We start from the raw sequence: 55,621 nt of genomic DNA, 5'->3' as shown, positions 1-55,621 counted from the left end.
CTCATCAAGGCCTCGAAAAGTAAAAGACCTTGAAAGGGGTGACCCTGAAAGCTCAGGCCGGCGAGCTGCAGGGCGGTCTTCAGGCCGACTGCACGTTTCAGTTGGCGAGTATCGGCGAAGCGCTGTTTCAGGTTGAGGTGGGGCGTCGTCGCCAGGCTGCTGCTCAGGCCGTGGCGGCGCCATTCCTGCTCCAGTTGCTGGCGATCGTAGTCGCCCCAGCTTGCCCAGCCTGCCAGGCGCGGCCGATGGGAGGAGAGCCAGCGCTCGAACTGGCTCCAGACACTGGGCAGCGGGGCGGCGGAGTCGATATCGGCCTGGGCGATGTGGGTGAGTTCGCGGCAGAAAGCGGTCAGGCAAGGACGGCGTTGCGGTCGCACGAAACGCTGGAAGTGATCCAGTTCGTGGCCGTCCCTGTCCACCAGGGTGGCACCGATTTCGACGATTTCCATGTCTTCCAGCAGCCAGCCTCCCTCGTCCGTCGTGGCTTCCAGATCGATCACCAACCAATTGTCCATGGGCAACTCCTGGGCTTCGTACTCGGGCGACCTACGGTGTTGCCGGCCGCAAGGGTCAGTGTAAACCCTTCCCGTACCCGAGCCCTCGAGGAGGCAGGGAGAGCGCAAGCCGCATGGCGGCGAGGTTCGTCAGCTGCGAAAGATGAAATACACCGCGCCAAGCAGACATAGCCCGGCCCAGAGATAGTCCAGCTTGAGGGGCTGCTGCATGAACAGCACGCTGAAGGGGACGAAGACCATCAGGGTGACCACTTCCTGCATGATCTTCAACTGGCCCACCGTGAGTTCGGTGTAGCCGATGCGGTTGGCCGGGACCATGATCAGGTACTCGAACAAGGCGATTCCCCAGCTGATGAGCGCGGCGATGACCCAGGGCTTACTGTTCAGGGTGCGCAGATGGCCGTACCAGGCAAAGGTCATGAATATGTTCGAAAGGCTGAGCAACAGTGCGGTTTGCAGCCAGATCGGCATGGGAAGTGGCTCCGAGAGATGGATGAGCGGTCGAGTCGATCGGGAAGTACGGGGTGACGCCGGGTGGGGCGGGCTTACCGGTTCGTCAGGTGCGGCGTAGGATACTCGACCGTCTCAATACGTTGTTCCCATTGCGAGGTTCGACCATGAAATGTCGCGCAGGCTGCGGCGCCTGCTGCATTGCGCCTTCCATCAGTTCGCCGATTCCGGGCATGCCACAGGGCAAGCCGGCGGGCGAGCGTTGTCTACACCTTTCCGTGGATAATCTGTGTGCCCTGTTTGAAAAGCCCGAGCGGCCGGCGGTGTGTGTCGCCTTTGGTGCGGATTCGGCTGTCTGCGGTAGCGGCCGGGAAGAGGCATTGCAGTTGATCGAGTGGCTGGAAGGGGAGACGGGTTGAAGAGGGCGCGCGCGGCGCTGGTCCTGGTCGAGTGCCCGATAAACAAAAAAGGCTGCGTAAGCGCAGCCTTTTTTCCGCAGGGGGAAAGCGCTTAGCGCTTTTCCACCGCAACGAAGTCGCGCTTCTCGTAACCGGTGTACAGCTGGCGCGGACGGCCGATCTTGTACGGACCGGAGAGCATTTCCTTCCAGTGGGAGATCCAGCCCACGGTACGTGCCAGGGCGAAGATCACGGTGAACATGCTGGTCGGAATGCCGATGGCCTTGAGGATGATGCCGGAGTAGAAGTCGACGTTCGGGTAGAGGTTGCGCTCCTTGAAGTAAGGATCGTTGCGCGCAATCTCTTCCAGTTTCATGGCCAGTTCCAGCTGGGGATCGTTGATGCCCAGTTCGGAGAGCACTTCGTCGCAGGTCTGCTTCATGACCTTGGCGCGCGGGTCGAAGTTCTTGTAGACGCGATGGCCGAAGCCCATCAGTTTGAACGGATCGTTCTTGTCCTTGGCCTTGGCCACGAACTTCTCGATGTTGGAGACATCGCCGATCTCGTCGAGCATGGTCAGCACGGCTTCGTTGGCGCCGCCGTGTGCCGGTCCCCACAGGGCCGCGATGCCGGCAGCGATACAGGCGAACGGGTTGGCACCCGAGGAGCCGGCCAAGCGAACGGTGGAGGTGGAGGCGTTCTGCTCGTGATCCGCGTGCAGGATGAAGATGCGATCCATGGCCTTGGCGACGACCGGGCTGATCGGCTTCACTTCACACGGAGTGTTGAACATCATGTGCAGGAAGTTTTCCGCGTAGTTCAGATCGTTACGCGGGTACATCATCGGCTGGCCGAGGGAGTACTTGTAGACCATGGCTGCCAGAGTCGGCATCTTGGCTACCAGGCGAATTGCGGAGATTTCACGGTGCTGCGGATCGTTGATGTCCAGCGAGTCGTGATAGAAGGCGGAGAGGGCGCCGACAACACCACACATGACGGCCATCGGGTGAGCATCGCGGCGGAAACCGTTGAAGAAGTTCTTCAGTTGCTCATGAACCATGGTGTGGTTCTTGATGTTACCGACAAACTTTGCTTTCTGATCGGCATTTGGCAGTTCGCCATTCAACAGCAGATAACAAGTTTCCAGATAATCGGATTTTTCTGCCAGTTGTTCGATCGGATAACCGCGATGCAGCAGGATGCCATTGTCGCCATCGATGTAAGTAATCTTCGACTCACAGGAGGCGGTAGACATAAAGCCAGGATCGAAGGTGAAGTGGCCCGTTGAGGTCAGTCCCCGTACATCAATCACATCGGGACCGACAGTGCCGGTCAGAACGGGCAGTTCAACGGGTTTGTCCCCATTGATGATCAACTGCGCTTTTTTGTCAGCCATGGGTGGCCTCCTTTCTGAGCTTTCTGCTAGGTATCATCAGCCGGCCCCATGCAGGGCCCGCTCTACTATAGGGCGGTCGGTTCCAAAATCAATCTGCACCAAAGTAGTAGTGGATCGATCGTTTCAGAACGGATTGCACGCAAAAAGAAACTATTTACGTGATTAGTGGCCGTCGCGCAATCACTACTTTGTTGAGGGTGCTCGCGTTGTCATTAGTACCCTAACTGTCTATACTCGGCAACCGACCGCCAGGGGCTTTAGAGCCTCGTATTCTGGAGGTTGCCGCTCTCTGGGTGGTGGGTACCTGACCAGTGCACATCCCAACAACTTCGCCCTGCTCGCCAGGGCTCTCACAGTGAATGAAAGCCGTGAAAAGCCAACGACCTGTAAACCTAGACCTTAGGACAATCAAACTTCCTGTCACTGCTTACACGTCCATTCTTCACCGTATCTCTGGTGTCATCCTCTTCCTGGGAATTGTCGTGCTGCTGTCCTGGCTCGACAAGTCCCTGTCGTCCGAGGAAGGCTTCGAGCAGGTGAAAGGGTATCTGGCCAGTCCGCTGGTCAAGCTGGTGGCATGGGGCTTGGTGTCTGCATTGCTGTACCACCTGGTGGCCGGCGTGCGCCATCTGATCATGGATATGGGCATCGGTGAAACGCTGGAAGGCGGCACCAAGGGCTCGAAAATCGTTATCGGCGTTTCGGTGGCGCTGATCCTGCTGTCGGGAGTTTGGATATGGTAACTAATGTCACGAATTTCTCGCGTTCGGGTCTTTACGACTGGATGGCTCAGCGCGTCTCCGCGGTCATCCTCGCAGCATACACCCTCTTTCTGCTGGGTTACCTGTTCTTCGGTTCGGATCTGACCTATGCCGACTGGCACGGTCTGTACTCCTCCACCGGCATGCGGGTCTTCAGTCTGCTGGCTCTCGTCGCGCTGAGCGTGCATGCCTGGGTTGGCATGTGGACCATCTCGACCGACTACCTGACTCCGATGGCGCTGGGCAAGCTGGCGACCGTTGTGCGTTTCCTTTTCCAGGCCGCGTGTGGCATCGCCATGTTCGCGTTTTTCGTCTGGGGTGTGCAGATTCTTTGGGGTATCTGATTCATGGCTAACATTCGTACGCTTTCCTTCGACGCAATCATCGTCGGCGGTGGTGGTGCTGGTATGCGTGCTGCCCTGCAACTGGCTCAGGGCGGTCACAAGACTGCAGTAGTCACCAAGGTATTTCCGACCCGTTCGCACACCGTTTCCGCACAGGGCGGCATCACCTGCGCCATCGCCTCGTCCGACCCGAACGACGATTGGCGCTGGCACATGTACGACACCGTCAAGGGCTCCGACTACATCGGTGACCAGGACGCCATCGAGTACATGTGCTCGGTCGGCCCCGAAGCCGTATTCGAACTTGAGCACATGGGTCTGCCGTTCTCCCGTACCGAAACCGGCCGCATCTATCAGCGTCCGTTCGGTGGCCAGTCCAAGGACTATGGCAACGGCGGCCAGGCTGCCCGTACCTGCGCTGCTGCTGACCGTACCGGCCATGCGCTGCTGCACACCCTCTATCAGGGCAACCTGAAGAGCAACACCACTTTCCTCAACGAGTGGTACGCGGTTGATCTGGTGAAGAACCAGGACGGTGCCGTCGTCGGCATCATCGCTATTTGCATCGAGACCGGCGAAACCGTCTACATCCGCTGCAAGGCCGTGGTCCTGGCCACCGGTGGTGCCGGTCGTATCTACGCCTCGACCACCAATGCTCTGATCAACACCGGCGACGGCGTGGGCATGGCCCTGCGTGCCGGCGTGCCGGTGCAGGATATCGAAATGTGGCAGTTCCACCCGACCGGCATCGCCGGTGCCGGCGTGCTGGTGACCGAAGGTTGCCGCGGCGAGGGTGGCTACCTGATCAACAAGCACGGCGAACGCTTCATGGAGCGTTATGCTCCGAACGCCAAGGACCTTGCTGGCCGCGACGTAGTTGCGCGCTCCATGGTCAAGGAAATCATCGCCGGCAACGGCTGTGGCCCGGACGGCGATCACGTGCTGCTGAAGCTCGACCACCTCGGCGAGGAAGTACTGCACAGCCGTCTGCCCGGCATCTGCGAACTGTCCAAGACCTTCGCTCATGTCGACCCGGTGACTGCTCCTGTTCCGGTTGTCCCGACCTGCCACTACATGATGGGGGGCGTGGCCACCAACATCCATGGCCAGGCCATCACCCAGGATGCCAACGGCAACGACAAGATCATCGAAGGTCTGTTCGCCGTGGGCGAAGTGGCCTGCGTATCCGTGCATGGCGCCAACCGTCTGGGTGGCAACTCGCTGCTTGACCTGGTGGTGTTCGGTCGTGCCGCCGGTCTGCACCTGGAGAAGGCTCTCAAGGAAGGCATCGATTACCGCGGTGCATCCGAGTCCGACATCGAAGCCTCGCTCAAGCGCCTGTCCGGCGTGAACGAACGCAGCAGCGGCGAAGAAGTCGCTCCTCTGCGCAAAGAGCTGCAGAACTGCATGCAGAACTACTTCGGCGTGTTCCGTACCGGCGAATACATGCAGAAGGGCATCGCTCAACTGGCCGAGCTGCGTGACCGCATCGCTCTGGTCAAGATCAACGACAAGAGCCAGGCGTTCAACACCGCTCGCATCGAAGCTCTCGAGCTGCAGAACCTGCTCGAAGTGGCCGAGGCCACCGCGATCGCTGCGGAAAACCGCAAGGAATCCCGTGGAGCCCACGCCCGTGAGGACTTCGAGGAGCGCGACGACAAAGAATGGCTGTGCCACACCCTGTACTTCCCGGGTGAGAAGCGCGTGGCCAAGCGTGCCGTCAACTTCGCGCCGAAGACCGTTCCGGCGTTTGAACCCAAAGTGCGTACCTATTAAGGGTTATCGATATGTCGCTGCCCAAGACATTGCAAGTTAGCGTTTATCGCTACAACCCGGAGCAGGACTCTGCTCCCTATATGCAGAATCTGAACGTCGACATCGACGGCAAGGACCTGATGGTTCTCGATGTCCTGGCCCTGATCAAAGAGGGCGACGGCAGCTTCTCCTACCGCCGCTCCTGCCGTGAAGGTGTCTGCGGTTCCGATGGCATGAACATGAACGGCAAGAATGGCCTGGCTTGCATCACCCCGCTGTCCAGTGTGGTGACCGATGGCAAGCTGGTTGTCCGCCCGCTGCCCGGCCTGCCGATCATCCGCGACTTGGTCGTGGACATGAGCATCTTCTACAAGCAGTACGAGAAGGTGCAGCCCTACCTGCAGAACAATACTCCCGCTCCGGCCATCGAGCGTCTGCAGAGCCCGGAAGAGCGCGAGAAACTGGACGGTCTCTACGAGTGCATCCTGTGCGCTTGCTGCTCGACTTCCTGCCCGTCCTTCTGGTGGAACCCGGACAAGTTCCTCGGTCCCGCTGCACTGCTGCAGGCCTACCGCTTCCTGGCCGATAGCCGTGATACCAAGACCCAAGAGCGTCTGGCTGCCATGGACGACCCGTTCAGCGTGTTCCGTTGCCGCGGCATCATGAACTGCGTGTATGTCTGCCCGAAAGGCCTGAACCCGACCAAGGCCATCGGTCACGTGCGCGACATGCTGCTGCGTAGCGGTACCTGATCGATTCTTAGCGACACCGATACACCTGCGGCGCTGGGAACGATCCTGGCGTCGCAGCCAAAGCTGGACCGCAGCTCATGAAGCCGCGCTCCTATGACGAATTCGACTAGCAGGGGCATCCGGACAAACGTCCGGACTATCTGTGGGATCCGTAGTGGCTTTACCAAAGTCGCTGCTCCATGACTTTGGAACGACCATGTGCGGCTCGCGCCGATGGTATCCCCTCATAAGGGTGACCAAGCATGCAAGATAGCGTTATGCAGCGCATGTGGAACAGTGCCCACCTCTCCGGTGGAAATGCTGCCTATGTGGAAGAGCTCTACGAGCTCTACCTGCACGACCCCAACGCGGTGCCCGAAGAGTGGCGCACCTACTTCGAGAAACTGCCCGCCGATGGCGGTATCGCTACCGATGTTCCGCACGCTCCGGTCCGTGACCAGTTCATTCTGCTGGCGAAGAACCAGCGTCGTGCACAGCCGGTTGCAACCTCCAGCGTAAGCACCGAACACGAGAAGAAGCAGGTCGAAGTCCTGCGTCTGATCCAGGCTTATCGCATGCGCGGCCATCAGGCCTCGCAGCTGGACCCCCTCGGCCTGTGGCAGCGCACCGCGCCTTCCGATCTGTCGATCACCCATTACGGGCTGACCAACGCTGATCTGGACACCATCTTCCGTACCGGCGAGCTCTACATCGGCAAGGAAGAAGCGACCCTACGCGAAATCCTGCAGGCATTGCAGGAGACATATTGCCGCACTATCGGCGCCGAGTTCACCCATATCGTCGATTCCGAGCAGCGTAACTGGTTCGCCCAGCGCATGGAGAGCGTGCGTAGTCGCCCGGTCTACTCCAAAGAGGTGAAAGGCCACCTGCTCGAGCGCCTGACTGCTGCCGAGGGTCTGGAAAAATACCTGGGCACCAAATACCCGGGCACCAAGCGCTTCGGTCTGGAAGGCGGCGAGAGCCTGGTTCCGGTTGTCGACGAGATCATCCAGCGCTCCGGCTCCTACGGCACCAAGGAAGTCGTCGTCGGTATGGCCCACCGTGGCCGCCTGAACCTGCTGGTCAACGCGCTGGGCAAGAGCCCGCGAGACCTGTTCGACGAGTTCGAAGGCAAGAAGCTGGTCGAATTGGGCTCCGGTGACGTGAAGTACCACCAGGGCTTCTCTTCCAACGTGATGACTCCGGGTGGCGAAGTGCACCTGGCCATGGCGTTCAACCCGTCGCACCTGGAAATCGTTTCCCCAGTGGTCGAGGGCTCCGTACGCGCCCGTCAGGACCGTCGCGGCGACACCACCGGCGAGAAGGTGGTACCGATCTCCATCCACGGCGACTCGGCCTTCGCCGGTCAGGGCGTAGTGATGGAAACCTTCCAGATGTCGCAGATCCGCGGCTACAAGACGGGCGGTACCATTCACATCGTGGTCAACAACCAGGTTGGCTTCACCACCAGCAATCCGGTCGACACCCGCTCCACCGAATACTGCACCGATCCGGCGAAGATGATTCAGGCGCCGGTTCTGCACGTCAATGGTGACGATCCGGAAGCTGTGCTGTTCGTGACCCAGCTGGCCGTCGACTACCGCATGCAGTTCAAGCGCGATGTGGTCATCGATCTGGTTTGCTACCGCCGTCGCGGTCACAACGAGGCCGACGAGCCGAGTGGCACTCAGCCGTTGATGTACCAGCAGATCGCCAAGCAGCGCACCACCCGCGAGCTGTACGCCGACGCCTTGGTCAAGGAAGGCAGCCTGAGCCAGGAAGAAGTCCAGGCCAAGGGCGACGAGTACCGTACCGCCCTGGATAACGGCCAGCACGTGCTCAAGAGCCTGGTCAAGGAGCCGAACACCGAGCTGTTTGTCGACTGGAGCCCGTACCTGGGCCACGCCTGGACTGCCCGCCACGACACCAGCTTCGACCTGAAGACCCTGCAGGAGCTGAACGCCAAACTGCTGCAGATTCCGGAGGGTTTCGTGGTCCAGCGCCAGGTCGCCAAGATCCTTGAGGATCGCGATCGTATGGGCGTGGGCGCCATGCCGATCAACTGGGGCTGCGCCGAGACCCTGGCCTACGCCACCCTGCTGAAAGAAGGCCATCCGGTGCGTATCACCGGTCAGGATGTCGGTCGCGGTACCTTCTCGCACCGTCATGCCGCGCTGCACAGCCAGAAGGATGCCAGCCGCTACATCGCGCTGCAGAATCTTTACGAGGGTCAGCCGACGTTCGATCTGTACGACTCCTTCCTCTCGGAAGAGGCCGTACTGGCTTTCGAATACGGCTACGCCACCACCACGCCGAATGCGCTGGTGATCTGGGAAGCCCAGTTCGGCGACTTCGCCAACGGCGCCCAGGTGGTGATCGACCAGTTCATCAGCAGCGGCGAGACCAAGTGGGGCCGTCTGTGCGGCCTGACCATGCTGCTGCCGCACGGCTACGAAGGCCAGGGTCCGGAGCACTCCTCCGCCCGTCTGGAGCGCTACCTGCAGCTGTGTGCCGAGCAGAACATCCAAGTCTGTGTGCCGACCACTCCGGCGCAGGTCTACCACATGCTGCGTCGCCAGGTGATCCGCCCGCTTCGCAAGCCGCTGGTGGTTCTGACGCCGAAGTCGCTGCTGCGCCACAAGTCGGCTATCTCCACCTTGGAAGACCTGGCTCACGGCTCCTTCCATCCAGTCCTGCCGGAGGTCGACAGCCTCGATCCGAAGAAAGTCGAGCGTCTGGTCATGTGCAGCGGCAAGGTCTACTACGACCTGCTGGACAAGCGTCGTGCCGAAGGTCGCGAGGACATCGCCATCGTCCGTATCGAGCAGCTCTATCCGTTCCCGGAAGAGGAGCTGGCCGAGGTCATGGCGCCCTACACCAACCTCAAGCACGTGGTCTGGTGTCAGGAAGAGCCGATGAACCAAGGCGCCTGGTACTGCAGCCAGCATCACATGCGTCGTGTTGCCAGCGCGCACAAGAAGGACCTGCTCCTTCAGTACGCCGGTCGCGAAGCCTCGGCCGCTCCGGCTTGCGGTTACGCGTCGATGCATGCCGAGCAGCAGGAAAAACTGCTGCAGGATGCTTTTACTGTTTAACGCCTTCTCGCAGAAGCAACGAATCAATAGGAACTTTAGATAATGGCTATCGATATCAAAGCCCCGACTTTCCCGGAATCGATCGCGGACGGTACTGTCGCTACCTGGCACAAGAAGCCTGGCGAAGCTGTCAAGCGTGACGAGCTGATCGTCGACATCGAGACCGACAAAGTCGTGATGGAAGTGCTTGCTGAAGCGGACGGCGTGATTGCCGAGATCGTCAAGAACGAGGGCGACACCGTGCTCAGCGGCGAACTGCTCGGCAAGCTGACCGAAGGCGGCGCTGCCACTGCCGCTCCGGCCGCTGCTCCGGCTCCGGCCGCTGCGGCTCCGGCTGCCGCTGCTCCGGCCGCTGCCGAAGCGCCGATCCTGTCCCCGGCTGCCCGCAAGATCACCGAGGAAAACGCCATCGCTGCCGACAGCATCACCGGCACCGGCAAGGGTGGTCGCGTCACCAAGGAAGACGCGGTCGCTGCCGTGGAAGCCAAGAAGTCCGCTCCCGCCGGCCAGCCGGCTGCTGCCGCCACTGCCGCTCCGCTGTTCGCTGCCGGCGACCGCGTCGAGAAGCGCGTGCCGATGACCCGCCTGCGCGCCAAGGTTGCCGAGCGCCTGGTCGAAGCCCAGTCTTCCATGGCCATGCTGACGACTTTCAACGAAGTCAACATGAAGCCGGTCATGGAGCTGCGCAACAAGTACAAGGACCTGTTCGAGAAGACCCACAACGGCGTGCGTCTGGGCTTCATGTCCTTCTTCGTCAAGGCCGCTGTCGAGGCTCTGAAGCGTCAGCCGGGCGTCAATGCCTCCATCGACGGCAACGACATCGTCTACCACGGCTACCAGGATATCGGCGTGGCCGTGTCCAGTGACCGTGGCCTGGTGGTGCCGGTGCTGCGCAACGCTGAGTTCATGAGCCTGGCGGAAATCGAAGGTGGCATCAACGAGTTCGGCAAGAAGGCCAAGGCCGGCAAGCTGACCATCGAGGAAATGACCGGCGGTACCTTCACCATTTCCAACGGTGGTGTATTCGGTTCCCTGCTGTCGACCCCGATCGTCAACCCGCCGCAGACCGCGATCCTCGGCATGCACAAGATCCAGGAGCGCCCAATGGCCGTCAACGGCCAGGTGGTCATCCTGCCGATGATGTACCTTGCCCTGTCCTACGATCACCGTCTGATCGATGGCAAGGAAGCCGTTACCTTCCTGGTGACCATGAAGGACCTCCTGGAAGACCCGGCTCGCCTGCTGCTGGATATCTGATCTAGGACCGCAAGCTGCCGCACGGGCCTCCGAGGAGGCCCGTGCCGGCGGCTTTACGCTGCTTTAAAGAAGAGGATTCGCTATGAGCCAGAAGTTCGACGTGATTGTGATCGGTGCCGGCCCCGGCGGCTACGTGGCTGCCATCAAGGCCGCCCAGCTCGGCCTCAAGACTGCCGTGATCGAGAAGTACAAGGGCAAGGAAGGCAAGACCGCATTGGGCGGCACCTGCCTGAACGTGGGTTGCATCCCCTCCAAAGCCCTGCTGGACAGCTCCTACAAGTTCCACGAGGCACACGAGAGCTTCAAGATCCACGGCATCAGCACCGGCGAAGTCGCCATGGACGTGCCGACCATGGTCGCTCGTAAAGACCAGATCGTTAAGAACCTCACCGGTGGCGTTGCCGCGCTGATCAAGGCTAACGGTGTCACCCTGTTCGAAGGTCATGGCAAGCTGCTGGCCGGCAAGAAGGTCGAAGTCACCGCCGCCGATGGCAGCACCCAGGTGCTCGACACCGAGAACGTCATTCTCGCCTCCGGCTCCAAGCCGGTGGAAATTCCCCCGGCCCCGGTCGACCAGGACGTGATCGTCGACTCCACTGGCGCCCTGGACTTCCAGAGCGTTCCGGGCAAGCTCGGCGTGATCGGTGCCGGTGTGATCGGTCTGGAACTGAGCTCGGTCTGGGCCCGCCTGGGTACCGAAGTGACCGTGCTGGAAGCCATGGACAAGTTCCTCCCGGCCGTCGACGAGCAGGTTGCCAAGGAAGCCCACAAGATCCTCACCAAGCAGGGTCTGAAGATCCTCCTGGGCGCCCGCGTCACCGGCACCGAGGTCAAGGACAAGCAGGTCACCGTCAAGTTCACCGATGCCGAAGGCGAGAAAGCGCTGACCTTCGACAAGCTGATCGTTGCGGTCGGCCGTCGCCCGGTGACAACCGATCTGCTGGCTGCCGACAGCGGCGTGACCATGGATGAGCGTGGCTTCATCTATGTCGACGACTACTGCGCGACCAGCGTGCCCGGCGTCTACGCCATCGGCGACGTGGTGCGCGGCGCGATGCTGGCCCACAAGGCTTCGGAAGAGGGCGTGATGGTTGCCGAGCGCATCGCCGGCCACAAGGCCCAGATGAACTACGACCTGATTCCGGCGGTGATCTACACCCACCCGGAAATCGCCACCGTCGGCAAGACCGAGCAGGCCCTGAAGGCCGAAGGCGTGGCCGTCAATGTCGGTGTCTTCCCGTTCGCCGCCAGCGGCCGTGCCATGGCTGCCAATGACACCGCCGGCTTCGTCAAGGTCATCGCCGATGCCAAGACCGACCGCGTGCTGGGCGTTCACGTGATCGGCCCGAGCGCCGCCGAACTGGTCCAGCAGGGCGCCATCGCCATGGAATTCGGCAGCAGTGCCGAAGATCTGGGCATGATGGTCTTCTCGCACCCGGCCCTGTCCGAGGCGCTGCATGAAGCCGCCCTGGCGGTCAGCGGTCATGCGATTCACATTGCCAACCGCAAGAAGTAATAGATAGCAAGACGCAACACCTGGCGGCAGACAATCCGCTGCAGCTCTTCCGGCTGCAGACGGAGCGTCTGCCGCGCTGTTTTCGTTGGTATGGTATGGTCATCGCGACCGTGGCAGCATGGGCGAAGCATCACGCTGCGCAAGGACAGCTCATAACAACCAGAACGGTAAACGGACATGAATCTCCACGAATATCAGGGCAAGCAGCTTTTTGCCGAATATGGTTTACCCGTATCCAGAGGCTTTGCCGTCGATACCCCCGAGGCTGTGGCGGAGGCCTGCGATAAGATCGGCGGCAACACCTGGGTCGTGAAGGCCCAGGTGCATGCCGGCGGTCGTGGCAAGGCCGGTGGCGTCAGGCTGGTCAAGAGCCGGGAAGAGGCGAAGGACTTCGCGGTCAGTTGGCTGGGCAAGCGGCTGGTGACCTATCAGACCGATGCCGCGGGGCAACCGGTCGGCAAGATCCTGGTCGAGGCGTGCACCGAAATCGAACGGGAGCTCTACCTGGGAGCAGTGGTCGATCGCGCCAGTCGTCGTGTCGTCTTCATGGCCTCGACCGAAGGGGGGATGGACATCGAAAAGGTCGCCCACGACACGCCCGAGAAGATTCTCAAGGCCACCCTCGATCCCCTGCTCGGCGCCCAGCCGTTCCAGGCTCGCGAGCTGGCGTTCCAGCTGGGCCTGGCGGGGGATCAGCTCAAGCAGTTCACCCACATCTTCATCGGTCTGGCCAAGCTGTTCCTGGAGCACGATCTGGCCTTGGTGGAGGTGAATCCGCTGGTGATCCAGAAGGACGGCAATCTCCTTTGCCTGGACGCCAAGATCAATCTCGACAGCAACGCGCTGTTCCGCCAGCCCAGGCTGCGTGCCATGCACGACCCGGCCCAGGAGGATCCCCGCGAGGCGCATGCGGCGAAGTGGGAGCTGAACTACGTGGCCCTCGAGGGCAACATCGGCTGCATGGTCAACGGCGCCGGCCTGGCCATGGGCACCATGGACATCGTCAATCTCCACGGCGGCAAGCCGGCCAACTTCCTCGACGTCGGGGGCGGGGCGACCAAGGAGCGGGTGACCGAGGCGTTCAAGATCATTCTCTCCGATGCCAACGTCAAGGCCGTACTGGTCAACATCTTCGGCGGCATCGTGCGCTGCGACATGATCGCCGAGGGCATCATCGGCGCGGTCAGGGAAGTGGGCGTCAAGGTTCCGGTGGTCGTCCGACTGGAAGGCAACAACGCCGAACTGGGTGCCGAAACCCTGGCTCGGAGCGGTTTGAACATCATTGCGGCCAGCAGCTTGACCGATGCGGCGGTGCAGGTGGTCAAGGCGGCGGAGGGCAATCCATGAGCATCCTGGTCAACAAGGACACCAAGGTCATCTGCCAGGGATTCACCGGCAGCCAGGGGACCTTCCACAGCGAGCAGGCCATGGCCTATGGCACCCAGATGGTCGGCGGCGTGACCCCGGGCAAGGGCGGCACCACCCATCTCGGCCTGCCGGTGTTCAATACTGTCAGGGAGGCCGTGGAGGCCACCGGCGCCGATGCCTCGGTGATCTATGTGCCCGCGCCGTTCTGCAAGGACTCCATCCTCGAGGCGGCTTTCGCCGGCATCCGGCTGATCGTCTGCATCACCGAGGGCATCCCGACCCTCGACATGCTGCAGGTCAAGCTCAAGTGCGACGAGTTGGGTGTGCGGTTGATCGGCCCCAACTGCCCGGGCGTGATCACGCCCGGCGAGTGCAAGATCGGCATCCAGCCGGGCAACATCCACCAGCTGGGCAAGGTCGGCATCGTGTCCCGTTCGGGCACCCTGACCTATGAGGCAGTGAAGCAGACCACCGATGCCGGCTTCGGCCAGTCCACCTGCGTGGGGATCGGCGGCGACCCGATCCCGGGCTCCAGCTTCATCGACATCCTCGGATTGTTCCAGAGCGATCCGCAGACCGAGGCCATCGTGATGATCGGCGAGATCGGCGGCAGTGCCGAGGAAGAGGCGGCGGCCTACATCAAGGCGAACGTCACCAAGCCGGTGGTTTCCTACATTGCCGGCGTTACCGCGCCGGCCGGCAAACGCATGGGGCATGCCGGCGCGATCATCTCCGGCGGCAAGGGCACTGCGGACGAGAAGTTCGCTGCCCTGCAGGATGCCGGGGTGAAGACCGTGCGTTCCCTGGCGGATATCGGCAAGGCCCTGGCCGAGCTGACCGGCTGGGAAATGAAGCGCTCCTGAGACTGTCGAAGCCTCTTGCCGGGAAATGCCAGTCGGTTCCGCCGACTGGCATTTTTTGGATGTCTGGGTAAAGTGACGGGCCTCTCGCGGCATTGCTGTCGCCCGACAAGGAGTACCGATGTTCAGCGCCCAAAGCTATCTGCCTCACCTGCTCGCAGTCTTCTGGTTCGTGTTCTGCTGGGGCGGTTATACCCGCTATGCGACCTGGAAGGGCCGCGATACCCCCTGCCTGGCCAGCATCATGCACCTCTATCGCGAGGACTGGATGCGCCGTCTGCTGCTGCGCGAGAGCCGCATCGCCGATGCCAGCGTGATCGGTAGCTTGGAGCGCAGCGCTTCCTTCTTCGCCTCCAGCACGCTGATCATCCTCGCCGGCATTCTCACCGTGCTGGGCTCGTCCGAGCAGGCGGTTTCCCTGCTGGCCGAGCTGCCCTTCGTCCAGGCGACGACTCGCGAGCTGTCGGAAATCAAGCTGCTCGGGCTGAGCGTGGTGTTCGTCTATGCCTTCTTCACCTTCACCTGGTGCATGCGCCAGTACAATTTCGCGGCGGTGCTGGTGGGGGCTGCTCCCATGGTCGGGGAGCGGCATGTCACCGAGCAGGAGCGCAGGGCCTTCGCCGAGCGTGTCGCGCGGGTGATCTCGCTGGCCGCCAACCAGTTCAACCTGGGGCTGCGCGCCTACTATTTCGGCCTGGCCATGCTGGCCTGGTTCATCAATCCCTGGGTGTTCATGCTGGTCACGGCGGGCGTGGTCATGGTGCTCTACCACCGGGAATTTCATTCCTCGGTGCTGGAGGTGATGGTCTACACGCCGACTCCGCCGATAGTGCCCTTGAAGGACGAAAAGTGACGCCCTGTCCAAGCGGGATGCCCCGATGAAGCGATTGCTGGCCAATCCCTATCTGTTGCTCACCCTGGCGTCGCTGTTTTGGTCGGGGAATCTTGTGATGGGCCGCGGGCTGCGCGGCGAGCTGCCGCCGGTGGGGCTGGCGTTCTGGCGCTGGACCACCGCCTTCCTGCTGGTCCTGCCGCTCGCCCTGCCGCATTTGCGCAGCCAGTGGCCGGCCCTGCGCGCGGGCTGGCGGGCGGTGCTCCTGCTCGGCGTGCTGGGCGTCTGCGGCTACAACACCTTCTCCTATATCGCCCTGCAGTACACCACGGCGACCAGCGCCATCCTGCTCAACTCCTTCATCCCCGTGGCGACCATCGCCCTGGCCTGCCTGTTCTTCGGCAAGCGCCTCAACCGCCAGGAGGCCCTTGGCGTGGCGGTCTCGCTGAGCGGGGTGATGGTTCTGGTGGCCCAGGGCAGTCTCGAAACCCTGTTGGCTCTGAGCCTGAACATTGGCGATTTGTGGATGCTTGCGGCGGTGCTGTCCTGGGGGCTTTACACCGTGGGCCTGCAGTGGCGGCCGCAGGGCGTGCATCCGATGCTGCTGCTCGCGGCGTTCATCGCCGTCGGCCTGTTGGCTCAGGCGCCGCTCTACGTCTGGGAGATCGCGGCGGGACGCTCGATCGTGCTCACCGCGCAGTCCATCGGCGGCATTCTTTATGCCGGCGTGGTAGCGGCCTTCCTGGGGTTCCTCTGCTACAACGCGGGCGTTGCCGCCATCGGGCCGGCACGCGGCTCGCTGTTCATCCACCTGATGCCGGTGTTTGGCACCATCCTCTCGGCACTGCTGCTGGGCGAGCGACCGCAGCCTTATCACCTCGCTGGCATCGCTCTGGTCTTCGCGGGGATCGCGCTGACCATGCGCCGCCCAATCGCCGCCCGAGGGGCGACATTGCCTGCCGGCGAATCGCGCCCCTGACTGGAGGTCACCTTCAGGGCTGTGTCGTTTCCTCGGACGGTGCTTCGCGCGGCAGCAGCAGGTCGAGGAAAATCGCCGTCAGGCCGCCGACGGTGATCGCCGAGTCGAACAGGTTGCGCACGATCTCGGGCATTTGCTGCAGTAGCTGCGGTTGTGCGGCGATGCCCAGGCCGACGCCGAGGGAGGCGGCAATGACCAGCATGTCGCGGCGGTCCAGGGCGCTGCGGGCGAGGATGCGGATGCCGGCGGCGGCGACGCTGCCGAACATGATCAGGGTAGCGCCGCCCAGCACCGGCTTGGGAATCTGCTGCAGCAGCGCGCCGAGCGTCGGGAACAGACCGAGAGTGAAAAGGAGGGCACCGATATACAGGCCGACATGGCGGCTGGCCACGCCGGTCATCTGGATCACTCCGTTGTTCTGCGCGAAGGTGGTGTTGGGAAAGGCACCGAGGCTGGCGGCGATCAGGCAACTGACGCCGTCGCCGAGCACGCCGCCCTTGAGCCTGCCCAGGTAGGCCGGGCCGGAGATCGGCTGGCGCGACAGCAGGCAGTTGGCGGTGAGATCGCCGACCGTCTCGATGGTGCTGATCAGGTAGACCAGCGCCACCGGCACGAAGGCCGCCCAGGCGAAGTCGAAGCCGTAGCGAAAGGGCTGCGGCAGGCTGAGCGCCGGCAGTTCGGGGAGCGGCTGCGGCACGAAGAGGTTGCAGAGCCAGGCGGCCAGGCTGCCGAGCGCGAGGGCGACGATGATCGCCGACAGGCGTACCCAGGGTCGCGGCGAGCGGTTGAGCAGGACGATCGTCAGCAGCACCAGCGCACCCAGGGCGAGATTGCCCGGCGCGCCGAAGTCCGCGGCACCGAAGCCGCCACCGATATCGGTGATGCCGACCTTGATCAGGCTGACGCCGATCAGGGTGATGACGATGCCGGTGGTCAGCGGGCTGATCGCCCGGCGCAGCTGGCCGATGAAGCGGCTGAGGGCGATCAGCACGAAGGCGCCGAGGAAGCACACGCCGAAGATCAGCGCGAGGATCTCCTCGGGGCCGCCGCCGCGGTTCCTGGCTAGCAGGCCGGCCGCCAGCACCGCGCCGAGAAAGGTGAAGCTGGTGCCCTGCAGGCAGATCATCCCGGCGCCGATGCCCAGCGGCCGCCAGGCCTGGAGGAAGGTGCCGATGCCGGAAACCAGCAGCGCCATGCTGATCAGGTCGGGGAGCTGTTCGCCCAGACCGAGCGTCGCGCCGATCACCAGCGGCGGGGTAATCACCCCGACGAAGCTGGCGAGGAGGTGCTGCAGGGCGGCGAAGAGCGCCGGCAGGGGAGCGGGGCGGTCGTCCAGACCGTAGATCAGCTCGGCGGGGGACTGCTCTTGCATGACGGTATCGACCTCGGGCGAAAGGGGGCATTTCGGGGCGGGCGCAGAAACGACAATGCCCGCATCTTCCGATGCGGGCATTGTCAGTGGCGACCGGCTGGACCGCCAGTCTTCCGGGGCGGAGACTCAGTCTTCCAGCGGCCCCATGGCGGTGGTGTTGAAGCCGCCGTCGACGTAGAGGATTTCGCCGCTGATGCCCGAGGCCAGGTCGGAGCAGAGGAAAGCACCGGCATTGCCGACTTCATCGATGGTCACGTTGCGGCGCAAGGGGGTCTGGCGCTCGTTGGCGGCGAGCATCTTGCGGAAGCTGGCGATGCCGGAGGCGGCCAGGGTGCGGATCGGGCCGGCGGAGATGCAGTTGACGCGGGTGCCTTCCGGTCCGAGGCTGGCGGCCAGGTAGCGCACGCCGGCTTCCAGGCTGGCCTTGGCCATGCCCATCACGTTGTAGTTGGGCATGGTGCGCTCGGCGCCCAGGTAGGACAGGGTCAGCAGGCTGCCGTTGCGGCCCTTCATCATCTCGTGGCCGGCCTTGGCCAGGGCGACGAAGCTGTAGGCGCTGATGTCGTGGGCGATCTTGAAGCCCTCGCGGGTGGTGACCTCGGTGAAGTCGCCGTTCAACTGGTCGCCCGGGGCGAAGCCGACCGAATGGACGATGCAGTCCAGGCCGTCCCACTTCTTGCCCAGCTCCGCGAAGACCTTGGCGATGTCCTCGTCGTTGGCCACGTCGCAGGGGAAGCACAGCTCGGGACCGGAGCCCCAGCCGGCGGCGAACTCCTCGACGCGGCCCTTGAGCTTGTCGTTCTGATAGGTAAAGGCCAGTTCGGCGCCTTCGCGATGCATTGCGGCGGCGATGCCCGAGGCGATGGACAGTTTGCTGGCGACGCCGACGATCAGTACGCGCTTACCGGCGAGAAATCCCATAGATCAGTTCCTCTTTCTAGTTAATCGGCGGAGCCGGGAGCCAGGAAGGCGGCTTCCAGCAACTGCCGTGTATAAATATGTTGCGGGTCGGCGAAGATCTCCCGCGCCGGCCCCTGTTCGACCACCTGTCCCTGTCTGACCACCATCAGTTGATGGCTGAGCGCCTTAACCACCGCCAGGTCGTGGCTGATGAACAGGTAGGTCAGGTCGTACTTGCGCTGCAGCGAGCGCAACAGTTCCACCACCTGACGCTGCACCGTGCGGTCGAGCGCCGAGGTGGGCTCGTCCAGCAGGATCAGCGCCGGTTTCAGCACCAGCGCCCGGGCGATAGCGATCCGCTGCCGCTGCCCGCCGGAAAACTCGTGGGGATAGCGGTGGCGGGTTTCCGGGTCCAGGCCGACTTCCCGGAGCGCCTCGACGATTGCCTGCTCCTGCTCGGCCGGCGTTCCCGAGCCGTGGATTCGCAGGCCCTCGCCGACAATCTGGCCCACCGACATGCGCGGGCTGAGGCTGCCGAAGGGGTCCTGGAAGACCACCTGCATCTCCCGCCGCAGGGGGCGGATCTCACGCTGCGACAGGCCGTTCAGCGTCTGGCCGCGGAAGCGGATCGAGCCCTGGCTGGAAAGCAGGCGCAGGATCGCCAGGCCGAGGGTGGACTTACCGGAGCCGCTTTCCCCGACGATCCCCAGGGTCTGGCCCCGGTGCAGGGTGAAGCGGATACCGTCCACCGCCTTGACGTGGTCGACCGTGCGGCGCAGCAGGCCCTTCTTGATCGGGAACCAGACGCGCAGGTCCTCAACTTCCAGCAGCGGTTCGCCGACCGGGTTGTCCACCGGCTCGCCGCGCGGTTCCGCGCCGAGCAGTTCCTGAGTATAGGGGTGCTTCGGCGCGTGGAAGATTTCCTCGCAGCCGGCTTGTTCGACGATGCTGCCACCGCGCATGACACAGACCCGGTGGGCGGTGCGCCGCACCAGGTTGAGGTCGTGGGTGATCAGCAGCAGCGCCATGCCCAGGCGGGCCTGCAGGTCCTTGAGCAGCTCGAGGATCTTCAACTGCACGGTGACGTCCAGCGCGGTGGTCGGCTCGTCGGCGATCAACAGCTCCGGCTCGTTGGCCAAGGCCATGGCGATCATCACCCGCTGTCGCTGGCCGCCGGAGAGTTCGTGGGGATAGGCCTTGAGGTGCTTGTGCGGTTCGGGAATCCCGACCAGCTCGAGCAGCTCCAGGGTGCGCGCGGTGGCGGCTGCGCCGCGCAGGCCCTTGTGCAGGGCGAGAACCTCGTTGATCTGCTTCTCGATGCTGTGCAGCGGGTTCAGCGAGGTCATCGGCTCCTGGAAGACCATGGCGATGCGGTTGCCGCGGATGCCGCGCAGCTGGCGCTCGCCGAGTTTGAGCAGATCCTGCCCGGCGTAGCGGATGCTGCCGGCCGGGTGGCGGGCCAGCGGGTAAGGCAGCAGGCGCAGGATGGAGTGGGCGGTGACCGACTTGCCGGAGCCGCTTTCGCCGACCAGGGCCAGGGTCTCACCCTTGCGGATGTCGAAGCTGACGCCTTCCACCACGCGCTGCACCTGCTCGCCGTTGACGAATTCGACGGCCAGGTCGCGGATCTCGATGAGGTTTTGCGAGTCGTTCATCTCATTTCCTCGGATCGAAGGCATCGCGCGCGGCCTCGCCGATGAACACCAGGAGGCTGAGCATCAGCGCCAGCACTACGAAGGCGGTGATTCCCAGCCAGGGCGCCTGCAGGTTGGCTTTGCCCTGGGCGACCAGCTCGCCGAGGGAGGGTGCGCCGGGCGGCAGGCCGAAGCCGAGGAAGTCCAGGGCGGTGAGGGTACCGATGGCGCCGGTGAGGATGAAGGGCATGAAGGTCATGGTCGAGACCATGGCATTGGGCAGGATGTGGCGGTACATGATCGCGCCGTTGCCCATGCCCAGGGCGCGGGCGGCGCGTACGTATTCCAGGTTGCGGCCGCGTAGGAACTCGGCGCGCACTACATCGACCAGGCTCATCCAGGAGAACAGCAGCATGATGCCCAAGAGCCACCAGAAGTTCGGCTGCACGAAGCTGGCCAGGATGATCAGCAGGTAGAGCACTGGCAGGCCGGACCAGACCTCCAGGAAACGCTGGCCGATCAGATCGACCCAGCCGCCGTGGAAGCCCTGCAGGGCACCGACGGCGACGCCGATGAGCGAACTGAGCAGGGTCAGGATCAGAGCGAAGAGCACCGAGATGCGAAAGCCGTAGATCACCCGGGCGAGCACGTCGCGGCCCTGGTCGTCGGTGCCCAGCCAGTTGACCCCTGATGGCGGCGCCGGCGCCGGGACGGTCAGCTCGTAGTTGATGCTCGAATAGCTGAAGGGGATCGGCGGCCAGAGCATCCAGCCGTCCTTCTCGGCGATCAGGTTCCGGATGTAAGGGCTCTTGTAGTTGGTGCTCAGCGGGAATTCGCCGCCGAAGGTGGTTTCCGGGTAGCGCTCGAGCACCGGGAAGTACCAGCCACCGTCGTAGCGCACGACCAGCGGCTGGTCGTTGGCGATCAGCTCGGCACCGAGACTGGCGACGAACAGTGCGAGGAACAGCCAGAGCGACCACCAGCCGCGTTTGTGCGCCTTGAAGCGTTCCAGCCGGCGCCGGTTGAGAGGGGTCAGCTGCATCTTCAGCCCTCCCGGCTTTCGAAGTCGATGCGCGGATCGACCAGGGTATAGGTGAGATCGCCGATCAGTTTCACGACCAGTCCCAGCAAGGTGAAGATGAACAGGGTGCCGAACACCACCGGATAGTCGCGGTTGATTGCCGCCTCGAAGCTCAGAAGGCCCAGGCCATCGAGGGAGAAGATCACCTCGATCAACAGTGAACCGGTGAAGAACAGGCCGATGAGGGCCGACGGGAAGCCGGCGATGACGATCAGCATGGCGTTGCGGAAGACGTGTCCGTAGAGCACGCGGCTCTTCGACAGGCCCTTGGCGCGGGCGGTGACCACGTACTGCTTGTTGATCTCGTCGAGGAAGCTGTTTTTGGTCAGCAGGGTGAGGGTGGCGAAGTTGCCGATCACCAGCGCGGTCACCGGCAAGGCCAGGTGCCAGAAGTAGTCGAGGACCTTGCCGCCCAGGCTGAGTTCGTCGAAGTCGTTCGAAGTCAGCCCACGCAGCGGGAACCAGTCGAAGTAGCTGCCGCCGGCGAACAATACGATCAACAGGATGGCAAACAGGAAGGCGGGGATCGCGTAGCCGACGATGATCGCCGAGCTGGTCCAGACGTCGAAGGCGCTGCCGTGGCGGACCGCCTTGGCTATCCCCAGGGGAATGGACACCAGGTACATGATCAGGGTGCTCCACAGCCCCAGGGAGATCGACACCGGCATCTTCTCGATGATCAGGTCGACGACCGTGGCGTCACGGAAGAAGCTCTCGCCGAAGTCCAGTTTCAGGTAGTTGGTCAGCATCAGCCAGAAGCGCTCGTGGGCCGGCTTGTCGAAGCCGTACATCCGCTCGATCTCGGCGATCAGCTCGGGGTCCAGGCCCTGGGCGCCGCGGTAGCGCGAGCTGCCTGCGGAAACCTCGCTGCCGCCGCCGGAAATGCGTCCGGTGGCGCCACCGGCAGCGGCCTCGAAGCCTTCTAGCTTGGCGATGGCCTGCTCCACCGGACCGCCGGGAGCGGCCTGGATGATGACGAAGTTGAGCAGCAGGATGCCGAACAGGGTCGGCACGATCAGCAGCAGGCGGCGCAGGATGTAGGCGAGCATCTCAGCGCTCCGTGCTCGCCGGGGCGACCGGGGTGGCGGCGGCCTGGGGTTTGCTCCACCAGGTATACAGGCCGATGTCGTAGCGCGGAGTCACCGTCGGGTGGCCGAGGCGATTCCAGTAGGCCACCCGCCAGGTCTTGATGTGCCAGTTGGGCACCACGTAGTAGCCCCACAGCAGCACCCGGTCCAGCGCCCGGGTGTGGCCGATCAGGCTGTCGCGGGTGTCGGCCTGGATCAGGCCGTCGACCAGACGGTCGATGGCCGGGTCCTTGAGGCCGATGAAGTTGCGGCTGCCCGGGTTGTCGGCGCTGACCGAGTGCCAGTATTCGCGCTGTTCGTTGCCCGGCGAGTTGGACTGGCTGAAGCCGCCGACCATCATGTCGAAGTCGCGCGAGCGCAGGCGGTTGATGTACTGGGAGAGGTCCACCCGGCGGATTTCCAGGTCGATGCCGAGATCGGCCAGGTTGCGCTTGTAGGGCAGCAGGATGCGCTCGAACTCGGCCTGGGCGAGGAGGAACTCGATGCGCACCGGCTGGCCCTTGGCATCCAGCATGCGGTCGCCCTCGACCCGCCAGCCGGCCTCTTGCAGCAGCTGGTAGGCACGCCGCTGTTGGTCGCGGACGATGCCGCTGGCGTCGCTGACCGGCAGTTGGAACTCGCTGCTGAAGACTTCCGGCGGGATCTGTTCGCGCAGCGGTTCGAGGATCTTCAGCTCGGCCGCATCGGGTAGGCCGCGGGAGGCCAGCTCGGAGTTGTCGAAGTAGCTGCGGGTGCGGGTATAGGCGCCGTTGAACAGTTGGCGGTTGGTCCACTCGAAGTCGAATAGCAGGCCCAGGGCCTCGCGTACCCGGCGGTCCTGGAACAGCGGTCGGCGGATGTTGAAGATGAAGCCCTGCATGCCGGCCGGGTTGTTGTTGGCGATCTCTTCCTTGATCAGTTGGCCGTTTTTGACCGCCGGGGTGTCGTAGGCGGTCGCCCAGTTCTTCGCGCTGGTCTCCAGCCAGTAGTCGAACTGTCCGGCCTTGAGGGCTTCGAGGGCGACGGTATTGTCGCGGTAGTAGTCGACCTGCATCGCGTCGAAATTGTAGAAGCCGCGGTTGACCGGCAGGTCCTTGCCCCACCAGTCCTTGACCCGCTCGTAGCGGATGCTGCGTCCGGGCTGGACGTCGGCCACCCGGTAGGGGCCGCTGCCCAGCGGCGGCTCCAGACCGGACTTGGTGAAGTCGCGGCCGGCCCACCAGTGCTTGGGCAGCACCGCCAGTTGGCCGAGGATCAGCGGCAGTTCGCGGTTGCCGGCGTGCTTGAAGTCGAAGCGCACCCGGCGCTCGTCTTCGGCGACCGCCCGGCTGACGTCGGCGTAGTAGGCACGGTACATCGGGGCACCGTCCTTCATCAGGGTGTCGAAGCTGAACACCACGTCTTCGGCAGTCACCGGATGACCGTCGTGGAAGCGCGCCTCGGGGCGCAGGTAGAAGCGTACCCAGCTATTGTCCGGGGCTTTTTCGATCTTCTCGGCGAGCAGGCCGTATTCGGTGAAGGGCTCGTCCAGGCCGTGGCGGGTCAGGGTGTCGTAGACCAGGCCGATCTCGTCGGCGGCGACACCCTTGTTGATGAAGGGGTTGAGGCTGTCGAAGCTGCCGAAGCCGGCCTGGCGCAGGGTGCCGCCCTGGGGCGCAGTCGGGTTGACGTAGTCGAAGTGCGGAAAACCGGGGGGGTATTTCGGCGCCTCGCCGTAAAGCGTCAGGGCGTGTTGCGGCGCGGCCTGGGCCAGGCCGGCCAGACCGAGCAGCAGACTGCTGCCGGCCGCGAGCAGGAAGGAGCGTAGTGGGCGCGTCATCGGTCGTTCTCCGTGGACTTCAGCCACCAGGCACGCAGGCCCAGGGTGTAGGGGGGCGTGGTGACGAAGGCGAACCTGTTGCGGTACGCCAGGCGGTGATGATTGATGTACCAGTTCGGGATGCTGTAATGCTGCCAGAGCAGGACGCGATCCAGTGCGCGGGCGGCGGCGATCTGCTGTTCCCGGGTCTGTGCCGCCAGGAGGCTTTCCAGCAGGCTGTCGACCACCGGGTTGGCGATGCCCGCGTAATTCTTGCCGCCCTTCACGGTGGCCTGGCTCGAATGGAAGTACGACCACTGCTCCAGGCCGGGGCTGAGGGTCTGCGGCAGGGTCAGCAGGATCATGTCGTAGTCGAAGTGGTCCAGCCGCTGCTTGTACTGGGCGCGATCCACGGTGCGCAGCCGCACCTCGATGCCCAGGTTGGCGAGGTTCTCGCTGTAGGGCTGGAGGATGCGCTCGAGGCTGGGGTTGACCAGCAGGATCTCGAAGCGCAGCGGCTGGCCCCCGGCATCGACCAACTGCTGGCCGGAGAGTTTCCAGCCGGCCTCGCCGAGCAGGGCGAGGGCACGGCGCAGGGTCTCGCGGGGGATGCCGCGGCCATCGGTCCGTGGTATCGGGAAGGGCTCGTGGAACAGGCGCTCGGGCAGTTGCTGGCGGTGCTTGGACAGCAGCAGCCATTCCTTGCCGTCGGGCTTGCCGGTGGCGGAAAACTCGCTGTTCGGGTAATGGCTCTCGGCGCGCCGGTAGGCGCCGTAGAACAGGGTACGATTGGTCCATTCGAAATCGAACATCAGCCCCAGGGCTTCGCGCACCCGGGGGTCGGCGAACACGCTGCGCCGGGTGTTCATGAACAGCGCCTGGGTTTGGGTCGGGATCCGGTGCGGGATCTCGGCACGGATCACCTGGCCGGTCTGCACAGCGGGAAAGTGGTAGCCGCTGGCCCAGTTCTTCGCCTGGTGCTCGATGTAGACGTCGAACTGCCCGGCCTTGAAGGCCTCGAAGGCGACCCCGCTGTCGCGGTAGAAGTCCACCTCGACCCGGTCGAAGTTGTACTTGCCGCGGTTGATCGGCAACTTTGCGCCCCACCAGTCCTTCACCCGTTCGAACACCAGGCGTCGGCCGGGCTGTACCTGGACGATGCGGTAGGGGCCGCTGCCCAGCGGCGGTTCGAAGGTGGTGGCCTTGAAGTCACGGCTTTTCCAGTAGTGGCGGGGAAGCACCGGTAGCTCGCCGAGGCGCAGGATCAGCAGCGGATTGCCCGAGCGCTTGAAGACGAAGCGGATGCGGTGACGCCCGAGGACGTCGACCCGCTGCACTTCGCTCAACTCGGTGCGGTACTGGGGGTGACCCTCCTCGCTGAGCAGGCGGTAGGAGAAAGCCACGTCCCGGGCGGTGATCGGCTTGCCGTCATGGAAGCGGGCCGATGGGTGCAGGTTGAACACCACCCAGCTACGGGTTTCATTGTACTCGATGGTCTTGGCGATCAGGCCGTAGCTGGAGGCGGGTTCGTCCCCGGAGGGATCGTACACGCCCGAGCCGACCATCAGCGGCTCGTTCAGCTCGGTGATGCCGTATTGGAGGAAGTCGGCTGTCGCCGAGGGGCTGGTGCCTTTGAAGCTATAGGGGTTCAGGGTGTCGAAGGTGCCGAGTGCCATCAGGCGCAGCGAACCGCCTTTGGGAGCCTCAGGGTCGACCCAGTCGAGGTGGCTGAAGTGGGAGGGATACTTGAGCGTGCCGAACTGGGCGTAACCATGGCTTTCGGTGATGCGTGCGCTCGCCGGCGCACTCGCGAGCAAACTGAGCAACAACAGGCAGAGGGGACGCATCGGTGGGAGGGTCCGATCCATGGCGACTTCTGGGCATTCGGGTCGCTACAGTAACAGCTTGTCAGCCTTGGAAAAAGCTCGTGCCCCGGGGGCTTCCCCGCATTCGCGGGGCGAGGCGCACGACCCTTCGGGGCCGGGTGTCGCCGGGTGCTGTCAGTTTGCCAGGAAGAGGGTCAGGGTTTGCCCCGGGCGGATCGTCTGGTCGTTCAGGGCGTTCCAGCGCTGCAGCGTCTTGGCGTCGACCTGGAAGCGCTGGGCGATGCCGTGGAGCGAGTCGCCCTTGCGTACCCTGTAGTAGTAGGTTACCGACTGGCGCTTCTTGACGAGATTCCGGCGCGGCTCTTCCACCATGGCCAGCATCCGCGCGTTTGGCGGCGTGCTGACCTGCTGCAGGGTGAAGGTCCGGTGCAGCTCCGGCCTCCTCGGTCGGGGCGCGCCCCGACCGGCGGCCAGGCGCTGTTTCCGCCATTCGGCCAACTGCTCGGGGGTCCGTCCCAGATTGAGCTGCAGCCGCTCGGCATTTTCGGTCGGTACCAGCAGGTACTGGGGGCCGTCCAGGGTGATGCCGCGCTTGTAGGCCGGGTTCAGCTGGATCAGTTCGCCCTGATCGATGCCGGCCATTTCGGCGAGGCGCGACAGTTCCATGCTGCCGCCGATTTCCACCCGGTCGAAATAGGGTTCGTTGGCAATCGGACTCAGGCTGATGCCGTAGGCCTCGGGAGTCCTGATCACCTGGGACAGGGCCAGCAGCTTGGGCACGTAGTCCTGGGTTTCCCTGGGCAGGGGCAGGTTCCAGTAGTCGGTGGGCAGGCCGAGCCGGCGGTTGCGCTCGATGGCCCGGCTGACCGTGCCTTCGCCAGCGTTGTAGGAGGCCAGGGCGAGCAGCCAGTCGCCGTTGAACATCTCGTTGAGTCGGGAGAGGTACTCGATAGCCGCCTGGGTGGAGGCGGTGATATCGCGGCGACCATCGTACCACTGGGTCTGGTGCAGGTTGTAGTCGCGACCGGTGGCGGGAACGAACTGCCAGAGGCCCACCGCATGGGAGCGGGAATAGGCCAGGGGATTATAGGCGCTCTCGATGACCGGCAGCAGGGCCAGCTCCAGCGGCATCCCGCGCTCTTCCAGGCGTTCGACGATGTAGTGAAGATAAAGCGCGCCGCGCTCGCTGACCTTGTCGATGTGTGCCGGGTTGCTGACGAACCACAGGCGCTGGCGCTCGATGCGCGGGTTGACGCCGATCTCGTCCTGCAGGGCGAAGCCCTCGCGCATACGTTCCCAGATGTCCTGGTGCTGCTGGCCGGCAGCCTGGTCCTGCCAGTGGGCCTCGCGCCTCTTCGCGGCGATTGCCGAATAATCGGCATCGTGTCGATTGTCGGTGCTTTGACAGCCGGCCAAGGATGCGGCCAGGAGGGCGACGAGGAGCGGGCTGCGCCGCGCCAACACGCCTGGGGCAACACTCTCGAAAAGTGACTTTGACATTGGCAGGTGGAAAGTCCGGACAAAAAAGTGGGCCGATTCTAGGAAGCCCCCCGAGGGGGGGTCAACCCATCGGGGACTTTCAAACTGTAGGCCGCTACCTAGAAGTTGTCCTTCCATGCCCGCAATTCAGCGAAAATTTGATCTGGAGCAAGTTCTGCCCGGCCACTGCGGCGGGTCATCGTTTCTTTTACGGATGTTTCCCCGGTGCGCAGGAAGGGGTTGGTTTCCCGCTCCAGAGCCAAGTTCGACGGCAGGCTGCTGCGCCCTTCGGCGCGCCAGGCACTCACCTTGGCCAGACGTCGAGCGATGGCAGGATTGTCCGGCTCCACGGCCTGGGCGAAGCGCAGGTTGCTCTGGGTGTACTCATGGGTGCAGTACACCAGCGTCGCCTCGGGCAGCTCGGCCAGCCGGCGCAGCGAGCGGTGCATCTGGCTCGGCGTGCCCTCGAAAAGGCGCCCGCAGCCAGCGGCGAACAGGGTATCGCCGCAGAACAGCCAGGGTTGCGCGGCGTCGTGGAAATAGGCGATGTGGCTGCGGGTGTGGCCCGGCACCTCGAGAATCCGAAAGATGCAGCCGAGGACGTCGACTTCCTTGCCGTCGTGCAGCGTGAGGTCTCGGGCCGGGATGCGTTCGTCGTCCGGGCCGAGCACCCGGGCGCCGGTGGCCTGCCTGAGGGTTTCCACGCCGCCGATGTGGTCGGCGTGGTGATGGGTGATCAGTATGTCGGCGAGCCGCCAGCCGGGGTTTGTCTCCAGCCAGGCGAGCACCGGGGCGGCATCGCCCGGGTCGACCACGGCGATTTGCCGGGTGGCCGGGTTCTGCAGTAGCCAGATGTAGTTGTCCTGGAAGGCGGGGAGTGCGTCGATCCGTACCATGCTGTGTTCGCGGGAGAGGCGGCGTTGCCGCATTGCCGAGTGCTTCCCGCATTCTCCTGTCGAGTTCGTCTATTACGGTATGAGGGGATTTCGGCCCCCGTGTCGCCGTGCGCCGAGGGCGTGTTGACGCGAGCAGTCGCTAAACTTAAAAGAATCCGTTCAATCTTAGACCGAGTGCCTGCACGCAGGGAGCTTTCATGACCGACCAAGCTTTCGCCACCGTCGATGCCCAGTGGCTGTCGCTGATGAGCGCCGCTCGCGACTGGTTCGCCACGCCGCTGGGGAAGCAGATGCTGCAGGAGGAGCAGCGTCTGCTCAGGGAGGAGCTGGCGCGCTTCTTCGGGGGCTATCTGGTGCACTACGGCCCGCCGGGCGAGTTCGAGGGGGCGGGGCAAATCCGCTGCAGCGTACGCCTGGGGCCGCCCTTGCCGGGGGTGCAGATCGTCTGCGAGGAGCAGGCCTGGCCGCTGACCGAACACGCCGCCGACGTGGTGGTGCTGCAGCATGCCCTGGACTTCAGCCTGTCGCCCCATGCGCTGTTGCGCGAGGCGGCGCGCAGCGTACGCCCCGGCGGTCACCTGCTGGTGGTCGGCATCAATCCGCGCAGCCTCTGGGGGCTGCGCCGCCATTTCGCCGGCGATGTCCTGCGCCAGGCCCGCTGCATCGGCTCCAGCCGGGTCGGCGACTGGCTGGCGCTGCTCGGCTTCGCGCTGGAGAAACGCCGCTTCGGATGCTATCGTCCGCCGTTTTCATCCAGCGTCTGGCAATCCCGCACCGCGCACCTGGAGTCCTGGGGCGAGTCCTGGCGGATGCCGGGCGGCGGCTTCTACCTGCTGGTGGTGCGCAAGCTGGTGGTCGGTCTGCGGCCGCTGCCGCAGAACCGCCGCGAGCCCATCGGCAAGCTGCTGCCGCTGCCGGTGGTCAAGGTCAGCCGGCGCGCGTCGAAACATGGGGCTTGAGTGAGCGATAAGGTCGAAATCTATACCGATGGTGCCTGCAAGGGTAATCCCGGCCTCGGGGGGTGGGGTGCGCTGCTGGTCTGCCGGGGCGTCGAGCGCGAACTCTGGGGCGGCGAGGCGGAAACCACCAACAACCGCATGGAGCTGACCGCGGCTATCCGCGCGCTGGCCGAACTCAAGCGGCCCTGCGAGGTGCAACTGACCACCGACTCCGAGTACGTGATGCGCGGAATCCAGGAATGGCTGCCGAACTGGAAGAAGCGCGGCTGGAAGACCGCCGCGCGTCAGCCGGTGAAGAACGCCGATCTCTGGCAGCAGCTCGACGAGCAGGTCAACCGCCACCAGGTCAGTTGGAGCTGGGTGCGCGGGCATACCGGCCACCCCGGCAACGAACGCGCCGACCTGCTGGCCAACCGCGGCGTCGCCGACGCCCGGGCGCAGAAGAAACACAGCGTCTAGACCCCCTGTAAAGGCACCGACAGAACATGCGCAGCGTTGTACTGGATACCGAAACCACCGGCATGCCGGTGACCGACGGCCACCGGATCATCGAGATCGGTTGCGTCGAACTGCTCGGCCGCCGTCTCACCGGGCGGCATTTTCACGTCTACCTGCAACCGGACCGGGCGGTGGACGAGGGCGCCATCGCGGTGCACGGCATCACCAACGAATTCCTTGCCGACAAGCCGCGCTTCGCCGATATCGCCGATGAGTTCTTCGCGTTCATCGAGGGTGCCCAGCTGATCATCCACAACGCGGCGTTCGACATCGGCTTCATCGACAACGAATTCTCCCGGCTGGGACAGGCGGAGCGTGCCGACATCGCGGCCCACTGCGCGGTGCTCGATACCCTGCTGATGGCCCGCGAGCGTCACCCCGGCCAGCGCAACAGCCTCGACGCCCTGTGCAAGCGCTACGACGTCGACAACTCTAACCGCGACCTGCACGGCGCCCTGCTCGACGCCGAGATTCTCGCCGACGTCTGGCTGGCCATGACCGGTGGGCAGACGCACCTGTCGCTGGCCGGCGAGGGTAGCGAAGGCGGCGGACGGGCCCAGGCTTCGGCGATCCGCCGCCTGCCGCAGGACCGCACGCGCACCCGGGTGATCCGCGCCAGCGAGCCGGAGCTGGCCGCCCATGCCGAGCGGCTGGCGGCGATCGAGAAGGCCGCCGGCGGCCCGGCGCTATGGCTGCAGATGGAGCAGGCGCAGCAGCAATAGTCGCAGGCACTCGGCATTGGCCCGCAGCTGCAGCTTCGGGCCGGTGCTCTGGCTTATCCTGAGGGCGAACTCCCTCAGGACACGGATCGTGTACAAAGACCTCAATTTCCCGATTCTCATCGTCCACCGCGACATCAAGGCCGACAGCGTCGCCGGCGAGCGCGTTCGGGCGATCGCCCGGGAGCTGGAGCAGGGCGGCTTCAGCATCCTCTCTACCGCCACCTCCAGCGAAGGGCGCATCGTCGCCTCGACTCACCACGGACTGGCCTGCGTCCTGGTCGCTGCCGAGGGAGCGGGGGAGAACCAGCGCCTGCTGCAGGACATGCTCGAGCTGATTCGTATCGCCCGCGCGCGCGCCCCGCAGTTGCCGATCTTCGCCCTCGGCGAGCAGGTCACCATCGAGAACGCGCCGGCCGAGGCGATGGCCGACCTCAACCAGCTGCGCGGCATCCTCTACCTGTTCGAGGACACCGTGCCCTTTCTCGCCCGGCAGGTCGCCCGCGCCGCCCGCAACTACCTGGCCGGGCTGCTGCCGCCGTTTTTCAGCGCGCTGGTCGAGCACACCCTGCAGTCCAACTACTCCTGGCACACCCCCGGCCACGGCGGCGGCGTGGCCTATCGCAAGAGCCCGGTGGGCCAGGCCTTCCACCAGTTCTTCGGCGAGAACACCCTGCGTTCCGACCTCTCGGTGTCGGTGCCGGAGCTCGGCTCGCTGCTCGACCATACCGGCCCGCTGGCCGCGGCGGAGGCCAGGGCTGCGCGCAACTTCGGTGCCGACCACACCTTTTTCGTGATCAATGGCACCTCGACGGCCAACAAGATCGTCTGGCACTCCATGGTTGCCCGCGACGACCTGGTGCTGGTCGACCGCAACTGCCACAAGTCGATCGTCCACGCCATCGTTATGACCGGGGCGATTCCCCTCTACCTGGTGCCGGAGCGCAACGAGCTGGGCATCATCGGGCCGATTCCGCTCAGCGAGTTCAGCTGCGAGTCGATTGCCGCGAAGATTGCCGCCAACCCCCTGGCCCGCGGCCGCGAGCCCCGGGTTAAGCTCGCCGTGGTGACCAACTCTACCTATGACGGCCTCTGCTACAACGCCGAGCTGATCAAGCAGACCCTGGGCGATGCCGTCGAGGTGCTGCATTTCGACGAGGCCTGGTTCGCCTACGCCGCTTTCCACGAGTTCTATGCCGGACGCTACGGCATGGGCACCACCCGCTCGCCTGACAGTCCGCTGGTGTTCAGCACCCACTCCACCCACAAGCTGCTGGCGGCCTTCAGCCAGGCCTCGATGATCCACGTGCAGGACGGCGGCGGCCGCCAGTTGGACCGCGACCGCTTCAACGAAGCCTTCATGATGCACATCTCCACCTCGCCGCAGTACGGCATCCTCGCCTCGCTGGACGTGGCCTCGGCGATGATGGAGGGACCGGCAGGGCGCTCGCTGATCCAGGAAACCTTCGACGAGGCACTCAGCTTCCGCCGCGCCCTGGCCAAGCTACGCCAGAGTCTGGCGGCGGACGACTGGTGGTTCGACATCTGGCAGCCGCCGCTCGGCGCGGCCGGCGAGCAGGGCGTGCCGGGCGACTGGCTGCTGACTCCGGCGGCCGACTGGCACGGCTTCGGCGCCTTGGCCGAAGACTATGTGCTGCTCGACCCGATCAAGGTCACCTTGGTGACACCGGGGCTGAGTGCCACCGGCCAGCCGGCGGCGCGGGGCATTCCGGCGGCGGTGGTCGGCAAGTTCCTCTGGGAGCGCGGCCTGGTGGTGGAGAAGACCGGCCTGTATTCCTTCCTGGTGCTGTTCTCCATGGGCATCACCAAGGGCAAGTGGAGCACTCTGCTGACCGAGTTGCTGGAGTTCAAGCGCAGCTACGACACTAACCTGTCGCTGGAGCAGTCCCTACCGTCCGTCGCCCAGGCCGGCGGCGCCCGCTATGCCGGCATGGGGTTGCGCGAGCTGTGCGACCAGTTGCACGACTTCAACCGGGAAAGCGCCCGGGCCAAGGCGCTCAAGCGCATGTACAGCCTGCTGCCAGAGGTCGCCCTCAAGCCCGCGGAGGCCTACGACAAGCTGGTGCGCGGCGAGGTCGAGGCCGTGCCCATCGAGCACCTCGAGGGGCGCATTGCGGCGGTGATGCTGGTGCCTTATCCGCCGGGCATTCCGCTGATCATGCCGGGGGAGCGTTTCACCCCGACTACCCGGGCGATCGTCGATTACCTGCATTCCATTCACTCCTTCGCGGCGCGTTTTCCCGGCTTTGACCTGGACGTGCATGGCCTGCAGCATGAAGACGGCCCGCAGGGGAGCATCTATACGGTCGACTGCCTGTGCTGAGCCAGCCGCTGGCGTTCCGCGGCGGTCCTGCCGCGGACGGCTGCGCAGCGGTTGGCACGGGCCTTTGCAAGAGGATTGCTTTATTTGCTTCGGTAATGCTCTTCCGTTCGAGCAAGTCATATATACATTCGCCTCTCAAGTTCACATGGGGTGTCCGGCACGGCTGGGTGACGATCGGTGTGTCCAATGTTCAAGCGGAGATGTCGGCGCGAAAGTGCCGGTTTCTGGCTTCAGACTCGCTCGCACAACTGTTTCCCGGTCAGGCTAAAAACTCTTTATAAACAATGAGATGGCATTTTGATTTTATTTTCTGCCAATGTTTCAGAAGGCTTGTGTTCTGCTGGAGGGAGTGGTTTGTTTTTGCTGGTCTCCTCCTTCTGAAGTGGTGTTGTTGCCATTCGATGAGTTTGTATATGCGCTGCTGGCTATTTTGAATGATGGTTGTTTTGGATGTTGCTGGCGGTTTGCTAGTGGTGCTCTTTTGTCGTTGGTTCTTTGAGTTGTTCATGTTGTATGTTGCATTGCACGATGGATTGGCTTTAAAGTTTTTTCAGTGCCTTTCGGTTGATTTTTATCGATCTTGATCGTTTGCTCCGGCAGAAAGTGTCGATTTTTATATGCATGTCGCGGTATGTCCATGCAAAGTCTTTGTGGGATTTCATGCGATCAATGTGTTTATAAAAAATAAATTGAAATCATACGGATATGTTTTTTCTTTCGGCCAGGTCTAGAGGCCTGAGCCTCCTTCGGAAGGCTGTCGAGTAGTCTCTTTTGTCGACTCAGGGTTTGATTTTTCATGCCTTTCTGGCTTTCGCCCGAGTGCGCTTGGCATGTGGCAAGCCAGCAAGGTCTCGAGTCTGTTGTTTGGTGCCTTGCAACAAAATAGGAGTATTCGGTTTGGCATTGCCGGGTACAGGTTGGTGGCAAAATGATTCTGCCGATTTGTGCGAATTCGTTTTGGATTCGGGATTCACTTTCCCATTTGGTCCGGAAGAATTACCGGAAATCCAGAGTACGCTTTGTTTCGCAAGCACCAATAAAACCAAGCATGTTGATGTCGCAAGATTGATGGCCATGAGCCAGTTTCATCGCAGGGGTGTGACACGAATTCCCCCCGTGTCCAGTGATGGTTCGGCAGGCCGTTGGGTGTGATGTCAATTGAGTGGCATTTCCCGGTTGTCGTGGCAGTTTGGGCATGCCAGTCGAATGCGAGCCCTGCCGTGAGCGGCTCGGACACAAGGAACAAAAGCTTGCGCTTAATCGGCGCACCTTTTTGAGAGCAGGATGATCAAATGGCTAGTCATATTGCAATAACACCCGCAGGCCACCTCGACTCCAAAATTGCAATCGCTGCCTGTCGTGCAGGGGACATCGGAATCCTCGACCTGGGTTGCCAGCACGATCCGGAAGCCACCAGGGCGGCCATCCAGGGGCTGGCCGCCAGCGCCGGGCCGAATGCCCAGTGGGGCATCCGTTGGGATACGCTCGGCTCCGCCCAGCGGGGCCTCGAGCAACTCGCCGAATTCATCCCTCATCGCGTGCCGATTCTGGTGCTGGCCGGACTCAAGCCGGACGACTTGGTATTCACCGGGATGCAGCCCAAGGAGCTGGCCGCGCTGAAGAAGAAGATCAAGCGCCTGGCCCGCAAGATCTTCGTCGAGGTCTGGGACCTGCCCTCGGCGCTGGCCGCCGAGGCCTCCGGCTGCGACGGGCTGATCCTCAAGGGGCATGAGTCCGGTGGCTGGGTCAGCCGCCATTCGAGCTTCATCCTCCTCCAGGAACTGCATGGCCGGGTCAACATCCCCTACTGGGTGCAGGGTGGCATGGGCACCCACACCGCGGCTGCCGCGGTGCTTGCCGGAGCCACCGGCGTGGTGCTCTGCGAGCAGCTCTGGCTGGCCGACGAAAGCCCTTTCGTCGGCACCCCGCAGGCCCGCGCCTGGGCCGCGCTGGACGGCAGCGAAACCGTGCTGATCGGCCCGGAACAGCGCTCGTTCCGTCTGTTCGGCCGCGGTGCCCGCGAACGACTCGATGAGCTCGAGCAGGCGGTGATCAAGGACGAACCCTGGGAAGAGCTGCTGCTCCAGTCCCTCGCGCAGACGGATGCCCCGCTGGTGCCGATCGGCGAGGACGTCGCCCTGGCTGCCGCCCTGGCGCGCCGCCACGGCACCGTCGGACGCATTCTCGCCGCCGTTTCGGCCTGCACCGAGCGGGCCCTGCGCGAGGCTCGCGCGCAGCAGGCGCTGGGGCCGGATTCCCCGCTGGCGCAGCTGCATGGCACCCGCTATCCGATCGTCCAGGGCCCGATGACCCGGGTCAGTGACGTGGACGGCTTCGCCAAGGCCGTGGCCGACGGCGGCGGCCTGCCGTTCATTGCCCTGTCGGTGATGCGTCAGGATCAGGTGCAGACCCTGCTGACCAAGACCAAGGAACTGCTCGGCGACCAGCCCTGGGGGGTCGGCATCCTCGGCTTCATGCCGCTGGAGCTGCGTCAGGCCCAGCTCGAGGTGGTCCGCCAGGTCAAGCCGCGGTTCGCGCTGATCGCCGGCGGGCGCCCCGGCCAGGCCCGCGAGCTGGAGGCTATCGGCATCAGCACCTACCTGCACGTGCCCTCGCCCGGCCTGCTCAAGGGCTTCATCAAGGACGGTGCGCGCAAATTCATCTTCGAGGGTGGCGAGTGCGGCGGCCATACCGGCCCGCTGAGCAGCTTCATCCTCTGGGAGTCGGCCATCGAGACCCTGACCTCGGTCGAGATCGCCGATCCCGAGTCGATCCAGGTCCTGTTCGCCGGCGGCATCCACGACGAGCTATCGGCGGCGATGGTCTCCGCCCTGGCGGCGCCGCTGGTCGAGCGCGGCATGAAGATCGGCGTGATCATGGGCACCGCCTACCTCTTCACCCACGAGATCGTCAACAGCGGCGCGATCCTGCCGGAGTTCCAGTCCCAGGCCATCGCCTGCAAGGAAACCACTCTGCTGCAATCGGGCAAGGGCATGTACACCCGTTGCGCGGTGACGCCCTTCTGCGAAGAGTTCAACCGCACCCGCCGCGACATGCTGCTCGCCCTGGAGAGCCCGGAGAAGGTTCTCAAGGTGCTGGAACTGTTCAATATCGGTCGCCTGCGCATGGCCTCCAAGGGCATCAGCCAGAACCCCGACCGTTCGGCCGCTTCCCGCTACGTGCAGATTCCCATCGAAGACCAGCGTCGCGAGGGCATGTACATGCTTGGCGAGGTCGCCCGCCTGCGTTCGCGGGTGCTGAGCATCGCCGAGCTGCATAGCGCGGTGTCGGCGGGCTGCGGCGGGGTGCTGGCCCAGGCCGAGCAGTGCCTGCCGCGCAAGCGCGCCGCCAAGCGCGTGGCTGCGGAAAGCGATATCGCCATTGTCGGCATGGCCGGCCTGCTGCCCGGCGCCAGCGATCTGCGCACCTACTGGCAGAACATCCTCCACCGGGTCAATGCGATCCGCGAGGTGAGCGAGGAGCGCTGGCGCCCCGAGGACTTCTTCGATCCCAAGCGTGGCACCCCCGACAAGGTGTACTCGAAGTGGGGCGGCTTCATGGACGACATCCAGTTCGATCCGTCGCTCTACGGCATTCCGCCGGCCAGCCTGAGGTCGATCGAGCCGGTGCAGCTGCTCGCCCTCGACGTGGTACGCCATGCCCTGGCCGACGCCGGCTTCGACCGTCGCTCCTTCGCCAACGACCGTACCGCGACCATCTTCGCCGCCGGCGGGATGAACGAGCTGGGCTGCGACTACATCTTCCGCGGCCTGCTCTCCCATTACCTGCCGCGGGTGGAAGGTCTGCCCGAGGCCACCGCCAAGCAGCTGATGGAGGCGCTCTACGAGCAGGACCTGCCCAAGTGGACCGAGGATTCCTTCCCCGGCATCCTGGAAAACGTCATCGCCGGACGGATCGCCAACCGCTTCGACCTGCGCGGTACCAACTTCGTCGTCGACGCGGCCTGCGCCTCGTCGCTGGCGGCCCTCGATGCGGGTATCCGCCAGCTGCGCAGCCACGATGCCGACGTCGCGGTGGTCGGCGCGATCGACGCCACCAACAATCCCATCGGCTACCTGTGTTTCGCCCAGACCCATGCCCTGTCACCACGCGGCCGCAGTCGTCCGTTCGACGACAGCGCCGACGGCATCGCCCTGGGCGAGGGTGTGGTGTCCCTGGTGCTCAAGCGCCTGGGCGACGCCGAGCGCGACGGCGACCGCATCTATTCGGTGATCAAGGGCATCGGCGCCTCCAGCGACGGCCGCAACCGCAGCCTCACCGCGCCCCATCCCCAAGGTCAGGTCACCGCCCTGCAGCGCGCCTACGAGGACGCCGCCGTCGATCCGACCAGCATCGGCCTGATCGAGGCCCACGGCACCGGCACCGCGCTGGGCGACAAGTCGGAGATCGAGTCGCTGAACCTCGCCTTCGGCAAGAGCGGCATGGCCACCCAGTCCTGCGCCGTGGGCTCGGTCAAGTCGATGATCGGCCACACCAAGGTCGCCGCCGGCCTGGCGGCGATGGTGAAGACCTCGCTGGCCCTCAAGCACCGCGTGCTGCCGCCGACCATCGGCGTCGAGGTACCGAATTCGAAGGTCGACTTCGGCCGTTCGCCGTTCTTCATCAATACCGAAGCCCGTCCCTGGCTGAATGCCACGGACCATCCGCGGCGGGCCGGGGTCAGCGCTTTCGGCTTCGGCGGCACCAACTTCCATGTGGTGCTGGAGGAGTATGCTGGCGCCTATCGCGACAGCGACGCCGTCGATCTCTACCCGCGCGACGCCGAACCCTTCACCTTCCGCGGCCAGGACCGCGCGCAGGTGCGCGAACAGGTGCAGCGCCTGCTCGATGCGCTGGAGCATCCCGAGCAGGTCGACGTCGCCCAGCTCGCCTACGCGCTGCACCTGGAGGAGGGTGCGGCACGCGTCGGCGAGGGCACGCGCCTCTGCCGGCTGGCGCTGGTCGCCAGCTCGACCGTGGATCTCAAGGCCAAGCTGGAGCTGGCCTTGAAGGCACTGCAGGGCCGCGAGAGCGAAGTGAAGTACCCGCAGGGGGTGTTCTTCCGCGAGGGGCCGGAAACCGACGGCGGCGTCTGCTTCGTGTTCCCCGGGCAGGGGTCACAGCGGGTCAACATGCTGAGCGACCTGACGACCTCCCTGCCCGAACTGCACGGCCTGTTCGAGCGTGCCGACGCGCTGCTTGCCGACCGCCTGGAGCAGCCGCTGTCGCGCTATATCTATCCGGTGCCGGTGTTCAGCGACGAGGAGCGTGCCCGCCAGCAGACCGCGCTGAACGCGACCCAGGTCGCCCAGCCGGCGCTGGGAGTGGTCGACAGCGCCGCGCTCAGGGTGCTGGGCGAGTACGGGCTCAAGCCGGACTTCATCGCCGGGCACAGCTATGGCGAGTATGTTGCCCTGCATGCCGCCGGGGTGATCGGCCTGGACGACTTCATCCGCCTGTCGGAGGTCCGCGGCCGGCTCGCCGGCGAGGCCGGCCGGCGCAATCCGGGGGCGATGGCGGCGATCGACGCCGACGAGGCCCGCGTCCGCGCGCTGATCGAGCAGCACGGCCTGAACGTCACCCTGGCCAACCTCAACGCTGCCGACCAGACCATCGTCGCCGGTTCGGTGGAGGCCATCGAGGCTGCGGTCAAGGTGCTGGGCAACGAGTCGCTGCGGGTCAAGGTGCTGCCGGTCAGCGCTGCCTTCCACTCGCCGGCGATGGCCGGTGCGCGCGAGGGCCTGGCGGCCGAGATGGCGAAGATCGAGTTCAAGCCCGCCCAGGTGCCGGTGTTCAGCAACACCACCGGCAGCGCCTATCCGGAAGACCCCGAGGCCATGCGCGCCCTGCTGGTCGAGCACATGACCGAGCCGGTGCACTTCGTCAAGGAGATCAACCAGCTCTACGAGGCTGGCGCGCGGGTCTTCGTCGAAGCCGGTCCGGGCCTGGTGCTGACCGGGCTGGTCGACCGGATTCTCGTCGACCGCCCGCACACCGCGCTCGGCATCGAGGCGCCTGGCCGGGGTGGCTGGGTGCAGCTCGCCCACGTGTTCGGCCAGCTGTTCGCCCTCGGCCTGCCGCTGGACTTCGGCCGCTGGTTCAAGGGGCGCGGCTACGAGGCGCTGACGGTGGTGGAGGTGTTTGCCCGAGCCAAGACCAGGGCCGTGCCCGGTCCGCTGATCTGGCGTGTCAACGGCGCCCGTGCGGTGCCCTGGAATGCACCGGCCAAGGCCCGTCCGGCGATCGCCTCGGCCCAGATCGCCACCGAGCCGAAGGCGCCGGCCGCCGCACCGACTGCACTGCCGGCGGCAGCGCCGAGGCCCCAGGGGCAGACGGCCGCGAGCGTCTCGACCGTCGCCCATGTAAGTTTCGCTCGACCGGCAATAACCCCGGTCAACGTCAACCGCCAGGCGCCACAACGGAGGTACAGCATGGCAAACGACAACACGCTGCGGACGGGAGATCTCCCGGCAGAGATGGCGGCCCCATCGCTGTTGCACGCCGCACATGTCCAGGAAGTCATCGCGCAGTTCATCGCGCTGCAACGTGACCAGCAGGATACGTTGCGCCGGTTCCTCGACTTCCAGAGCAGCCTCGCAGGGGCAGACCTGGCAAGCTTCGGCGAGCCGCGCGCGACCCTGCAGGTAGTCTCCCAGGCCGGCCTGGCGCCTGCACCTGCACCGGTACTGCCGGCTCAGGTGCTGTCGCTGCACGCCGCCGCTCTGCCGGTCGGCCGTGCGCCCCAGGCCACCATCGAGGGCTCGATCCAGCGCGGCGAGGTGCCTGAGGAGGCGCCCAAGCTGTCGGTAGCCGCTTCGGCTCCGGCTGCCGCCGCACCGGCCGCCAAGGCCGTCGCTCCCGCCGGGCAGGCCTCCACCGAGGCGTTCAAGGCCGACCTGCTGCAGGCGGTTTCCGAGCGTACCGGCTATCCGGAGGACATGCTCGACCTGGACGCTCACATGGAGGCCGATCTGGGCATCGACTCGATCAAGCGCATCGAGGTCCTGAGCCAGCTCAAGGATCGTCACAACCTGATGGCGGGCCGCGACGAGGAGGCGATGTTCGAGGAGCTCACCGGCCTAAAGACCCTCAACGAGATCGTCGCCTGGTACGACAAGCTGCACAACTCCTCGACGGCCGGGGACGGAGCCCATGCCTCAAAAAAAGCACTGACTCCGCTGTCGGCATCGCCGGCTGAGACAGCGGAGTCCGTAACCGAAGTTGCGCCGGAACAAGTCGTGCACTGCTACACCGTCAAGGCCGTCGCCGCCCCGCTGGACGCGGTGGCCGGCCCGCAGCCCGCAGCCGGCCTGCCGGTACTGCTGGTGGGGGCCGACTCGGAACTGGCCACGGCCTTCCGGGCCGCCCTCGGCCAGGCCGGGCAGCCGGTGAAGCAGATCGTTCCGGGCAAGGAAAACCGCGCGTTGGGCGATGAGCGCTTCGAGTTCGATCCCGCGTCGCTGGAGTCGGTGCAGGCGCTGCGCGACCTGCTTGGCGAGGTACGGATCGGAACGCTGGTCAGTCTGCTCGGCGTGCCGACCGGGGAGGGCGAGTCCATCGCCCCGGCCAAGGTGCTGTTCCTGTTGTGCAAGGTCTTCGACCAGGACCTCAAGGCCGCCACCGGCGCCGGTGCCGGCTGGCTGCTCAGCGTCACCGCGCTGGACGGTCGCTTCGGCCTCGAGCACTCGCGCGAGCTGCCCATCGAGTCTGCTGGCACCCTGGGCGTTGCCAAGTCGGCGTCGCGGGAGTGGGGCGACGAGGTGCACGTCAAGTGCATCGACGTCTCGCCGGCCCTGGCGGCCGATGCCGTGGTCGAGAGCGTGCTGGGCGAGTGGGCCGCGCGGGTACCTGCGCTGGAAGTCGGCTACGGCCCAAAAGGGCGCTGCCAGCTGGAGCTGGGTCTGCAGGCACCCCAGGCCGCAGCGGGCCTGCCGGCCCTGGAAGAAGGCGCCGTGGTACTGATCACCGGCGGTGCCGGGGGTATCACCGCGGAGATCGCCAGCGCCCTGGGCCGGGAGTATCGACCGCAGTTGGTGCTGCTGGGACGCAGTCCGCTGCCGGAGGAGGAGGCCGAGGACACCCGCGGCATCGCCGATCCGGCGAAGCTCAAGCAGGTGCTGATCGGCAAGCTGCGCGGCGAGGGGGGCACGAAGCTGAAGCCGGCCGAGGTGGACCGGGTCTTCAAGCGCCTGCTCAAGGATCGCGAGATCCGCGACAACCTCGCGCGGCTCGAGGCGACCGGCGCGAAGGTCGAGTACCACGCGGTGGATGTGCGCGACGGCGAGGCCTTCGGACGGCTGATCGACGGGATCTATGCGAAATGGGGGCGTATCGACGGCGTCCTGCACGGCGCCGGGGTCATCGACGACAAGCTGATCCGCGACAAGACCCTGGAGTCCTTCTCCTCGGTGTACGACACCAAGGTCGCCGGTGCCCGGGTGCTGGCCAGCCGGTTGCGTCCGGAAGGGCTGAAGTTCGTGCTGTTCTTCTCCTCCATCGCCGGCCGTTTCGGCAATGCGGGGCAGACCGACTACAGCGCGGCCAACGAGGTGCTCAACAAGCTGGCCGACAGCCTCGGCCATCGCTGGCCCGGAGTGCATGCGCTGGCCATCGACTGGGGTCCCTGGAAGTCCGGCATGGTCGGGGACCAGATGCTCAGGTTCTACGCCGAACGCAACATCCATCCCATTCCGCTGGATGTCGGTACCCGTCACTGCCTGGAGCAACTCCGGCGGGGCAACAGTGGCGAAACGGAGCTGGTAATCACGGCGAGCCTCGAGCAGATCCTCGAGCAGATGCAGCCGCGCAAGCGGCGTGATCAAGACCAAGACCGTCAAGCTTAGGCAGGATAGCCCCCTCTGGTCTTTCCCGCGCCTGTGGGCGCGGGACCGCTGTAGAGGCGCCGCTTAGTCAAGGAGGAAATACCATGAGTAGTCCCCATAATGCAGTGCTCAGCGGGTTCACCCCCGTACAGCTGGCCAAGCCTGTTCCCCAGGCCCTGACCTTGGAGTTGTCCGCCTACGCGTTCGCCCGCGCCTATTGCATCAACAACGGCATCGGCGACGACGAAGCAAGCTTCGCCCAGGTTTACAAGACGGTGAAGGAGAAGTTCGACAAGTACGCCCTGTCGTCTTCGCAGATCAAGCGGCGTCAGCTGATCTTCTTTCCGAAGGTCTCCGATATCCGTTTCTCCAACGGCAACGTCGACATCGCTCCGCCCGAGCATCCCTACCTGCGGCTGTTCGACATGATCAACGACCCGCGCGGGGCGGATCTCAAGGTCCGTCACGAGAGCTACGCCAAGGTCGTCGACCAGGGTCTGGAGCTGATGTTCAAGGATACCGCCGAGGCGCCCGACGATCTCATCCACGTGACCTGCTCGGGCTATCTGTCGCCGAGTCCGGTCGAGCGGATGGCGGCGCAGCGCGGCTGGTTCGAGACCACGGTGACCCACAGCTACCACATGGGCTGCTACGGCGCCTTCCCGGCGATCAAGATGGCCCACGGCATGCTCTCCTCGTCGCACTTCGGCATCACCCCGATCAAGGACCGGGTCGACATCGTGCACACCGAGCTGCTCTCGGCGCATAACAACATCGTCGATGCGCGGGCGGAAAACATCATCACCATGACCCTGTTCGCCGACGGGTTGATCAAGTACTCGGTGTTTTCCGAGGAGGAGCTGCGCCGGCAGGGACTGCACGGCCTGCGGGTCCTGGCGATCAACGAACACCTGCTGCCCGACTCCGCCGACGAGATGACCTGGATTCCGGGTTCGCACCAGTTCCTGATGACCCTCACACCGATGGTGCCGGTGGTCATCAAGCGCCATGTCCGTGCCTTCGTGATGAACCTGCTGCAGCGTGCCGGCATCGACTTCGAGCGGCAAAAGCGCGAGCTGGTCTTCGCCATCCACCCGGGCGGGCCGAAGATCGTCGAGCACATCCAGGAGGATCTGGGACTGGCCGACGATCAGGTGGCGATCAGCAAGAGCGTGTTCCTGGAGAACGGCAACATGTCCTCTGCCACCGTTCCCCACATTCTCAAACAGGTTCTCGAAGAGGTGGATATCGGCACGCGCGTTGTGTGCCTTGGTTTCGGTCCCGGACTGACTGTCACCGGAATGGTGCTGGAGAAAATATGAACGACATGGTTTATCCCAACAGTGCAGTTCTGAGCAGCTTCATGCCGGTCCAGATGGCCAAGCCGGTACCCCAGCGGATCACGCTCGAACTGACGGCCTACGCCTTCGCCAAGGCCCACTGTCTGAGCAACGACATCAGCGACGAGGAAGGCTTTCTCGAGGTCTACAAGACGGTGAAGGAGAAGTTCGACAAGTACGCCGTATCGCCTGCGCAGATCAAGCAGCGGCAGCTGGTCTACTTTCCGAAGCTGACCGATATCCGTTTCGGCGAGGGTAATTTCGATGTCGCCGATCCCGAGCCTGGGGAGGAGCATCTGCGGCTGTTCGACATCAAGAACGATCCGCGTGGAGCGGACCTCAAGACGCGCCACGAAAGTTTCGCCAAGGTCGTCGAGGAGGGCGTCGAGCGGATGTATGCGGCCGATGCCACGCCGCCCGACGACCTCATTCATGTGACCTGCACCGGCTATCTGTCGCCGAGTCCCGTCGAGCACGTGGTGTCCAGGCGCAAATGGTTCGAGACCACGGTGACCCACTGCTACACCATGGGCTGCTACGGCGCCTTCCCGGCGATCAAGATGGCCCATGGCATGCTCGCTTCGGCGCAGTGGGGGGCCACTCCGCCGAAGACCCGGGTGGACATCGTGCATACCGAGCTGATGTCCGCGCACCACAATATCGCCGAGTCGCGGGCGGACAACATCATCTCGGCGACCCTGTTCTCCGACGGGCTGATCAAGTACTCGGTCTATTCCGAGGACGAGCTGCGCCGACAGGGCCTGCGCGGCCTGCGCATCCTGGCGATGAGCGAGCACCTGCTGCCGGACTCGACCGACACCATGACCGGGGTGCCTGGTTCGCACCAGTACGTCATGACCCTCTCGCCCTTGGTGCCGGTGATCATCAAGCGCCATGTAAGGGCCTTCGTGGTGGACCTGCTGCGGCGCGCCGGCATGGACTTCGAGCGCGAGAAGGACGCCATGAGCTTCGCCGTCCATCCGGGCGGGCCGAAGATCGTCGAGCATGTCCAGGAGGAGCTGGGCCTGTCCGACGATCAGGTGGCGATCAGCAAGAGCGTTTTCTTCGAGCACGGCAACATGTCTTCCTCGACGATCCCGCACATTCTCATGCGGCATCTGGAGGAGGCCACTGTTGGTACTCGTATCGTGTGCCTCGGCTTCGGGCCGGGGTTGACCATCACCGGCCTGGTTTTGGAGAAGATATGAGCAGCGCAACCCTTTCCCATCTGGTACTCGATGGCAACAGCGACATGCCTCTGATCGCCCGCGTCTACGAGGTGGAGTCCGCCGAGGAGCTGCGGGACGAGGAGCCGGCCGAGGAAACCGCGGCGATCGTCGCGGTGGTGCAAGCCGGACCACGGGCGTTGGCCGACGGTGCAGTATCTCCGCCGGCCGAGTCGTGCCAAGCCCGCGAGCCGGCACCCCGGCCCGAGCCCGGACCGGCCGCCGAGCCTCTGGAGGAGGGCAGTCTGCCCTTCATCGGTCAGGTACTGGCCTATGCCCCTGGCGAGTCGCTGACGATCCGGCGCAGGCTGCATCTGGACGAGGACCTGTATCTTGCCGACCACGCCTTCGTCCACGCCCCCGGGGTCAAGCCGGTCTCCGCCTGCATGCCCGTGCTGCCGCTGACCATGAGCCTGGAGGTGATGGCCGAGGCGGCGGCCTGTCTGGCGCCCGGCCTGGGACTGATCGGTTTCGAGGACGTCAAGGCCACCCGCTGGATCGAGGTGTCCGACCGCGACAGCGAGGTGCTGAACATCACCGCCCGGGTGCAGGAGGTCGACGCCGACGGCCAGGTCTGGCGCATTGCCGTGGCGATCCAGCTCGAGGGGCAGGAGATGCCCTCGACCACCGCGACCGTGCTGTTCTCCAGCGCCTACCGGGTCGATCTCGACCTGGCCTTCGGCAACTTCAGCAACCCCTACCGTCTGCCCCTGACCGGCGAGGATATCTACCGGGAACGCCATATGTTCCACGGGCCGTGCTTCCATTGCCTGACCGGCGAAATCATCATTGCCGACGAGGGGGCGGTGACGGACCTGGTGACCCGGCTGCCGACCGAGCTGTTCCGGTCGATCGACCAGCCCCAGCTGCTGATCGATCCGGCCCTGTTCGACGGAATCGGCCAGTTCATCGGCGTATGGGCGATGCAGCATGACCGCTATGTGCTGCCGATCGGCTTCGGCAAGCTCGAGCTGTACCGTTCGACGCCGCCGGCCGGCACGCGGGCGCCGATCCGCATCGAGATCGTCCGCGACGAGGCGATGACCATGTACGCCAACGTGGAAATCCAGGACGGTTCCGGTGGGGTCTGGCTGCGCGTCCGGGAGTGGGGGAGCATCAAGTTCCGCAATCAGCCCCAGGTGCTCGACTTCCGTCGCCAGCCGACTCGGCACCTGCTGAGCCGTCCCCTCGACCTGCCGTCGCTGGCGCAGGGTGCGCTGTGCTGTTTGATTACCAAGGCTGACACCCAGGGTTTCGACGCCCTGCTACTGGCGCGCCACTACCTGCATCTGGACGAGATGGCGGACTTCACTGCCAAGGCCGGCGTCCCGCCGCGCCAGCAGCAGTGGCAGCTCGGTCGGGTAGCGGCGAAGGACGCGGTACGCGCCTGGCTCGCCGCGCGCAGCGAGGCGCCGGACATGCTGCACCCGGCGGCTTTCGCCATCGACCGCGAGGCGACTGGCCAGCCGCTGGTGGCGGCGCTGGAGGGCCACTCGCGACTGCCGAGGATCAGCATCGCGCATTGCGAGGACCGCGCGGTGGCGATTGCCTGCGAGCAGCCGGTAGGCATCGACATCGAGCAGATCCGCCCGCGCGATGCCGGCTTCCTCGGCAGCTTCAGCACGACCGGCGAGCGCGAGCTGCTGGACGATCTGGCGGCGGAGGGCACGGTGCGGGACGAGTGGATCACCCGCCTGTGGTCCGCCAAGGAGGCCGCCGGCAAGCTGCTCGGCACCGGCCTGGACGGAGCCCCGCAGCGTTTCGAAGCGATCGCCATCGACGGCGGCGGAAACTTCATCATCCAGGTCCAGGGCAGCGACCGGCTGATCGGCGTGCACAGCGTTCGCGACGGCAATTTCGTCATCGCCTACGCCGCCGCCGAGACGGCGGGCGTGTCCGGCCGATAACCGGCGCAGCGTCCGGGGCCACGCGGCAGTCGTCGTGGCCCGGACGCGCCCAGGTTTCGCGGATTGCTGGGAATTTCAAGGGCATTGGACGCATCAGGAAAACCCCGACCATGAACACCATTACCTCGATCGGAACGGCCCCGCTCATCGAGCTGCGCCGGGCCACCAAGCACTACCAGATTGGCGAAAATCCGGTGATCGCCCTCAAGGGCATCGACCTCATCATCCAGACGCGCGAGTTCGTCGCGATCTGGGGGCCGTCCGGGTCAGGCAAGTCGACCCTGTGCAACCTCATCGGGATGCTCGACTCGCCCACCACGGGCTCGGTGCTGATCGACGGCCAGGAGGTCAACGACCTGTCGGACAATGCGCGCAGCGAGCTGCGCAACCGGATGATCGGTTTCGTCTTCCAGAACTTCAACCTGGTGCCGGTGCTCTCGGCGCTGGAGAACGTCATGCTGCCGCTGCAGATCGCCGGGGCCTCGTCCTCGGTCGCCCGCCAGCGGGCGCTGGAGCGGCTGGCCGAGGTGGGCCTCGAGAAGCATGTCGCCCACCGTCCGGCCAAGCTCTCCGGCGGCCAGCAGCAGAGGGTCGCCATCGCCCGGGCACTGGTCACCGACCCGGCCCTGGTGATCGCCGACGAGCCCACCGCCAACCTCGACTCGGGCAACGCCCGGCGGATCATCGAGCTGATGCTGAACATCAACGCCAGCCACGGCACCGCCTTCGTCTTCTCCACCCATGACCAGCGTCTGCTGGAGAGCGTCAAGCGCCGCGTCCTGATGCAGGACGGCGAGATCGGCAGCGACAGTCAGCCGGAGCGCCCGGCCGCCCAGACCCGCATTGCAGGGAGCCGCCCATGATCACCTGGTTCAAGCTCGCCACGCGCAACCTGTTCCGCAACGGCCGCCGCTCGCTGTTCACCGTGATGGCGATCGGTCTCGGCTTCGCTGCGGTCAACGCCCTGGGTGGTTTCACCGCTTATATCTTCACCAGCCTGGAGGATTCCTACATCCACATCCAGGGCAACGGCCACATGTCGATCTTCAAGAAGGGCTTCCTCGAAGAGGGCAAGCTCGATCCGACGCGCTACCTGCTCAACGAGGAGGATGTGCGGGTGATCGACGAGGTCCTGCAGGCCCATCCGGAGATCCGCATTTCCACCCCGGAGCTGAACATTTCCGGCTTGGTCAGCAACGGCGAGGTGTCGACCATCTTCCTCGCCAGCGGACGGGTGGCGTCCAAGGTCGATGTCATCCGCAGCCACTCGCGAACCAAGGTGGGCAACATGCGGTTGTTCGACGGCGACCCCATGACCGACGACAAGCCCAACGGCCTGGGCATGAGCCAAGGGCTGGCCGACCAGCTCCGCTTCAAGCAGGGCGATACCGTGGTGGTGATGGCGCCGACCGTGAGCGGGCAGATCAATGCCCTCGACGGGCAGATGCTGCAGACCTTCAGCTCGCCAGTCGAGGCCCTGGAGGACAAGCTGATGCTGGTCAGCCTGGAGTTCGCCCAGAACCTCTACGACACCACTAGCGTCGACCGGATCAACGTCCTACTCAATGACGGCCTGCTCACCCAGCCGATGCGCGCGACCCTGCAGAGCGAGCTGGCCGCCCATGGCCTGGATGTCGAGATCAAGACCTGGAACGAGCTGTCGACCTTCTACACCAAGGTCAAGAACATGTTCGACGTGATCTTCCTGTTCGCCTTCCTGATCGTCTTCACTATCGTGGTAATGAGTGTGGTCAACACCGTAGGCATGGCGATCATGGAGCGTACCCGGGAGATCGGCACGCTGCGCGCCCTTGGCGTGAAGCGCCGTGGCATCGTTGGGCTGTTCGCCCTGGAAAGCATGCTGCTTGGCCTGATCGGCTCGCTGGTCGGGGTGCTGCTCACCCTTGCCGTGTGGTCGAGCATCGCCACCTTTGAGCCGACCTGGATTCCGCCGCAGATCACCCGGCGCATTCCGCTGGAGGTCTACCTGGTGCCTAAGGAAATGCTCTGGAGTCTGCTGGCCCTGATGGTGCTTTCCCTGCTGGCGGCAAGCCTTCCGGCACGCAAGGCAGCGCGGATGGAGATCGTCGGCGCCCTGGGGCATGTGTGAACCGCAGGGGATTGTTTTTGAACCGACGGAGATTTGATGTGATGAAAGGACTTTCCCGCATTTCCGTGTTCGGTCTGGCACTACTGGTCAGTACCTTGGCCGTCGCGGAGAGTATCGAGCCGTCCGCGAAGGCTGCAGACGAAGGTAGCCGGGGTTTCTTCAGCCGGCTGTTCGGCAGCGACGATGGCGACAAGCCCGCCGAGCGGGCGAGCACTTCCCGGCTCGTGCCGGTGGAGTCGAAGGCTCCGGCGGCCCCCCAGGCCACCAGCCAGCCCCCCATCCCGCCCCCCGCGGCGAATGCGCCGGTGCGCACCGAGCCCGAGGCCAAGGCGGTGCCGCAGGTGGCCAAGGCCACCGTGCCGACGCCGATCGCCAGCTCCGGCGAAGATCCCTACCAGATCCTCAAGCGAGCCGACGAGTCGCGGGGCAACCTGCAGGGCATCGCCTGGAACGTGGCCATCGAGTCCAACGAGAAGGGCCGCACCGATAGCATGCTCTACGACATCAAGGCGCGCGGCTTCAACATCTCGGGGCTCAACATCGCGCCGCCCAAGTCCAAGGGGCAGAAGCTGCTCATGCTCGACAACAACATGTGGTTCCACAAGCCGGGCCTGAGCAAGCCGATCCCCATCTCGCTGCGCCAGAAGCTGATGGGTCAGGCCTCCTACGGCGATGTCGCCTCGACCAACTACGCCGAGGACTACGAGGCGACCCGTCTGCCCGACGAAACCGTGAATGGCGCGGACTGCTATGTGTTCGATCTGAAGGCACGCAATTCGCGGACCACCTATGATCGAATCATCTACTGGGTGGACAAGAACCGTCTGGTGGGGGTGAAGGCAGACTACTACACGTTGTCCGGCAAGCGCTTCAAGTCGGCCAACATGGAGTACGGCAGCACGGTGATGATCGATGGTAAGGAGCGGCCCTTCATCTCCGAGATCGCGATCTACGAAGAGCTGATGAGCGGCGACGTCACCACCCTGAGCATGACCAAGCCAAAACTCGCGCCGCTGCCGGATTTCATCTTCAATATCAACTTGTTCATGCAGTGAGTCTGGTATGGAGCGCTCCAGCGTGACTCGGACGTCGCGGATGGCAAGCTTGGCATTGCCTCTGCAATATGGGGCGCTCCATACTAGCCCTTTTGGGCTCAACAGCTCGTTCATGGTAGTCAACGCAGTATGGACAACTTCGGATATGGCAGGGATAGCAGAGATGGCAAGGATGTCGCATCGTTTGGGATTGGTATTGCCTCTGGCGGGCATGGCAATCCAGGTGGGACTGGTGGGTGCGGCCGAGCTTCCCGAGCTGGCCGAGGGGCAGATGAGCCTGGCCGATGAGCTGGCAAGCGGTTTCTACTCACGTTTCAACCTGATGGCCTACACCCTCGTTCAGGAGGCGGAGGAGTCGACCATCAACAATGACAACGCCGCCGAAATCCCGCGCTACCAGTGGGTACTCAACCCACGGGCGGACCTGAACCTGAACTTTCGCAACTGGGAGTTCGCCCTCAAGCCGCGTTACAACAAGACGTGGGAGAGTTGGAAGGATGGTCCGCGCGATGGCGAGCACGCCGAAAGCTCGGACCTGTACCTCAACGAGGGCTGGGTGCGTTACCGGCCCTTCGACGAGCTGACCCTGTCCTACGGGCGAGAGAACCTCCAGTGGGGACCGTCGGTGATCCTCTCGCTGTCCAACCCCTTCACCCGCGACAACGGGCGCAACAACCCGCGCGTCGAGGTTCCCGGGTTGGATTATTACCGGGCGATCTGGATTCCCAACGGAACCTGGGCGCTCTCGGCGATCGCCAACACCAGTGCGGGCCGATCGGACAGCGCCGTGGTCACAGGTCAGCCCACCCTGGCGGGCAGCCCGCTATCGGCGGGGGATCATTTCGAGAAGATCTACGCGGTCAAGCTCGACTATACCGGCTCCTCGGGCTACGCCTCGATCATTCATTCCTATCGCGAGAGCGATCAGCACCAGACCGGCTTCTTCGCCGGTTGGAACGCCTCGGATGCCTTGTTGCTTTATACCGAGGGCAATGTCAAATACGAGGACAAGGCCGGCTATCAGGTCGGTGCTTCCTACACTCTCGAAATCGGGCCGACGGTCAACGTCGAGTACCTGCGCGACAACAATGGTTGCGATAAGCATGCCATCATTGATTGCTACCTGAGCGGTCAGGTAGACAGCCGGAGCGTTCTCTACCGGAAGCGATATGCGATGATCCAGGTTACCGACAACACCTCGATCCGGGACCTCGAGTACAACATCCGTTACCTGAGGGATCTCGACGACCAGTCCCAGCGTTTCACCGGCATCCTCGAATACGATTTGACCAACCACATTCAGGCTTATTTCACAGGAAACATATTCACCGGCGGCAACGACGACGAGTTCGGGACACTGTTGCGCTACTCGGTGTTTACCGGCGTCAGCTATACCTTCTGAGCGTTCACTGAACGAGGGAGCGGGGGCGTCGAATCCAACAGGGGACGCTCGCCGCCATCCCGATGGACCGGAGGCAAAATGAGCAAGCCGACTTTTGCATTCGTCACCCTTGGCAGTGGGTCCTACCTGGGCTCCACGGTTCGTGACCTGACTCTCGCCAATATCCTCCACCGACGCGGTTACAAGGTGCTGGTCTACTGGATGATGGAGTGGAATCCCGAGCTTGCCGATCCGGGGATCGAACATCGGCTGCTCTGCCACGGCACGCGCTACCAGTTCCGGCGGCCCTCGGCGTTCATGGATCAGGTGGTCGGTTCGGCCGCCTTTCTGCTCCCGTTGAAGCTGCGGGTGCGCGTCACTCAGGGCATCAACGGCTTCGTCGATCGCATGCTCACCCACCTCATCTGTTCGCTGCATGCGACGTCGGACTCCGATGCCGGTCTGGTCCGGCGCCTGCGCCGCTTCATTGCCAAAGATGGGGTCAGCCATCTGATGATGAGCTTCGCTTCCCTCGGCATGCTCGCCCTGGCGGCCAAGCGCCAGGGCGGACTCGATTTCGACTACTCGCTGACCTTTCAGGGCGACGAGCAGTTCGCCGACTACGCGCGGCGGGGTGGCCTGTTCGAGACCTACCGCAGTCGTCTCAACGAGGCCGTGGCCGGCTCGCGCTGGCCGGCCCTGCTGGTCAGCCACGACTACCTCGAGCGGGTCGCCGGCGAGCTGAAAGTTCCCCGGGGGCGCATGAGTGTGCTCTACAACGGCATCGAACTACCCGCCCCCTCGGCCCGGCCGCCGCGGGCGCGGCTCCGGAAACTCTTCCCCGGATTACGGGAGGACACCCCCATCGTCACCTACTTCGGCCGCCAGGAGGCCGAGAAGGGTATCGACCTGCTGCTCTATGCCGGACGGCTGCTGAAGGCGCGTGGTGTCCAGCTGCAGCTGGTGGTCTGCGGCGCTACCGCCAAGGGCGAATCCTGCAAGAAGGTCATCGCCGATCTCGCCGACCATCTCGGCTTGCCGATACATCAGGCTGGGGCCGTTCCCGGTGAGATCCGCGACACGCTGTTCGCCCACAGCCACTGCGTAGTCTATCCCTCGGTGAATCGGGAGGCCTTCGGCCTGGTGGTGGCCGAGGCAATGAGCCATGGCACGCCGGTGCTGGTGCCCGACTACGGTGGCGTCACCGAGGTGATGCGTGACGGCGACCGGGCCGGTGGTCTGACCTTCGGCGCCTGGGACAGCGGCGACCTCGCCCGGCAGCTGGAGACCCTGCTGACGAATGCGACACTCCACCGCGAGCTGGCAGGGAATGCCCGCCCGTTGGCGGAGCGCTTCACGGCCGATCACATGACCGACCGTGTGCTGCAGCACTTGGGGATTACCGACCGGACGGAGCGTCCGGTGCCGGATGGCACCATTTCCCGGGTGGCGTGACGAGCGCGGGAGAGCCCGCGGTTTTGTCGGTCCGGGCAGTGATGCCCGGATCCATCGATCCATACAGGGAGTTTTTCCATGAGCCAAGTTTCCAGTCCCAGCATCATGTTCGTGTTTCCCGGGCAAGGCTCGCAGTACGTCGGCATGGGAAGCGACATCCACCGGCAATTCTCCAGCGTTCGCGAAGTATATGGACGTGCCAGTCAGGCGATGGGCTTCGACGTGGCCGAGCTGTCCTTCCAGGGGCCGGAAGAGCGGCTCAACGGCACCGAATTCACCCAGATCGCGCTGCTCACCCATTCCGTCGCCTGCCTTGCGGCCTTTCGCGAGCTGACCGGCGGAGCATGGGCACCGAGCGTGCTGGCCGGACACAGCCTGGGCGAGTATTCCGCGCTGGTCGCCGCCGGTGCCTTGCAGTTCGAGGATGCGCTGCGGCTGATCCGTATGCGCGGCCGGCTGATGTCGGAGTTCGGTCGCGGGCAGATGGTCGCCTTCCGTCTCGACCTCGAGTCCATCAAGCCGCTCGCCGAGGCGCGCTACTGCGGCATCGGTGGCTGCAACCTGCCCGACCAGACCGTGGTCTGCGGCTTCGAGAGGGATCTGGAGGCGCTTATGGAGGACGTCGTCGCCCGCTTCGGCAGGGCCAAGGCCGGGCGCCATCTGAAGACCGAGGGTGCCTACCATACCTACCTGATGATCGGTGCCGCGGAGCGCTACCGTCCCTACCTCGACGGCGTCACCCTGAGTGCCCCGGCGGTGAAGGTCCTCTCCAACTATACCGGCGACTATCACGCCAGCGACCCGGAGCAGGTGCGCGCTGCGCTGTTCTTCCAGATGTTCCACCCAGTGAAGTGGATGAGCGGCCTGCGGCGGGCGATCGACGACGGGGTGAATCTGGTCGTCGAATTCGGCGGCGGCATCGGTCGCGACCTGCCGGGCCAAGTGCATTCCCCGGCTAGCCGCAAGCCCAACCTCGAGGGCATCATGCGCAAGGCCTACGCCAGCTCCGGTCATCGCGGCCTGTATATGCCGGCCATCAACCTGACGAGCCTGGAGCAGGCCGCGCGCACCCTGGAACTGCTGCACAGCGCTGCCTCCCCGGACCCGGTATGGGTGGACGAGCGGCACTTCTCCCTGCATCTGCCCGTGCACCAGGGCATCGCCGACGAGGACAGCGTGGGGCTGGGCATGCTGGTCCAGGAACTGGGTCTGAAGCGGGTGGTGGAGACCGAGATCGAGGAGGACGACGACAGCCTGTTGACCCTCAAGACCTATTGCGACGAGGGGATCGCGGCTGCCGAGCCTTATCTGGAGGTTCTGGTCGGCGGGGAGACCGGCGCCTTCCTGCACTATCGTGGCGAGGCCATTCGCCGCGAGCTGACCGCCTTGCGCGAGCGGCTGGAGCGCCCGCTCCCGCCCGTCCGGGCTGCCGGAGGGCGCTGAGGTGAAGGCCGCGGATGACAAATCCCAGGCAGCCATTCAGCGGTTGTGCGTTTGCTGTGCCCTGGTGATGCTGCTGGCCGCCAGCAGTGTCGCCAGCGTCACGGCGGACGATCCGCTGATCGGGCTGTGGATGATCCGCGACGACCGGACCGGCGAGCCGCGCGCGCTGGTCCGCATCGCCCGGCAGGGCGATGAATACCACGGCAGTATCGAAAAGGGTCTGCGCGGACCGAATGCCGAATCGCACTACTGCGACAAGTGCGAGGGCGAGCTTCGCGGCAGGCCGCTGCTTGGCATGACCATCCTCAGCGGGGTGAAGAGGCGGGGCGAGGCCTACGGGGGCGGGGAGATCCTCGATCCTGACAGCGGCAAGGTATACGACTGCCGCCTGACCCTGCAGGAAGACGGACGGCGGCTGCAGGTGCGGGGCTTCATCGGCACTCCGTTGCTCGGCGAGACACGCACTTGGTATCGAGTGGAGTAGGCGTAGGAGCCCTCAGATCCGTCCGGAGAACAGCGCGGCGCAGCCCACCACCTCGACCGAAACGTCGTGGAAGCGCCGATCCAGCTCGCGCTGCAGGACTTCCAGATCGTCGGCCCGGTTGGCAAAGATTCCCTTGCGGTTGTACGCGGCCATCAGCCCCCGCGCCAGGATGCTGCGCGGGACGCCTCCCTGCAGCAGGGTGGCGCCGAAGATTACGGCACCGGGGTTCATCAGCGCCTTGAGGTGATCGAAGACCATGGCCTTCTCGGCGAGGGAGCCCGGCAGGCAGTGCAGCAGGTAATTGAGGCCGACCGAATCGAATCGACCGCCCTTTAGGGCGATCGGTTCCAGCACGTTGCGGCGGTGGGTCTGTGGCACGTAGCGGGCGATGCGCCGAGCGGCGAACGCCAGGGTATCCGGGTTCAGATCCATCAGCGCCACGCGGGGCGTATCTGCGGGGAAGCGGCAGCGGTCGAGGAAATAGCCCGTGCCCACCCCGACATCCAGGTGGTTGGCGCTGAGATTTTGCGCGTAATGCTCCTCGAGGCGGCGGGTGGGGCACTTCCAGATGAAGGGGTTGGAAACCCCGAGTACCACGAAGTCGTAGAACGCGAGCGTCCGCCGGGTGTAGACGGCCTGGCCGGCCTCGACCTGTTTCTGGGTAACCATCATGACTGCGTTGTCTCTCTTTGCTACCTGGCGAAGCCCGGGGCGTTGCCTCGGCCCGGGCAGGGCCGCGCAGTGTAACCGCCGGAGCGGGAGAGGGGGCGAGACGCAGTCAGCGCGAGAGTCTTCGCGTCGCTCAGCGAGGGGCTCAGGCGGCTGCCGGCCCCTTGAGTTCGACGACAGTGCCTTCCGGGTCGGTGAGGTAGAGGGATGGTCCCGTCCCTTCCGCGCCATAGCGCGACTCCACGGCGCCGGCCGCGATGCCGTGAGCGGCGAGTTGGCGGCGGATCAGGGCTTCGTCGAAGGGCTCGATGCGCAGGCAGAAGTGGTCGAGGTTGCGCCCCTCCTTGCCCGGTGCGGCACCGCCGGCGCTGCCCAGTTGGCCGTCGACCGGTACCAGATCGATCAGCGCGTGCCCGGCGCGTAGCTGGACCAGGCCGAGTGCCTCCTGGCGTCGCTCGACCGTGCAACCCAGCACCTCGCAGTAGAAATGCAGCATCCTGTTCAGGTCGACGACGCGCAGCACCAGATGGTCGATTCCAAGGATACGGAACATGGCGGGCCTCCAGGGGTGAGGACAGATTCTGTCCCGACAGTAGCGGGGCAGTGGCGACGCTGTCCAGGCGAAGGGGATGGTGGCCCAGGGCAATCGCGCTACATCGCTCTTGCGTTGGACGAGGATTAGCGGTAACGGACAAGACTTTTCCGAGCCCCCATCATGCTGCCCAATCCCCAGCCCTACTTCGCCAGGCTCGTCGACCCACGGCGCGAAACCCGCAACAAGCTGCACGCCCTGCAGGACATCGTCATGATCACGCTCTGCGCCACCCTGTGCGGTTATGACGACTGGGTCGGCATCGAGGACTTCGCCCACGAGAACGAAGCCTGGCTGCGCGAGTTCC

The 55,621-nt window shown here is 64.6% G+C and carries 44 protein-coding genes; 28 read left to right on the top strand and 16 right to left on the bottom strand.

Annotation, left to right across the window (positions count from 1 at the left end):
* Both BMY22_RS14205 and BMY22_RS14200 read right to left on the bottom strand, forming a co-directional pair.
* Positions 1-515 (bottom strand): 3'-5' exonuclease (locus tag BMY22_RS14205; protein WP_090623122.1); only part of this gene is annotated, 515 nt, incomplete at its 3' end.
* 129 nt (positions 516-644) lie between these two features.
* Positions 645-986: a DMT family protein gene (locus BMY22_RS14200; RefSeq protein WP_090623120.1), complete on the bottom strand. Its 342-nt coding sequence runs from the start codon at positions 984-986 to the stop codon at positions 645-647.
* Positions 987-1,132: 146 nt separating this feature from the next.
* Between BMY22_RS14200 and BMY22_RS14195 the strand changes: the two genes are divergently transcribed.
* On the top strand, positions 1,133-1,384 hold the full coding sequence (locus BMY22_RS14195) for a YkgJ family cysteine cluster protein (RefSeq protein WP_090623118.1): 252 nt from the start codon (positions 1,133-1,135) through the stop codon (positions 1,382-1,384).
* Positions 1,385-1,475: 91 nt separating this feature from the next.
* Here the strand turns inward: BMY22_RS14195 and gltA are convergent, their stop codons facing one another.
* The gene (gene gltA, locus BMY22_RS14190) at positions 1,476-2,759 is read right to left on the bottom strand and encodes a citrate synthase (protein WP_090623115.1); all 1,284 of its coding nucleotides are present in this window, start codon (positions 2,757-2,759) and stop codon (positions 1,476-1,478) included.
* A 359-nt stretch (positions 2,760-3,118) separates the two neighbouring features.
* Between gltA and sdhC the strand changes: the two genes are divergently transcribed.
* The 11 genes from sdhC to BMY22_RS14135 all read left to right on the top strand — a co-directional run bounded on the left by sdhC (position 3,119) and on the right by BMY22_RS14135 (position 16,257).
* Positions 3,119-3,502, top strand: coding sequence for a succinate dehydrogenase, cytochrome b556 subunit (sdhC, locus tag BMY22_RS14185; protein ID WP_170849310.1), 384 nt, complete (start codon positions 3,119-3,121; stop codon positions 3,500-3,502).
* On the top strand, positions 3,496-3,864 hold the full coding sequence (gene sdhD / locus BMY22_RS14180) for a succinate dehydrogenase, hydrophobic membrane anchor protein (protein ID WP_090623111.1): 369 nt from the start codon (positions 3,496-3,498) through the stop codon (positions 3,862-3,864). Before sdhC ends, sdhD begins: the two co-directional genes overlap by 7 nt.
* Positions 3,865-3,867: 3 nt before the next feature.
* Positions 3,868-5,640: a succinate dehydrogenase flavoprotein subunit gene (sdhA, locus tag BMY22_RS14175; RefSeq protein WP_090623108.1), complete on the top strand. Its 1,773-nt coding sequence runs from the start codon at positions 3,868-3,870 to the stop codon at positions 5,638-5,640.
* A gap of 11 nt (positions 5,641-5,651) precedes the next feature.
* Complete coding sequence (locus tag BMY22_RS14170) at positions 5,652-6,371, top strand: succinate dehydrogenase iron-sulfur subunit (RefSeq protein WP_090623105.1); 720 nt, start codon at positions 5,652-5,654, stop codon at positions 6,369-6,371.
* Positions 6,372-6,613: 242 nt separating this feature from the next.
* Entirely contained in the window at positions 6,614-9,445 is a 2,832-nt protein-coding gene (locus BMY22_RS14165; protein ID WP_090623104.1) for a 2-oxoglutarate dehydrogenase E1 component, read from the top strand.
* Between the two features lie 42 nt (positions 9,446-9,487).
* On the top strand, positions 9,488-10,702 hold the full coding sequence (gene sucB / locus BMY22_RS14160; protein ID WP_090623101.1) for a dihydrolipoyllysine-residue succinyltransferase: 1,215 nt from the start codon (positions 9,488-9,490) through the stop codon (positions 10,700-10,702).
* An 82-nt stretch (positions 10,703-10,784) separates the two neighbouring features.
* Entirely contained in the window at positions 10,785-12,218 is a 1,434-nt protein-coding gene (lpdA, locus tag BMY22_RS14155) for a dihydrolipoyl dehydrogenase (RefSeq protein ID WP_090623099.1), read from the top strand.
* A gap of 177 nt (positions 12,219-12,395) precedes the next feature.
* The gene (gene sucC, locus BMY22_RS14150) at positions 12,396-13,565 is read left to right on the top strand and encodes an ADP-forming succinate--CoA ligase subunit beta (RefSeq protein ID WP_090623097.1); all 1,170 of its coding nucleotides are present in this window, start codon (positions 12,396-12,398) and stop codon (positions 13,563-13,565) included.
* Positions 13,562-14,449: a succinate--CoA ligase subunit alpha gene (gene sucD, locus BMY22_RS14145; RefSeq protein ID WP_090623094.1), complete on the top strand. Its 888-nt coding sequence runs from the start codon at positions 13,562-13,564 to the stop codon at positions 14,447-14,449. Before sucC ends, sucD begins: the two co-directional genes overlap by 4 nt.
* A 118-nt stretch (positions 14,450-14,567) precedes the next feature.
* The gene (locus tag BMY22_RS14140; protein WP_090623091.1) at positions 14,568-15,299 is read left to right on the top strand and encodes a DUF599 domain-containing protein; all 732 of its coding nucleotides are present in this window, start codon (positions 14,568-14,570) and stop codon (positions 15,297-15,299) included.
* A 25-nt stretch (positions 15,300-15,324) separates the two neighbouring features.
* On the top strand, positions 15,325-16,257 hold the full coding sequence (locus BMY22_RS14135) for a DMT family transporter (RefSeq protein ID WP_090623089.1): 933 nt from the start codon (positions 15,325-15,327) through the stop codon (positions 16,255-16,257).
* A gap of 13 nt (positions 16,258-16,270) precedes the next feature.
* On the opposite strand, the gene BMY22_RS14130 is transcribed toward BMY22_RS14135, so the two are convergent.
* The 9 genes from BMY22_RS14130 to gloB form a co-directional block, all read right to left on the bottom strand.
* The gene (locus BMY22_RS14130; RefSeq protein ID WP_090623087.1) at positions 16,271-17,629 is read right to left on the bottom strand and encodes a uracil-xanthine permease family protein; all 1,359 of its coding nucleotides are present in this window, start codon (positions 17,627-17,629) and stop codon (positions 16,271-16,273) included.
* 126 nt (positions 17,630-17,755) lie between these two features.
* Positions 17,756-18,550, bottom strand: coding sequence for an enoyl-ACP reductase FabI (gene fabI / locus BMY22_RS14125; protein WP_090623085.1), 795 nt, complete (start codon positions 18,548-18,550; stop codon positions 17,756-17,758).
* Positions 18,551-18,570: 20 nt separating this feature from the next.
* Positions 18,571-20,184 (bottom strand): ABC transporter ATP-binding protein, encoded by a 1,614-nt coding sequence (locus BMY22_RS14120; protein ID WP_090623083.1) that lies wholly within the window; start codon positions 20,182-20,184, stop codon positions 18,571-18,573.
* 1 nt (position 20,185) lies between these two features.
* Positions 20,186-21,205, bottom strand: coding sequence for an ABC transporter permease (locus BMY22_RS14115; RefSeq protein ID WP_090623081.1), 1,020 nt, complete (start codon positions 21,203-21,205; stop codon positions 20,186-20,188).
* A gap of 2 nt (positions 21,206-21,207) precedes the next feature.
* The gene (locus tag BMY22_RS14110) at positions 21,208-22,293 is read right to left on the bottom strand and encodes a microcin C ABC transporter permease YejB (RefSeq protein WP_090623078.1); all 1,086 of its coding nucleotides are present in this window, start codon (positions 22,291-22,293) and stop codon (positions 21,208-21,210) included.
* Position 22,294: 1 nt separating this feature from the next.
* On the bottom strand, positions 22,295-24,130 hold the full coding sequence (locus BMY22_RS14105; RefSeq protein WP_090623076.1) for an extracellular solute-binding protein: 1,836 nt from the start codon (positions 24,128-24,130) through the stop codon (positions 22,295-22,297).
* A complete protein-coding gene (locus BMY22_RS14100) occupies positions 24,127-25,956 on the bottom strand; it encodes an extracellular solute-binding protein (protein ID WP_090623074.1) in 1,830 nt (609 codons plus the stop codon). The genes BMY22_RS14105 and BMY22_RS14100 overlap by 4 nt, the downstream gene beginning before the upstream one ends.
* A 153-nt stretch (positions 25,957-26,109) precedes the next feature.
* Positions 26,110-27,435, bottom strand: coding sequence for a transglycosylase SLT domain-containing protein (locus BMY22_RS14095; RefSeq protein WP_090623072.1), 1,326 nt, complete (start codon positions 27,433-27,435; stop codon positions 26,110-26,112).
* Between the two features lie 98 nt (positions 27,436-27,533).
* A complete protein-coding gene (gene gloB, locus BMY22_RS14090) occupies positions 27,534-28,310 on the bottom strand; it encodes a hydroxyacylglutathione hydrolase (protein WP_090623126.1) in 777 nt (258 codons plus the stop codon).
* A gap of 197 nt (positions 28,311-28,507) precedes the next feature.
* Here gloB and BMY22_RS14085 point away from each other — a divergent pair, with 197 nt between their 5' ends.
* The 4 genes from BMY22_RS14085 (at position 28,508) to BMY22_RS14070 (ending at position 32,830) form a co-directional block, all read left to right on the top strand.
* Complete coding sequence (locus BMY22_RS14085; RefSeq protein ID WP_090623070.1) at positions 28,508-29,269, top strand: class I SAM-dependent methyltransferase; 762 nt, start codon at positions 28,508-28,510, stop codon at positions 29,267-29,269.
* On the top strand, positions 29,270-29,728 hold the full coding sequence (gene rnhA / locus BMY22_RS14080; protein WP_090623068.1) for a ribonuclease HI: 459 nt from the start codon (positions 29,270-29,272) through the stop codon (positions 29,726-29,728). It abuts the gene before it with no gap.
* A 26-nt stretch (positions 29,729-29,754) separates the two neighbouring features.
* Positions 29,755-30,489 (top strand): DNA polymerase III subunit epsilon, encoded by a 735-nt coding sequence (gene dnaQ / locus BMY22_RS14075; protein WP_090623066.1) that lies wholly within the window; start codon positions 29,755-29,757, stop codon positions 30,487-30,489.
* Between the two features lie 88 nt (positions 30,490-30,577).
* Entirely contained in the window at positions 30,578-32,830 is a 2,253-nt protein-coding gene (locus BMY22_RS14070) for an Orn/Lys/Arg family decarboxylase (protein ID WP_090623063.1), read from the top strand.
* 259 nt (positions 32,831-33,089) lie between these two features.
* Here the strand turns inward: BMY22_RS14070 and BMY22_RS23825 are convergent, their stop codons facing one another.
* Together BMY22_RS23825 and BMY22_RS23820 are read right to left on the bottom strand one after the other, a co-directional pair.
* The gene (locus BMY22_RS23825; protein WP_143068497.1) at positions 33,090-33,338 is read right to left on the bottom strand and encodes a hypothetical protein; all 249 of its coding nucleotides are present in this window, start codon (positions 33,336-33,338) and stop codon (positions 33,090-33,092) included.
* A 286-nt stretch (positions 33,339-33,624) separates the two neighbouring features.
* Positions 33,625-33,906, bottom strand: a complete 282-nt coding sequence (locus tag BMY22_RS23820) for a hypothetical protein (RefSeq protein WP_143068496.1) — start codon at positions 33,904-33,906, stop codon at positions 33,625-33,627.
* Between the two features lie 216 nt (positions 33,907-34,122).
* On the opposite strand from BMY22_RS23820, the gene BMY22_RS14065 reads away from it, so the two are divergent.
* The 11 genes from BMY22_RS14065 to BMY22_RS14010 all read left to right on the top strand — a co-directional run bounded on the left by BMY22_RS14065 (position 34,123) and on the right by BMY22_RS14010 (position 54,053).
* On the top strand, positions 34,123-41,673 hold the full coding sequence (locus BMY22_RS14065) for a type I polyketide synthase (protein WP_090623062.1): 7,551 nt from the start codon (positions 34,123-34,125) through the stop codon (positions 41,671-41,673).
* Between the two features lie 83 nt (positions 41,674-41,756).
* Positions 41,757-42,974 carry a type III polyketide synthase gene (locus BMY22_RS14060; RefSeq protein ID WP_090623059.1) on the top strand — a complete coding sequence of 406 codons (1,218 nt, stop codon included), beginning with the start codon at positions 41,757-41,759 and terminating at the stop codon, positions 42,972-42,974.
* Complete coding sequence (locus tag BMY22_RS14055) at positions 42,971-44,200, top strand: 3-oxoacyl-[acyl-carrier-protein] synthase III C-terminal domain-containing protein (RefSeq protein ID WP_090623056.1); 1,230 nt, start codon at positions 42,971-42,973, stop codon at positions 44,198-44,200. The genes BMY22_RS14060 and BMY22_RS14055 overlap by 4 nt, the downstream gene beginning before the upstream one ends.
* Positions 44,197-46,125 (top strand): 4'-phosphopantetheinyl transferase superfamily protein, encoded by a 1,929-nt coding sequence (locus BMY22_RS14050; RefSeq protein ID WP_090623054.1) that lies wholly within the window; start codon positions 44,197-44,199, stop codon positions 46,123-46,125. The genes BMY22_RS14055 and BMY22_RS14050 overlap by 4 nt, the downstream gene beginning before the upstream one ends.
* Positions 46,126-46,235: 110 nt before the next feature.
* Positions 46,236-46,988 (top strand): ABC transporter ATP-binding protein, encoded by a 753-nt coding sequence (locus BMY22_RS14045; RefSeq protein WP_090623052.1) that lies wholly within the window; start codon positions 46,236-46,238, stop codon positions 46,986-46,988.
* Positions 46,985-48,235: an ABC transporter permease gene (locus BMY22_RS14040; protein WP_090623050.1), complete on the top strand. Its 1,251-nt coding sequence runs from the start codon at positions 46,985-46,987 to the stop codon at positions 48,233-48,235. The genes BMY22_RS14045 and BMY22_RS14040 overlap by 4 nt, the downstream gene beginning before the upstream one ends.
* Positions 48,236-48,276: 41 nt before the next feature.
* Positions 48,277-49,290 (top strand): outer membrane lipoprotein-sorting protein, encoded by a 1,014-nt coding sequence (locus BMY22_RS14035; RefSeq protein WP_090623048.1) that lies wholly within the window; start codon positions 48,277-48,279, stop codon positions 49,288-49,290.
* A gap of 163 nt (positions 49,291-49,453) precedes the next feature.
* Positions 49,454-50,692 carry a hypothetical protein gene (locus BMY22_RS14025; protein ID WP_244158872.1) on the top strand — a complete coding sequence of 413 codons (1,239 nt, stop codon included), beginning with the start codon at positions 49,454-49,456 and terminating at the stop codon, positions 50,690-50,692.
* Between the two features lie 78 nt (positions 50,693-50,770).
* Entirely contained in the window at positions 50,771-52,126 is a 1,356-nt protein-coding gene (locus BMY22_RS14020; RefSeq protein WP_090623044.1) for a glycosyltransferase family 4 protein, read from the top strand.
* Between the two features lie 78 nt (positions 52,127-52,204).
* The gene (locus BMY22_RS14015; RefSeq protein ID WP_090623042.1) at positions 52,205-53,569 is read left to right on the top strand and encodes an ACP S-malonyltransferase; all 1,365 of its coding nucleotides are present in this window, start codon (positions 52,205-52,207) and stop codon (positions 53,567-53,569) included.
* Between the two features lies 1 nt (position 53,570).
* Positions 53,571-54,053: a DUF2147 domain-containing protein gene (locus tag BMY22_RS14010; RefSeq protein ID WP_244158871.1), complete on the top strand. Its 483-nt coding sequence runs from the start codon at positions 53,571-53,573 to the stop codon at positions 54,051-54,053.
* Between the two features lie 12 nt (positions 54,054-54,065).
* Here the strand turns inward: BMY22_RS14010 and BMY22_RS14005 are convergent, their stop codons facing one another.
* On the bottom strand, positions 54,066-54,725 hold the full coding sequence (locus BMY22_RS14005; protein WP_090623040.1) for a class I SAM-dependent methyltransferase: 660 nt from the start codon (positions 54,723-54,725) through the stop codon (positions 54,066-54,068).
* 142 nt (positions 54,726-54,867) lie between these two features.
* On the bottom strand, positions 54,868-55,275 hold the full coding sequence (locus BMY22_RS14000) for a VOC family protein (protein ID WP_090623038.1): 408 nt from the start codon (positions 55,273-55,275) through the stop codon (positions 54,868-54,870).
* Positions 55,276-55,437: 162 nt separating this feature from the next.
* Here BMY22_RS14000 and BMY22_RS13995 point away from each other — a divergent pair.
* A partial coding sequence (locus BMY22_RS13995; RefSeq protein ID WP_143068495.1) for a transposase family protein occupies positions 55,438-55,621 on the top strand: 184 nt, incomplete at its 3' end.

The organism is Azotobacter beijerinckii, assembly GCF_900110885.1.
Taxonomy (GTDB): domain Bacteria; phylum Pseudomonadota; class Gammaproteobacteria; order Pseudomonadales; family Pseudomonadaceae; genus Azotobacter; species Azotobacter beijerinckii.
Note: the sequence above shows the minus strand (reverse complement) of the source record. Positions and strands in the feature narration are given on the sequence as shown.

Coding starts and splice junctions, on each gene's coding strand:
- BMY22_RS14100 (WP_090623074.1), bottom strand. CDS start 25,956: ATGCGTCCCCTCTGCCTGTTGTTGCTCAGTTTGCTCGCGAGTGCGCCG.
- gloB (WP_090623126.1), bottom strand. CDS start 28,310: ATGGTACGGATCGACGCACTCCCCGCCTTCCAGGACAACTACATCTGG.
- BMY22_RS14035 (WP_090623048.1), top strand. CDS start 48,277: ATGAAAGGACTTTCCCGCATTTCCGTGTTCGGTCTGGCACTACTGGTC.
- BMY22_RS14165 (WP_090623104.1), top strand. CDS start 6,614: ATGCAAGATAGCGTTATGCAGCGCATGTGGAACAGTGCCCACCTCTCC.
- sdhD (WP_090623111.1), top strand. CDS start 3,496: ATGGTAACTAATGTCACGAATTTCTCGCGTTCGGGTCTTTACGACTGG.
- dnaQ (WP_090623066.1), top strand. CDS start 29,755: ATGCGCAGCGTTGTACTGGATACCGAAACCACCGGCATGCCGGTGACC.
- gltA (WP_090623115.1), bottom strand. CDS start 2,759: ATGGCTGACAAAAAAGCGCAGTTGATCATCAATGGGGACAAACCCGTT.
- BMY22_RS14065 (WP_090623062.1), top strand. CDS start 34,123: ATGGCTAGTCATATTGCAATAACACCCGCAGGCCACCTCGACTCCAAA.
- BMY22_RS14005 (WP_090623040.1), bottom strand. CDS start 54,725: ATGATGGTTACCCAGAAACAGGTCGAGGCCGGCCAGGCCGTCTACACC.
- BMY22_RS14095 (WP_090623072.1), bottom strand. CDS start 27,435: ATGTCAAAGTCACTTTTCGAGAGTGTTGCCCCAGGCGTGTTGGCGCGG.
- BMY22_RS14050 (WP_090623054.1), top strand. CDS start 44,197: ATGAGCAGCGCAACCCTTTCCCATCTGGTACTCGATGGCAACAGCGAC.
- BMY22_RS14110 (WP_090623078.1), bottom strand. CDS start 22,293: ATGCTCGCCTACATCCTGCGCCGCCTGCTGCTGATCGTGCCGACCCTG.
- sucC (WP_090623097.1), top strand. CDS start 12,396: ATGAATCTCCACGAATATCAGGGCAAGCAGCTTTTTGCCGAATATGGT.
- BMY22_RS14040 (WP_090623050.1), top strand. CDS start 46,985: ATGATCACCTGGTTCAAGCTCGCCACGCGCAACCTGTTCCGCAACGGC.
- sucD (WP_090623094.1), top strand. CDS start 13,562: ATGAGCATCCTGGTCAACAAGGACACCAAGGTCATCTGCCAGGGATTC.
- BMY22_RS23825 (WP_143068497.1), bottom strand. CDS start 33,338: ATGAACAACTCAAAGAACCAACGACAAAAGAGCACCACTAGCAAACCG.
- BMY22_RS14025 (WP_244158872.1), top strand. CDS start 49,454: ATGGCAAGGATGTCGCATCGTTTGGGATTGGTATTGCCTCTGGCGGGC.
- BMY22_RS14130 (WP_090623087.1), bottom strand. CDS start 17,629: ATGCAAGAGCAGTCCCCCGCCGAGCTGATCTACGGTCTGGACGACCGC.
- fabI (WP_090623085.1), bottom strand. CDS start 18,550: ATGGGATTTCTCGCCGGTAAGCGCGTACTGATCGTCGGCGTCGCCAGC.
- BMY22_RS23820 (WP_143068496.1), bottom strand. CDS start 33,906: ATGGCCATCAATCTTGCGACATCAACATGCTTGGTTTTATTGGTGCTT.
- BMY22_RS14060 (WP_090623059.1), top strand. CDS start 41,757: ATGAGTAGTCCCCATAATGCAGTGCTCAGCGGGTTCACCCCCGTACAG.
- BMY22_RS14045 (WP_090623052.1), top strand. CDS start 46,236: ATGAACACCATTACCTCGATCGGAACGGCCCCGCTCATCGAGCTGCGC.
- sdhA (WP_090623108.1), top strand. CDS start 3,868: ATGGCTAACATTCGTACGCTTTCCTTCGACGCAATCATCGTCGGCGGT.
- BMY22_RS14140 (WP_090623091.1), top strand. CDS start 14,568: ATGTTCAGCGCCCAAAGCTATCTGCCTCACCTGCTCGCAGTCTTCTGG.
- BMY22_RS14085 (WP_090623070.1), top strand. CDS start 28,508: ATGACCGACCAAGCTTTCGCCACCGTCGATGCCCAGTGGCTGTCGCTG.
- sdhC (WP_170849310.1), top strand. CDS start 3,119: ATGAAAGCCGTGAAAAGCCAACGACCTGTAAACCTAGACCTTAGGACA.
- BMY22_RS14115 (WP_090623081.1), bottom strand. CDS start 21,205: ATGCAGCTGACCCCTCTCAACCGGCGCCGGCTGGAACGCTTCAAGGCG.
- BMY22_RS14020 (WP_090623044.1), top strand. CDS start 50,771: ATGAGCAAGCCGACTTTTGCATTCGTCACCCTTGGCAGTGGGTCCTAC.
- BMY22_RS14135 (WP_090623089.1), top strand. CDS start 15,325: ATGAAGCGATTGCTGGCCAATCCCTATCTGTTGCTCACCCTGGCGTCG.
- BMY22_RS14120 (WP_090623083.1), bottom strand. CDS start 20,184: ATGAACGACTCGCAAAACCTCATCGAGATCCGCGACCTGGCCGTCGAA.
- BMY22_RS14195 (WP_090623118.1), top strand. CDS start 1,133: ATGAAATGTCGCGCAGGCTGCGGCGCCTGCTGCATTGCGCCTTCCATC.
- lpdA (WP_090623099.1), top strand. CDS start 10,785: ATGAGCCAGAAGTTCGACGTGATTGTGATCGGTGCCGGCCCCGGCGGC.
- BMY22_RS14055 (WP_090623056.1), top strand. CDS start 42,971: ATGAACGACATGGTTTATCCCAACAGTGCAGTTCTGAGCAGCTTCATG.
- BMY22_RS14170 (WP_090623105.1), top strand. CDS start 5,652: ATGTCGCTGCCCAAGACATTGCAAGTTAGCGTTTATCGCTACAACCCG.
- sucB (WP_090623101.1), top strand. CDS start 9,488: ATGGCTATCGATATCAAAGCCCCGACTTTCCCGGAATCGATCGCGGAC.
- BMY22_RS14105 (WP_090623076.1), bottom strand. CDS start 24,130: ATGACGCGCCCACTACGCTCCTTCCTGCTCGCGGCCGGCAGCAGTCTG.
- BMY22_RS14200 (WP_090623120.1), bottom strand. CDS start 986: ATGCCGATCTGGCTGCAAACCGCACTGTTGCTCAGCCTTTCGAACATA.
- BMY22_RS14000 (WP_090623038.1), bottom strand. CDS start 55,275: ATGTTCCGTATCCTTGGAATCGACCATCTGGTGCTGCGCGTCGTCGAC.
- BMY22_RS14015 (WP_090623042.1), top strand. CDS start 52,205: ATGAGCCAAGTTTCCAGTCCCAGCATCATGTTCGTGTTTCCCGGGCAA.